We start from the raw sequence: 57179 nt of genomic DNA, 5'->3' as shown, positions 1-57179 counted from the left end.
ACGGGATCGGGGAACTTGATGCAGTAAAGAACATTGGTAGGCGCATTGTTACTGACACTGGTAGCGATTCTGAAACCATCGTAGCCACTGCTGCAGCCACCCTGGTTGAAATCACTGATGAACTGATTCTCATTGGTCATATCGAGCGTGACCAGGCCATTGATGTTGGTACTGCAACTGGTATTCGAAGCGCAGTTGTAGACCTGGGGAGTCGTCGTCGCCTGATTGAAGTCCGCCGTACGAATCAGGTTGTTCATACTCCCCGAGTTATCCACCAGCAGCATCACGTTCGGTGTCACCGAACCGGCGCTCAACAAGGGCGAGTCAGAGGGCGTGAAGGCATAGGCCGGAGCACTGAGGTAGAGCCCGAGAAGCCCCCCGCCTATCAGTTTGGCGAGTCGCGAAAGCCCGCTGCCCGACCGCTTACTTCTTGACATAGATGCTCTCCAGCACGGTGCGCGACGCACCCTGATTACCCACGCCGGTAATCCTGTAGGTGGTCCAGGAAAGACTGTCTTCCATGCCCGCCTGGTTCACATTGACCGGGTCCTTGGTGGTGCCCAGCTTCTGGATGCCATAGAAACCATTGGTGACCGCCACCCAGGTGACTCCCGAAGTGGCATTGGCGCCCGCGGTCAGCGCCACGGCATTGTTGGTCGCCTCGGCGGGCGGTGCACAGCGCGTGGTGCTTGAGCAAACCGCCAAATCGTATGTCGACGCCTGCACAATGCTTTCCCCCACACGTAGCGCGCTCTCGGCAAACTGGAACGACTCGTTGCGCACCTTGACGCTGCCGGACATCTTTTCCTGCAGGTTGGCGTTCTGCATCGACGAAATACCGATCAGCGTCAGCAACAGCAAAAACACCAGGCTGACCAGCAATGCCATGCCGCGCTGGGATCGCGGATTGAATCGATGAGCCCCACGGGCAAAAGTCTTCACATGCATGCCCTCCTTATCTGAGCCGGTTACGCACGGACGCCACGACGTTGAATGTGCGATTGCTGACCTTGTTGGTCGGGTCCCTCAGCGTCAGGGTCAGGCGCACACTGCGAATCAGGGCTGCGTTGGAGGGGTTGGCGGAGTAACTGAACGCCGTGCTGTCGAGCACCGTCCGGGCCATCCCGAACGACACCGAAAAAGCCTGCACATTGCTGATCAGTGGCTGGCGATTGTTCAGCGGGCCGATATAGAGTTGGTTGTTGGCGAAGGAGTAGACCAGTTGCCTGACCGGCAAGGCGATCTGCCCACTGCCCGCCGCCCGGGCGCCGGTATAGGCCGTGGATTGCACCAGGCAATCGGAGAGAATCGTCCAGGCCGGCACCGTACCGTTATTGCCGACGTCCGCGGTGACCAGAGTCAGCGCCTGATTGGCGTTGTCCCAGGTAATCGGCGCATTGTAGGCCGCGGTGAAGGCGCTGTTGTCACTGGAGTCCGCCACGGTGCCGACACACCCGAACATCCCCACCATGCGGACTTCCTGCTGGATCTTGCTCAGCACGAAGCGAGCATCCTCCTGAATCCCGGCAGCGGCGGTCTGGCTCGTGTAGGTATTCTTGGCCGCGACGAATATCTGTGTAACGCCCAGGACCACCACCAGGCCCAGCACCAGCGCAACCATGATCTCGACCAGGCCGAATCCCCCGGAAAGCTTTTTCATAGGCCGTTCCACACGGTTGAAACCTGGCTGACCAGGGAGAAGGTCGAAGTGGCGGCAGCGTTCGCGGCGCGTGCGTCATTCCAGTTGATCGTGATAGTGACGACACCGGACGCGACCGAGATGGTGCCGGTAACGTTCGCCGCACCGGCGATATTGTTCAGGTTGGTGACGAAGTCGGACAGATCCTGGTCCCGTATCGTCGAAATGCTGCTGGGAGCCGTAAGGCTTCCCAACTGATAGTCAGCCCCGGGATTGACGCAGGGATTGAGCGTGGAATTCGAACAAGGGTTGGCTCGAATGCGATCCAGTATGTCGTAGGTGATGAAACTGACCTGGGTGCCGATGGTCGAGCTGTCGGTACTTTTCAGGGCATTGAGTTGCAAGGCCGCCGCGCCGAGCAGACCGATCGCCATGACCAGCATGGCCACCAGCACTTCCACCAGGGTTGTGCCCCGTTGATCGCTACGCATCATTGGCACACTCCATTGAGGACGATCCGCCCTGTCAGGCACACGGTGACCGCATTGGTATAGGCCCCCTCGACAAAGGTCAGGGTGGTATTGGCCGCCGGGCTGGCCAGCCCACCGAGGTTGTTGAACTCGATGAACGCCACGTTATTGCTCGCCACCGTCGCCGCCGTCGACATGGCCGGAGTCACCCGCAGCACGTTCCCCGCCGGGCTCAGCCGAGTGGTCAGTTCCTGGGTCCAGGAGCCTCCGACCGCCGTGGGCGCAATGCGCACATTCACCCCCCGGTTGATCGCCTCGAGACGGGTATAATTCAACGCGCGCATCAGGTCGCTGGCCTCGGAATCGGCTCGGGTCTTCTGGATGCTGCTGGTGAACACCGGTGCCGCGACCGTGACCAGAATCGCCAGCACCGCCACCGCGACCATCAGCTCGACCAGCGTGAAACCTCTGGTACGTTGAAACATATGCGTACTCCCCACCCCGCCTGCTCTGGACTATAACTAGCCCTGTCCTCCAGACAACCGACGACAGGATATACGGTTGTTTTGGATGGACCAGTGCACGGAAGCACTGTCATCAAAATAAACAGGGAGTCGGCCGATATGTCACCGCGAGGCTTCACACTGATCGAACTGCTGGTCGGGCTGGCCCTGATCGCCCTACTGGCCCACCTGGCCTTTCCGTCGTTCAGGGACCTCATGGACTCCCAGCACCGAAGAGTCTCGGCCGATGAACTCGCCACCGGCCTGCGCACGGCCCGCACCGAAGCGATCCTGCGCCAGCGAAGCGTGATCATTCACCCGCTGGAAGGCGACTGGAGCCGTGGCTGGAGGATCGTGATCGACCAGAACGGAAATGGCCATGAGGACCCGGACAACCCGGTCCTGAGTGAGCGACGCGGAGATGGCAGAACCCCCATCAGGGGCAATACCACCATGCGCAGCTTTATCCGCTTCACCAGCCTGGGCGAACTGCGCTACGAGAACGGCTCATCGAGGGGAGGCACGCTGCATGTCTGCGCGAGGGAGCAAGCCATCAGCCACCTGCGGGTGGTACTGGCCTCGACCGGCAGAGCGCGGATCGATACACGAGAGCGCCCGGAGGCGCTCTGTCAGACTGCAGGCTCAGAGCAACGAGCGAACGCGTAGTTCCTTGGGCATGGAGAACGTGATGTTCTCCTCGCGACCGGCCAGTTCATCGGCACCGGTGGCGCCCCAGGCCTGGAGCTGCTGGATCACCCCGCGCACCAGTACTTCCGGTGCCGAGGCGCCGGCGGTGATGCCGATGCGCTCGACGCCGTCGAACCAGCTGCGTTGCATGTCTTCGGCTCCGTCGATCAGGTAGGCCGGGGTCGCCATGCGCTCGGCCAGCTCACGCAGGCGGTTGGAGTTGGAGCTGTTCGGGCTGCCGACCACCAGCACCACATCGCATTCGTCCGCCAGTTGCTTGACCGCGTCCTGGCGGTTTTGCGTGGCGTAGCAGATGTCATCCTTGCGGGGTCCGCCAATGGCCGGGAACCGAGATCGCAGGGCGTCGATGACACGGCTGGTGTCGTCCATCGACAAGGTGGTCTGGGTCACGAAGGCCAGCCTGTCGGGATTGCGCACCTGCAAGGCGGCGACGTCTTTCTCGTCCTCCACCAGGTAGATGGCGCCACCGTTGCTGCCGTCGTATTGCCCCATGGTGCCTTCTACTTCCGGGTGCCCGGCGTGGCCGATCAGGATGCATTCACGACCATCGCGACTGTAGCGCGCGACTTCGATATGCACCTTGGTGACCAGCGGACAGGTGGCATCGAACACCTTCAGCCCGCGACCGGCCGCCTCGCTGCGCACGGCCTGGGAAACGCCGTGGGCACTGAAGATGACGATGACGTCGTCCGGCACCTGGTCCAGCTCCTCGACGAAGATGGCGCCGCGGGCGCGCAGGTCTTCGACGACAAATTTGTTGTGCACCACTTCGTGACGCACGTAGATCGGCGGTCCGAAGACTTCCAGGGCCCGGTTGACGATTTCAATCGCCCGGTCCACGCCGGCGCAGAAGCCACGGGGGTTGGCGAGTTTGATTTGCATGCTGTGCCTCGTGTCTTGCGCGCGGGTTTCAGATCAGTTTGACCGCTTGCGCGGTCTATCGCCAGCCAGCCGGCTCCTACAGCGCCTTGACCTCGAATATTTCCACATCGAAGGTCAGGGTCTTGCCGGCCAGAGGATGGTTGAAGTCGACGGTCACTTCGACGTCATCGAAGGCCTTGACCACACCAGGCAGCTCGGTATTGGCCGCGTCGTTGAAGATCACCAGCAAGCCTTCCGACAGTTCCATGCCCTGGAACTGCGAACGCGGGATGATCTGCACATTCTGCGGGTTGGGCTGGCCAAAGGCATTTTCCGCCGGGATGGTCAGGCTGCGCTTGTCACCGGCCTTGAAGCCGAACAAGGCCGCTTCGAAGCCCGGCAGCAAGCTGCCGTCGCCAACCTTGAAGGTCGCCGGGGTCTTGTCGAAGGTACTGTCGACCGTGTCGCCATTCTCCAGGCGCAAGGCGAAGTGCAGGGTGACCTGGGTGTTCTGACCGATCCGTTGTTCAGCCACTGCGTGTTCAGTCATGAACGGTTTCTCCGGACTTTTTGCTTTTGAACATGTCCAGCGCCAGCATCACCGCGCCCACCGTAATGGCGCTGTCGGCAAAGTTGAACGCCGGGAAGTACCAGCGGTTCTGCCAGTGCACCAGGATAAAGTCGATCACATGGCCCAGGGCGATCCGGTCGTACAGATTGCCCAGCGCCCCGCCCAGCACCAGGGCCAGGGCGATGGCCAGCCAGGTTTCGTTGCGCCCCAGGCGCTTGAGCCAGACCACCAGCACTGCACTGACCACCACCGCGATCAGGGCGAACAGCCAGCGCTGCCAGCCGGAGCTGTCAGCCAGGAAGCTGAAGGCCGCGCCGGTGTTATAGGCCAGGGTCCAGCTGAAGTAGTCGGGAATGATCACGATCTGCTGGTACATGGTCAGCGAGCTTTCGAAGTGGAGCTTGCTGACCTGGTCGATGACCAGGACCAGCACGCTCAACCACAACCAGCCCAGGCGGCCGAAACGGCCCGCACCGGCATTAGGCATAGTGACGCACCTCGCCTTCGCCGCTGATGTTGTCGACGCAGCGACCGCAGATTTCCGGATGCTCCGGGTTCACCCCGACATCCTCGCGGCAGTGCCAGCAACGGGCACACTTGGCGTGGCCGGACTTGACCACCTTGAGCTTCAGGCCCGGCACCTCGGTGACCACGGCATCCGCCGGCGCCAGCGCCAAAGGCGCCACGGTCGCGGTGGAGGTGATCAGCACGAAGCGCAGTTCGTTGCTCAGTTTGTTCAGGTCGCTGACCAGTGCCTCTTCGGCGAACAGGGTGACTTCCGCCTGCAGGTTGCCGCCGATGGCTTTGGCTGCCCGCAGGTTCTCCATTTCCTTGTTGACCGCGACCTTGACCGCCATGATCCGCTCCCAGTAGGCGCGATCCAGCTCGAAGCCATCCGGCAGTTCGCTGAGGCCTTCGTACCAGGTGTTGAGCATCACCGATTCGTTGCGCTCGCCCGGCAGGTATTCCCACAGCTCGTCGGCAGTGAAGGCCAGGATCGGCGCGATCCAGCGCACCAGTGCTTCGGAGATATGGAACAGCGCGGTCTGGCAGGAACGCCGGGCCTTGCTGTTGGCGCCGGTGGTGTACTGGCGATCCTTGATGATGTCGAGGTAGAAACCGCCCAGTTCCTGCACGCAGAAGTTGTGGATCTTCGAGTAGACGTTCCAGAAACGGTATTCGCCGTAGTGCACTTCCAGCTCGCGTTGCAGCAGCAACGTACGGTCCACCGCCCAGCGATCCAGGGCGAGCATTTCGTCCGCCGGCAGGATATCGGTGGCCGGGTTGAAACCGCTCAGGTTGGAGAGCAGGAAACGCGCGGTGTTGCGGATACGCCGGTAGGCGTCGGCGCTGCGGGCCAGGATCTGGTCGGACACCGCCATTTCACCCGAGTAGTCGGTCGAGGCGACCCAAAGGCGCATGATGTCCGCGCCCAGGGTGTCGTTGACTTTCTGCGGCGCGATCACGTTGCCCAGGGACTTGGACATCTTGCGACCGGCTTCGTCGACGGTAAAACCGTGGGTCAGCAGTTCACGGTACGGCGCGTGGTTGTCGATGGCGCAACCGGTCAGCAGCGACGAGTGGAACCAGCCACGGTGCTGGTCCGAGCCTTCCAGGTACAGGTCGGCGCGCGGGCCGGTTTCATGACCCATCGGGTGCGAACCGCGCAGCACGTGCCAGTGGGTGGTGCCCGAGTCGAACCAGACATCGAGGGTGTCGCTGATTTTGTCGTACAGCGGCGCTTCGTCGCCCAGCAGCTCGGCGGCGTCCAGCTTGAACCAGGCTTCGATGCCTTCCTGTTCGACACGCTGGGCCACTTCTTCCATCAGTTCGACGGTGCGCGGGTGCAGCTCGCCGCTTTCCTTGTTGAGGAAGAACGGGATCGGCACGCCCCAGTTGCGCTGGCGGGAAATGCACCAGTCCGGGCGGTTGGCGATCATCGAGTGCAGGCGTGCCTGGCCCCAGGCCGGGACGAACTGGGTGTCTTCGATGGCTTTGATCGCGCGGTTACGCAGGGTGTCGCCGCTTTTCGGCTCTTTGTCCATGCCGATGAACCATTGCGCGGTGGCGCGGTAGATCAGCGGGGACTTGTGGCGCCAGCAGTGCATGTAGCTGTGCTTGATGGTGTCGGTTTGCATCAGCGCACCGACTTCGCGCAGCTTGTCGATGATCGCCTGGTCGGCCTTGAAGATGAACTGGCCGCCGAAGAACTCCAGCGACGGCGCGTAGACACCATTGCTTTGTACCGGATTGATGATGTCGTCGTTGACCAGGCCGTACTTCTTGCAGATCACGAAGTCGTCAACACCATAGGCAGGCGAGCAGTGAACCACGCCGGTGCCGGAGCCCAGCTCTACGTAGTCGGCCAGGTACACCGGCGACAGACGGTCATAGAACGGGTGACGGAAGTTGATCAGTTCCAGCGCGGAGCCGGTGGTGGTGGCGATCACCGAACCTTGCAGTTCGTAGCGGGCCAGGCAGGTCGCGACCATTTCCTCGGCCAGCACCAGCAGGCGGTCACCCACATCCACCAGGGCGTAGGTGAACTCCGGGTGCACGTTCAGTGCCTGGTTGGCGGGGATGGTCCACGGTGTGGTGGTCCAGATCACGATGGCAGCCGGCTTGGCCAGGCTTGCCAGGCCGAATGCCTGGGCCAGTTTGGCGTCGTCGGCGATCGGGAAGGCCACGTCGATGGTCGAGGATTTCTTGTCTTCGTACTCGACTTCCGCTTCAGCCAGGGCCGAGCCGCAGTCAAAGCACCAGTTCACCGGCTTGAGGCCCTTGAACACGAAACCGCCCTTGACGATTTCGGCCAGGGCGCGGATTTCACCGGCTTCGTTCTTGAAGTCCATGGTCTTGTAGGGGTTGGCGAAATCACCCAGCACACCCAGGCGGATGAACTCGGACTTCTGCCCTTCGATCTGCTCGGTGGCGTAGGCACGGCACAGTTCGCGGGTCTTGTCCGCGCCCAGGTTCTTGCCGTGGGTCACTTCGACCTTGTGTTCGATCGGCAGGCCATGGCAGTCCCAACCCGGCACGTACGGCGCATCGAAGCCGGCCAGGGTCTTGGAACGGATGATCATGTCCTTGAGAATCTTGTTCAGCGCATGACCGATGTGAATCGTGCCGTTGGCATACGGAGGACCGTCGTGAAGAACGAACTTCGGACGATCCTTGCCAATCTCGCGCAACTTCCCGTACAGGCCAATGCTGTCCCAGCGCTGCAGGATCTGCGGTTCGCGCTGTGGCAGGCCGGCCTTCATCGGGAAGGCGGTGTCCGGGAGGTTAAGCGTGGCTTTGTAGTCGGTCATTTCAGGCTCTTTTTAAGCGGTGAACCCTGCCAATGGGCACGGGCGGCGGCGACGTCCGCATTGATCGCCGTCTTGAGCGCCTCCAGGGAGGCGAATCGCTGCTCATCGCGCAGCTTGTGGTGGAAAACCACGGTCAAACGCCGGTCATACAGATCACCGGTAAAATCCAGCAGGTGCACTTCCAGGTGAGCGCTGCCATCACCTGAAACCGTGGGTCGCACGCCGATATTGGCGACGCCCGGCCACGGTTGGCCGTCGATCTCGACACTGACCAGGTAAACCCCGGTCAGCGGCACGCGACGGCGCTTGAGCTGCACGTTGGCCGTGGGCGTGCCCAATTGGCGTGCCAGCTTCTGTCCGTGCAGCACCCGTCCGGCAATCCGGAACGGGCGGCCGAGCAGACGCTCGGCCAAGGCAAAGTCAGCCGCCGCCAGGGCGTTACGCACCTGAGTGCTGCTGACTCGCAAACCATCGAGCTCGACGGTCTGCGCCGCCTCGACAGTAAAGCCGCGGACGTTACCCGCCTGCAGCAGAAAATCGAAATCGCCGGCGCGGTCGCAGCCGAAACGGAAGTCGTCACCGACCTCCAGATGCTGCACACCCAAGCCGTCCACCAGGATGGTATCGACGAACTCGGCGGCACTGAGCTTGCTCAGGCGCTGGTTGAACGCCAGGCACAACACCCGGTCCACGCCTTCGGCTGCCAGCAGTTGCAGCTTGTCGCGCAAGCGTGCCAGACGGGCCGGAGCGGTCTCCGGAGCGAAGAATTCACGGGGCTGCGGCTCGAAAATCACCACGCAGCTGGGCACGCCCAACTCCAGCGCACGCTCGCGCAGTCGGGCCAGGATAGCCTGGTGACCACGGTGAACACCGTCAAAGTTGCCAATAGTGGCGACACAGCCCCGATGCCGGGGACGCAGGTTGTGGAGGCCTCGAACCAGCTGCATAACGCGCTTCTTGCTCATAAAGTGGCCGATTATAACCATACCGGGCCCGGCTTAATACCTGTCAAGCGTCGACACATGCCCCTACGGGAGCCTGGCTTGCCGGCGAACAGGACACCGAGAGCGCTAAAAGCTCCGCGGGCATCCCCTATCCGTAGGCGCCGGCTTGCCGGCGATGGCGTTTGGATGGGCGCTGCAAGGCCTAAGGGCCTCATCGCTGGCAAGCCAGACTCCTACAGAGGATCCGGGCCACCCGGTGCTGCGTGGTGATACGCAACCCTGTAGGAGCCGGCTTGCCGGCGATGGCGTCCGCCCGTGCGGCGTAAAGCTTCAAGGGCCTCATCGCTGGCAAGCCAGGCTGAACAGGAACGTAGCGCGCTCAAAAGCGCACTTCACATCAACGACTTGCGATTGAAATGCCGCAGGCGCAAACCCATCAACAGCAACATCCCGAAGTAGGCCACCACCCCAGCCACCACGAGTGCGCCCAGGCGCAGGAAACGTTCGAGCATATGCCCCTGGTCCCAGGCCGGCATCAACTGCATCAAGCCCAGCAACACCGCCGACATCACGCCGACAGCGACCAGCAGCTTCAGCAGATACACCAGCCAGCCCGGTTGCGGCATGAACAGTTTCTGCTTGCGCAACTGCCAGAACAGCAGGCCGGCATTGATGCAGGCACCGCCACTGATGGCCAGGGCCAGCCCGGCATGGGCCAGCGGCCCGATAAAGATCAGGTTGAGCAATTGGGTGACCACCAGGGTGAAAAGCGCGATTTTCACCGGCGTGCGGATGTTCTGCTGCGCATAAAAGCCCGGCGCCAGCACCTTGATCATGATGATCCCGAGCAGGCCCACCGAGTAGGCGATCAGCGCCCGCTGGGTCATGGAGGCGTCGAAAGCACTGAACTGGCCATACTGGAACAGGGAAACGGTCAGGGGCTCGGAGAGGATCGCCAAGGCCAGAGAGCACGGCAACACCAGCAGGAAGCACAGGCGCAGCCCCCAGTCGAGGATGCGCGAGTACTCGTGGCGGTCCTTGCTGGCGTAGGTTTTGGACAGGATCGGCAGCAGGATAGTCCCCAGGGCCACGCCCAGTACGCCGGACGGCAGCTCCATCAGGCGATCGGCGTAATACATCCAGGACACCGAGCCCGCCACCAGGAACGAGGCGAAGATCGTGTTGATGATCAACGAAATCTGACTGACCGACACCCCGAGAATCGCCGGCAGCATCTGCTTCATGACCCGCCAGACGCCGCTGTCACGCAGATTCAGGCGCGGCAGTACCAGCATGCCGATCTTCTTCAGGTGCGGCAGTTGGTAGAGCAACTGCGCCAGGCCGCCCGCCAGAACCGCCCAACCCAGCGCCATCACCGGCGGATCGAAATACGGCGTCAGGAACAGCGCAAAGATGATCATGCTGACATTCAGCAAGGTCGGCACGAATGCCGGGACCGAGAAACGGTTCCATGTATTAAGGATCGCCCCGGCCAGGGACGACAGCGAGATCAGCAATATATAAGGAAAGGTCACCCGCAACAGGTCGGCGGTCAGCTTGAACTTCTCCGGCGTATCGGTGAAGCCGGGCGCGGTGGCCCAGATCACCCAGGGCGCGGCCACCATTCCGAGCACCGTGACGAGGGCCAGGACCAGGGTCAGCATGCCGCTCACATAGGCAATGAAGGTGCGGGTCGCCTCCTCGCCCTGCTGGCTCTTGTACTCTGCCAGGATCGGCACGAACGCCTGGGAAAAGGCCCCTTCGGCAAAGATCCGGCGCAGCAGGTTGGGCAATTTGAAGGCGATAAAGAAGGCATCGGTGGCCATTCCGGCGCCGAAGGCGCGCGCGATGATGGTGTCGCGAACAAACCCCAGGACCCGGGAAATCATCGTGATAGAGCTGACGGCGGCCAACGACTTGAGCAGATTCATTGAAGGTTTATGTGCCTTTGGGTAAAGAACAGGCGAATAAAGCGCCCAGCTATGCGATACTCCGCGCCGCAACAGCACAGAGCCAAAGCTCGCGAGTTTACAGGTCGTGCGCCGGAAAGAAATATCCGTCATCAGTCCCCGTGAAAACGTAGCGAGCGAAGGCAAGACAAGGCAAAAACAGGCGAGGGCGCGGAGTGTAGGGACCTACATGAGCATTCCGAGCCTGTTTTTAACGCAGTATTGTCGAGCGCAGTAGTTTTCACGAGGACTGCATCGACCACTCAGCGGAACGCATCGCCCGCCCTTGACAAGACTTCAACTCATCGGCATGATTCGCGGCCTATTTTGTTTGCTATTTCCTAAAAAGTCTTTCGAGGAGCTCGACGGTGGCCAACTCACCTTCCGCCAAAAAACGTGCAAAACAGGCTGAGAAGCGTCGCAGCCACAACGCCAGCCTGCGTTCCATGGTTCGTACCTACATCAAGAACGTAGTTAAAGCCATCGACGCAAAAGACGCTGCTAAAGCGCAAGCTGCCTATGTTCTGGCTGTTCCTGTTATCGACCGCATGGCCGATAAAGGTATCATCCACAAGAACAAGGCTGCTCGCCATAAAGGTCGTCTGAATGGCCACATCAAGGCTCTGAACCTTGCTGCTGCAGCCTAAGCGACACGCTTGTTAAAAAACCGACCCCAGGGTCGGTTTTTTATTGCCTGCGACTTGTGACGCGGAGCGTCACGGGTGGCATTCCCACGCGGAGCGTGGGAACGATCTATCAAACTCCGCAAGAGCAAGACCTGCCTCCTACAGGTTCGCGACAACCAATAGCAGCGGGTAACCCTTGATTCTCACTGATTCGGCCAAGGCAGAATCGGAATAGCCGTCACCGCATTCTGCGGGCTGCCCTCGATCAGGCGATCGCTATAGACCAGGTACACCAGCGTATTGCGCTTCTTGTCGAGGAAACGCACCACCTGCATGGTCTTGAATACCAGCGACGTGCGCTCCTTGAACACCTCATCACCATCCTTCAGCTCACCACTGAAGCGAATCGGCCCGACCTGGCGACAGGCAATCGAGGCCTCGGCCCGATCTTCCGCCAACCCCAGGCCACCCTTCAGGCCACCCGTCTTGGCACGGGACAGATAGCAGGTCACACCCTCGACCTTCGGATCATCGAACGCCTCGACCACGATCCGGTCATTCGGCCCGACGAACTTGAACACCGTGGACACCTGGCCGATTTCCTCGGCCGACACCCACAACGGCATCGCCAGGAACAACCCCAACAATCCTTTTGCCAACCCCATGCCCTTCTCCCTCGAACCCATCACACCAGAATAAGGTTATCGCGATGAACCAGTTCCGGTTCCGCCATATACCCCAGCAACCCGACAATCGCTTCAGACGACTGGCCAATGATCTTCTGCGCCTCAAGAGCACTGTAGTTGGCGAGCCCACGGGCAATCTCACGACCATCCGCAGCCACGCACACGACCATTTCGCCACGACGGAAGCTACCCTGCACCAGCTTCACCCCCACCGGCAGCAGGCTCTTGTGATCACGCGCCAGGGCATTGACCGCCCCATCATCCAGCACCAGCGTGCCACGGGTCTGCAGATGCCCGGCCAGCCACTGCTTGCGCGCCGCCAACATGCCGCGCTCGGGCGACAGCAAGGTACCGATGCGCTCGCCCGCCTTGAGGCGATCCAGCACCCGCTCCAGGCGACCGCCGACGATGATGGTATGCGCACCGGAGCGTGCCGCCAGCCGCGCCGCACGCAGCTTGGTCTGCATGCCGCCGCGCCCCAGGGCGCCGCCGGTACCGCCCGCCACCGCATCCAGCGCCGGATCGTCGGCACGGGCTTCGTAGATCAGCTGGGCATCGGGGTTGTTGCGCGGATCGGCGTCGAACATGCCATCGCGATCCGTCAGGATCACCAGCAGGTCCGCTTCCACCAGGTTGGCGACCAGCGCCGCCAGGGTATCGTTGTCGCCGAAACGGATTTCATCGGTGACCACGGTGTCGTTCTCGTTGATCACCGGGATCACCTTGAGCTCCACCAGGGCCCGCAGGGTGCTGCGCGCATTGAGGTAACGCTTGCGGTCGGACAAGTCATCATGGGTCAGCAGGATCTGCGCGGTATGACGACCATGCTCGGCAAAGCTCGACTCCCAGGCCTGCACCAGGCCCATCTGGCCAATGGCCGCCGCCGCCTGCAACTCGTGCATGGCACTCGGTCGCACCGTCCAGCCCAGCCGGCTCATGCCCGCCGCCACCGCGCCGGATGACACCAGCACCAGCTCCACGCCAGCCTCGTGCAAGGCCACCATCTGCTCAACCCAGACACCCATTGCCGCGCGATCCAGACCCTTGCCGTCCGCCGTCAGCAGTGCACTGCCGATCTTCACGACCCAACGCTGCGCACCTGTCACCTTGCTCCGCATGATCTTCCAACCTTAGCCAGCGAATGGCACGACCGAGCACCATCCACGCGATTATGTGATTTACGTTTTACAGAGACTAAAACGCCGCTTCAGTGAGCGGCGTAGTAGTTTAACCAATGAATCAGTCGCGGACGTAAATGATTTCCGGACCATCTTCATCATCGACATCTTCTTCATCCCAGTCATCGTCACCGATATCATGGACGCTCTTGACGCCGCTGCGGCGCAGGGCTCGCTGGTCATCCAGGGCCTGCAGCTGGGCACGCGCCTCATCTTCGATACGCTGATCGAGGTCACGCAACTCGTCGGCGTAGGCCGGGTCATTGGCCAGGCGATCGAGGCGATCTTCCAGGTAACGCATGATGTCGCGAGTCAGACGCTCGGTCCCTTCCTTGGCAATCGCCGAGATCACATAGACCGGACCGGTCCACTGCAGGCGCTCGACCACTTCCTTGACCCGCTCCTCATGCTCTTCCTCGAGGATCTGGTCGCACTTGTTCAGCACCAGCCAACGATCACGCTCCGCCAGGGACGGACTGAAGCGAGCCAGCTCGTTGACGATCACTTCGGCGGCATCCGGCGCACTGCTGTCATCCAGCGGCGCCATGTCGACGAGGTGCAGCAACAGACGCGTGCGCGCCAGGTGCTTGAGGAAGCGAATACCCAGGCCAGCACCTTCCGAAGCACCTTCGATCAGACCCGGAATGTCGGCGATGACGAAGCTTTTCCAGCGATCGACACTGACCACGCCCAGGTTCGGCACCAGCGTGGTGAACGGATAGTCCGCCACCTTCGGCTTGGCGGCCGAGACCGAGCGGATAAAGGTACTTTTGCCGGCATTCGGCAAGCCCAGCAGGCCGACGTCAGCCAGCACCTTCATCTCCAGCTTGAGGTCGCGCTGCTCACCCGGCTTGCCCGGCGTGGTCTGGCGCGGAGCCCGGTTGGTACTGGACTTGAAACGGGTGTTGCCCAGGCCGTGCCAGCCGCCATGAACCACCAGCAGGCGCTGGCCGGCCTTGACCAGGTCACCAATGATTTCCTGGGTAGCGGAGTCGATCACCGTGGTACCGACCGGCACGCGCAGCTCCAGATCCTCACCCTTCTTGCCAGTACAGTCGGTACTGCCACCATTGGAACCGCGCTCGGCATCGAAGTGCCGGGTGTAGCGGTAGTCCACCAGGGTGTTTAGGTTTTCATCGGCAACCATGTAGATCGAACCGCCATCACCACCGTCGCCACCGTTGGGACCACCATTTTCGATGAACTTTTCCCGACGGAAGCTCATGCAACCGTTGCCGCCGTCACCGGCCTTTACGCGAATCGATACTTCATCAACGAACTTCATAACACACGCCTCTCGCCACCGGGACGAGCCGAAAAATCACAAATACAAGTATAAGACCCTTGCAAAGATGAGCGCGGCGACTCAGGCCTTGCCCGAAACCTGCCTGCGCGTCGATCATACTGCGTTAAAAACAGCCTCGGATGCTCATTTAGCGGACTAAACTGCGCTTCCTCGCCTGTTTTTGCCTTGCCTGATCGCCGCTCGGCGAGCTTTCGAACAAACCCACTCAACGACCGAAAAATCCAGCGCCGGCAGCCCATACAAACAGCTTTGCAAGAGACTCACCCCACAAACGAAAAAGCCCCGTCGCAAGACGGGGCTTCTCCAGCATTCTCGCGATTAAGCCGCGACAACGCTCACGTAACGGCGGTTGAAAGCGCCTTTTACTTCAAACTTGATCACGCCTTCGATTTTAGCGAAGAGGGTATGATCCTTGCCCATGCCAACACCGTAACCGGCGTGGAATTGGGTGCCGCGCTGACGCACGATGATGTTGCCCGGAATGATTTTCTGGCCGCCATACATCTTCACGCCAAGGCGTTTGGCTTCTGAGTCGCGACCGTTACGGGTACTACCACCAGCTTTTTTGTGTGCCATGAGTCAATTCTCCTAGTGAGGAATTAGGCTGAAATTAAGCCTGAATACCGGTGATTTTGATCTCGGTGTACCACTGGCGGTGGCCCATACGCTTCATGTGGTGCTTACGACGACGGAACTTGATGATGCGGACTTTATCGTGACGACCTTGGGAAATCACTTCAGCCACAACGGTAGCGCCAGCAACAACTGGAGCACCGATATTCACGTCATCGCCATTGGCGACCAACAGAACGCGATCAAAAGTAACGGATTCGCCGGTGGCGATTTCCAGTTTTTCGATCTTCAGGTATTCACCTGGAGCGACTTTATACTGCTTGCCGCCGGTAACGATTACTGCGTAAGACATGGTATTTCTCCGATAATCCTGCTCACCCAGCGCTTTATAGGTAAAGGTATTGGCTGGCATGGCTGCATGGGGCTGGAACGGCCCAAGTGCAATTGCGTAAGGCAGGTGCTGCCCAGGAAGTTCAGGGTGCGCGATTGTACGCAAGCCGCCTGATCCTTGCAAGTGGCCAGGTATGGTGCCTTGACAGGCCCGGACCCCCGCCCTAGCATGCCGCGCAACCCTTCTGGAGCGACTCTCGCTGATGCAACCCCAAGCATTCTACCGCGCGGTGGCGGACGATTTTAGCGCCGTCGACGGCATCATCAAGAAGCAGCTGACTTCCCGGGTGCCGCTGGTCTCGAAAATCGGCGACTACATCACCTCGGCCGGGGGCAAGCGCCTGCGTCCTTTATTGGTGCTGCTGTGCGGCAAGGCCCTGGGGCGCGAAGGCGATGACCTGCGCCTGCTGGCGGCGACCATCGAGTTCCTGCACACCGCCACCCTGCTGCATGACGACGTGGTCGACATGTCCGGCATGCGCCGCGGCCGCTCCACCGCCAATGCCATGTGGGGCAACGCCCCCAGCGTGCTGGTCGGCGACTTCCTGTACTCGCGCTCGTTCGAGATGATGGTTGAGCTGGGCTCGATGCCGGTCATGAAGATTCTCTCCCAGGCCACGCGCATCATCGCCGAAGGCGAAGTGCTGCAGCTGTCCAAGGTGCGTGACGCCAGCACCACCGAGGAAACCTACATGGAAGTCATCCGCGGCAAGACCGCGATGCTCTTCGAAGCCTCCACCCACAGCGCCGCAGCCCTGTGCCAGGCCACGCCGGAACAGTCCGAAGCCCTGCGTACCTTCGGCGACCACCTGGGTGTGGCCTTCCAACTGGTCGACGACTTGCTGGACTACAAGGGTGATGCCGAGACCCTGGGCAAGAACGTCGGTGACGACCTGGCCGAAGGCAAGCCGACCCTGCCGCTGATCTACACCATGCGCGAAGGCACTCCGGAGCAGGCTGCCCTGGTGCGCCAGGCGATCCAGAAAGGCGGAATCGAGGACCTGGAAAGCATCCGCGCCGCCGTCGAAGCCTCGGGCTCGCTGGAATACACCGCACAACTGGCCCGTGACTACGTCGCCCGTGCAATCGCCTGCCTGGAAGCCTTGCCGGCCAGCGAGTATCGCGATGCGCTGGTGGAACTGAGCGAGTTCGCGGTTGCCCGTACCCACTAAGGCAAACCACGTTCTACTGTAGGAGCCGGCTTGCCGGCGATGAGGCCCCTGGGCCATGCGCCGCCCTTGCGGATGCCATCGCCGGCAAGCCGGACGCCTACAAGGTTCTGCGTCAACCTGCCCTCTGTTGCCGTGCCCCCTCCTCCGTTAAAACCCTATATAATGTGCGCTTTTAGCCTTCCCTAACCTGAGGAGCCTTAGTGAGCACGTTGCCACCCTGCCCGAAATGCAATTCCGAATTCACCTACGAAGACGGTACCCAACTGGTCTGCCCGGAGTGCGCCCATGAGTGGTCAGCCGCCGGCGAAGCCGAGACCGCGTCCGACGACAGCGTGAAAAAGGATTCCGTGGGCAACGTCCTGCAGGATGGCGACACCATCACCGTGATCAAGGACCTCAAGGTCAAGGGCACCTCCCTGGTGGTCAAGGTCGGCACCAAGGTCAAAAACATCCGCCTGTGCGACGGCGATCACGATATCGATTGCAAGATCGATGGCATCGGCCCGATGAAGCTCAAATCCGAGTTCGTCAGAAAGGTCTGAGTACCCCATACATGATCGTTCCCACGCCCCGGCGTGGGAATACTCGCTGGACGCTCCGCGTCCGCTCTGCAAGTGACGCAGAGCGTCATGGGCTGCATTCCCACGCAGGGCGTGGGAACGATCAATGTAATCGCCTTCTCCCCCGCTTGACGCCAGACAATTCCCCCACAGAAAAACCAGGAATCCGCCAATAGGCACTTGCTATTCTTTGAATAAGAATTATTCTCATTGAAATCCTTCAAGGAGATGAGACCATGACTTATTTGATCGATGCCTGGCTGGACCGCCCACACCCTTACCTGCGCATCCTGCATCGGGAAACGGGTGAAGTCTGTGCGGTGCTGGAAGAAGAAGCCCTGAATGAACTGCAGGACCAGGGTGACCTGGATGTCAGCGGCCTGAGTTCCAGCGAGCCGTTGGTGCTCAAGGAACTGGTGCGCAACCTGTTTCTGTTCTGCTATGCCCGGGCATTGCGCCCGACGGGAGAACTGAACAGCAAGCTGCAGGTATGACAACGGTGTCTGTGGGAGCGGGCTTGCCCGCGAAGAGGCCAGTACATCCGCCACATTGCTTGTGGCAGTAAGACCGCCTTCGCGGCGGTCCGACCTCCCACACAAGGACCGCCCCCGTAGAGAGGCGGGTGCGGCGGGTTACAGAACGTCGAGCAACTCGACGTCGAACACCAGAACGCTGTGCGGCGGGATACTGCCAACGCCTTGAGCGCCGTAGGCCAGTTCGCTCGGCACGTACAGGCGCCATTTGCTGCCGGCATTCATCAGTTGCAAGGCTTCGGTCCAACCGGCGATCACGCCGCCTACCGGGAATTCGGCTGGCTGGCCACGCTCGTAGGAGCTGTCGAACACGGTGCCGTCGATCAGGGTACCGTGGTAGTGAGTGCGAACGGTGTCCTCACGGGATGGCTTGGCGCCCTCACCTTGAGTCAGCACTTCGAACTGCAGGCCCGATGCCAGGGTGGTGATGCCGTCACGCTTGGCGTTTTCAGCCAGGAATGCCAGGCCGGCACCTGCCGCGGCTTCAGCCTTGGCGGCCGCTTCGGCCTGCATGATTTCGCGGATGACCTTGAAGCTGGCGGACAGTTCGTCCTGGCCCACACGGCTTGGCTTGCCGCCAAACGCGTCGGTCAGACCGGCCAGGATCGCGTCCAGGCTCACGCCCGGTGGCGGGTTGTCACGCAGTTGGTCGCCCAGCTGACGGCCGATGCCGTAGCTGACGCGGGTTTCGTCGGTGGACAGATTTACTTCGGACATAACACTGCTCCGCTATGGGTCTGCTCTGGAAAACACCCTGGAATACGGCATTTCCCCTCGCGCCCGGAACCAAAAAGGGCGAGCAGACTAGCACAGAAGCGTCCGCTGTCAGCAGCCTCACCAGCCAGAATGGAAGGCGATGGGCACCTTCAGGCTGTCCTCGGCACTGGCCGGCATCCCGCACATTTCGTCGTGCACCGAGGTATGGATCAGGTGGAACGGCAGCTTCGGCATTCTTTCCAGCACCTCCCTCGCATGCTCCACCGAACGCAGGTGCAGGGTCTGCCCGTGATCGTCGTTGAGCGGGTAGGCCGCTCCGTGCATCCGCGCTTCCAGCAGATAGATGCCACCTTCGAGGGAGATCAGGTTCAACTCGTCGATCCGCCCGGCGAGGGCGAAACTGTTCAGCTCTTGCAGGTTCATGGGCGCACCTCGACTTTTCGGACTGGGCTACAGACAGGCATATGCCTCGTCCGGCAAAAGCACAAGGCGAAAACGACGCCGCCCGTCCGTTTCACAACGGACGGGCGGCGCGGACAAGGCCAGGTACGTGCCGATCAGTGCTTGGTCAGCTTGTCCAGGTAACCCATGGCAAAGGCCGAGATCACAAAGGTCATGTGGATGATCACGTACCACTGCAAGTGCACCGGATCGACGTTCTTGGCATCCATGAACACCCGCAACAGGTGAATCGACGAGATCGCCACGATGGAGGCCGCCACCTTCATCTTCAATGAGGTGGAGTCCATCTTGCCCAGCCAGCTGAGCTTTTCCTTGTCTTCATCGATGTCCAGCTGGGAAACGAAGTTCTCGTAGCCGGAAATCATCACCATCACCAGCAGCCCGCCCACCAGCGCCATGTCGATCAGCGACAGCAGCACCAGGATCAGGTCGGCCTCGGCCATGGCAAACACGTTGGGGATGACGTGAAACACTTCCTGGAAGAACTTCAGCGCCAATGCCAGCAACCCCAGGGACAGTCCGAAGTAGATCGGCGCCAGGAGCCAGCGCGAGGCATACATTGCATTTTCGATAAAACGTTCCATGAATCTCACATATCGCCTGAAATGGCGGCGAGTATACCAGCGGTGAAACCCGAGGGAAAAAGCTCGCGGCAGGCGCCTCGTTCAACAGAGTGACAGCTCTGCAAAAGCGATTTTCTGCTAGTGTCGGCATCAACGACATCGCGCATGCACTGTGGACAGGAAAACCGAACAATGGATTTGCGACGCCCCCTGGGTTGCCTCGGACTCTCGGTCGCTCTGCTGATGAGCGGCTGTTCCCCCGACGACAAGCAGCAACAGACCAGTCTCGAGGAAAGAACCGCGCAATTCGAAAAGACCCTCGACACGATCCAGGACCCCAAGCTCAAGGACGCCGTCGCGGACCTCGGCGGCTCGTTGCTGCTGCTCGAACGTGCTCGCCTGCGGCTGCGGGACAAGCCGATCGAGACCGAGTACAGCGACGATGCCCTGGCGCTGCTCAAGCACTACCCGACCCCGCAGGCCCTGGCCGACACCTACATCAACGGGCTGTTCGTGCTGCGCAAGGCCTCCAGCTCCGACTACCTGACCGACCTGCAGCCGATCTTCCCGTTCAGTTTCAACTACCCGACCGAGTTTCCCTTCCCCCACGCCCTGGAATGGCAGTCGGTGACCCTGAGCAACAAACAGGTCGTGCCTTTCCAGCCCGAATGGTCGGAAACCGATCCCGGCATCCAGTTGAGCCCATCCAGCGCCAACATGACCAACCCCGACGACCTGACGGTGACCTACCCGTATGTCGACGGGGTGGAGGTCGAGAATCGCAACCAGCCCCAACCGCTGACCCTGCACGGCAAGGTCGAGGTGATCGCCCCGCGCAAGGTCTTTACCTTCGACCTGACCCGCAAGGACATCGGCAAGCGGCAGACCAACGAAAACATCAGCCTGACCCTGGTTTCCCTCGACAAGAACAATGCCGAGATCGAACTGAGCAACAGCGCCCCCCAGGCCGCCCAGGTCGGTGACACCCCACTGAACCCGCTGATCGCCCAGGCCAAGGACAGTACCGGGCAGTTCCTCTCGCGCTCGGGGTCGATCAATGAAAACGCCGCACAGATCGCCTTCTACCAGCAACAGCTGGATGAAATGCTCAAGCAGAAGAGTTGGAGCGACGCCTTCGAGAAGAAACTCGATGACGAACAGAAAGCCTTCGAAGCCAGGCAGAGCAGCCATTACACCCGCGTGTACTTCAACGGCATGGTCGACAAGCTGGAAATCAGCGTGCTGGATTTCTCCGGCGCCACCGTCAACCGCAAGGAACTGGACCTGCCGATACGCCAGTTCGATGACACCACCAGCAAGGAAATCCAGCCGTTGCCGATGCCGGCGGTGGTCTATGACGACCAGGCGACCCACTACCTCAAGGATGCCGATCTCGACGCCGAACAGCTGAAAAAGAGTGTCAGCATCAGCCAGTCCGTGGACGACGCCAGCGCCGCGCGCATCGAGTTCGACCATCCGAAGACCTTCAACGACGAACTGCTCGGCTCATCCTTCAGCCCCGGCGACAGCCCGGTCACCTTCTTTGCCGAAGACGAACAGGGAAAACGCGGCGAACCGCTGGAGCTGCCCAAGGAAGCGTTCGAGGTCAACCCGCTGGAAGGCACCATCACCTACGACCTCAACCTGTTCCCGGAAACGCCGGCCTATGCCATCGGCTCGATACCGCTGTTTCTCGCCGATATCCAGAAAAACACCCTGGATACCCGCCAGCTTCCCAAGGGCCTGGAACTCAAGGGCAATGCCCTGGTGGTCGACCAGAAACTGTTCCCGGCCGAGTCCTGGCGCTTCTACGCCAGGGACGACAGCGGCAACTACCTGAAGGAAATCCTCGCCACCCGCCATAACGAGAAAGCGGACTCACCGCCGCTCTATGACGTGCACTACTTCTACGGCCAGCCGACGCAGCTGGAAAGCTACCAGCGCACCAACCTGCAGACCGTCGAGTACGGTTTCGAGGTCAAGCTCGACAAGGTCCAGAGCAACGAACCCGCCGAGTAATGCCTCAGTGCAGTTCGTAGCCACCCGGATGCCGACCGCGCTCGCCGTTGATCTGCCGTAGCTGGGCCTGCAGGTGCAGGCGCCAGATCTGCGGTTCTTCGGCCAGTTCGTAGCCGTGCAGAGTCAGGCTTTCGACAATCGAATCGAGTATGGATTCAGCGACGAAGGGGCCATGGAAAGGGCCCTGGGATTTGATCGCGGAGGGTTGCTCACCGGCCATTCCGGCAGCGAACAAGAGGGTCCACATCCCGTTATCGCCGGCGAGCGGACGAATGACGCATTCGATACGGGTGACCAGGCCCAGGCATTGACGGGTAAGACAAAGGCTGCGCGACATGGCGGCGACCCTCGGTAGGTCCTGTCTTCAGCTTCCGACGGGAAGCTGCATCGTTCCAGTGACTACAGTGGATGTCCTTGCCCAGAGAATAGAATAAATCTACCGGGCGCAAGGACCTGGAGGACCAACGGGCGCCAGGGGAACGGGCGCCAAAGCCTTGACCCCCGCCCTTGGCCCTGCACTTGCGGAACTTGTGGGAACTGGCTTGCCAGCGAAGAGGCCCTTGAGAGCACCAGAAGCTTCGCTGGCAAGCCCGCTCCCACAACAAGCCCACTCCCACAGTCCATGCGGTTGCCGCGATACCTGTGCCGAGGCGTCGATCCAATGTGGGAGCTGGCTTGCCAGCGAAGAGGCCCTTGAGAACACCAGGAGCTTCGCGGGCAAGCCCGCACACAACAAGCCCACTCCCACAGTCCATGCGGTTGCCGCGATACCTGTGCCGAGGCGTCGATCCAATGTGGGAGCTGGCTTGCCAGCGAAGAGGCCCTTGAGAGCACCAGAAGCTTCGCGGGCAAGCCCGCACACAACAAGCCCACTCCCACAGTCCATGCGGTCGCCGCGATACCTGTGCCGAGGCGTCGATCCAATGTGGGAGCTGGCTTGCCAGCGAAGAGGCCCTTGAGAGCACCAGGAGCTTCGCGGGCAAGCCCGCACACAACAAGCCCACTCCCACAGTCCATGCGCGCCGTCAGGACGGCTTGACCTCCGCCAGCGCCTGCTCGGCCGCTTCCCTCTCGGCCTCCTTGAGGTCATCGTCGCTGATCATTTCGGCGATCACCCGCAGACGCTCCACCACCCTGGCGTTGACACTGCCTTCCGGGAACTGGCCGTCGGCATCCGGTTCGCCGGCGGGTTCGCCCACCAGTAGACTGAGCGCCTCGTCAGCCTGACGCACCGCATACACATGGAACTGTCCGGCGCGCACGGCTTGCAGGACCTTTTCATCGAGCATCAGCGTGGCGACGTTGGCCTGCGGGATGATCGCGCCCTGCTCGCCGGTCAGGCCGCGGGCCTCACAGAGCCGGAAGAAGCCCTCGATCTTCTCGTTGACCCCACCAACCGCCTGTACTTCACCGAACTGATTGATCGAACCGGTAATGGCGAAGCACTGCTTGAGCGGGGTTTTCGACAACGCCGAAATCAGCGTGCAGGCCTCGCCAAGGGAAGCGCTGTCGCCATCGACATACCCATAGGACTGCTCCAGGGCAATACTCGCGGAGATGGCCAGCGGGAACTCCTGGGCATAACGGCTGCCCAGGTAGCCGGTGAGAATCATCACGCCCTTGGAGTGAATCGGCTGCCCGAGATTGACTTCGCGCTCGATGTCGACGATGCCGCTGCCGCCCGGATACACCGTGGCGGAAATCCGCGCCGGTACGCCAAATGCCGAATCGCCGACCTCCAGTACCGTCAGGCCGTTGCACTTGCCGACCGCGGCGCCAGCGGTATCGATCAGGATGATCCCTGCCAGCATATCGTCGAGGATCCGCGCGGAAACCCGGCCGGTACGCGTGGCCTTGGCCTTGAGCGCCCGTTCGATATGACCGGCATCGGTGCGTTCGTCGCCGGCCAGGTGACGGATGAAATCCGCTTCGCTGACCAGTTGGAACAGATCGCCGATCCGTGCCGACAGACGCCCCTGGTGCTCGGCCAAGCGCGCGCTGTAGGTAGCCAGGCGGGCCACCGCATCGGCGGTCAGCGGCGCCATGCCCTCTTCCGAGGTGCGGGTCTTGAGCAACTGGGCGAACTGCTCCAGGCTTTCGTCGACCATCGGGATGTCTTCGTCGAAGTCCACCAGCACCCGGAACATCTCCTGGAAGTCCGGATCGAGATCCTGCAGGGTGTAGTACAACTGGCGCGCGCCGATGATGATGACCTTGACCTGCAACGGGATCATCTGCGGCGTCAGGGTCACGGTCGCCAGGCGACCCAGCTCGCCCAGGGGCGACTCCATCTTCAGCTTGCGCGACTGCAGGGCGCGCTTGAGCGCATCCCAGACAAACGGTTCGCTGAGCATCTTCTCCGCTTCGAGGATCAGGAAACCGCCGTTGGCGCGATGCAGCGCCCCCGGGCGCAATTGCCGGTAGGTGGTGTACAGCGCACCCTGGTCGGTGCTGTATTCGATACGGCCGAACAGGTTGTCGTAGGTCGGATGCGGCTCGAACACCACCGGCGCCCCACCACTGGCCGGATGCCCGACCACCAGGCTCGGCGCGTACTGTTCTTCCAGCAACTTGCGGGCAACCGCGTCGGTCTTGCTGTCGTCCACCAGTTGCTCGACCACGGTCTTGAGCAGGTAGACCTGCATCGCTTGCAGGTAACCGCAGACCGCCGCATTCTCGGCGTATTTCTCCGACAGCGGCGCGAGCAAAGGCTGCAAGGCCAGGGTAATGGTTTCTTCGTTCAGCTGGCGCAACTGGTTGCTCGACTCGCGCTTCCATTGCGGCAGGCTGGCGAGTTCCTCGTTGAGGCGCTCCTCGAGATCGGCGATATCGGTATGGAAACGCTCGCGCTCGGCCTCCGGCAACTGGGCGAACTCCGCCTCGTCCAGGGCCTTGCCGTCGCTCATCGGGGTAAAGGCGATATTGGTGCTGTCGCGATACAGCGCGACCTCCTTCTCCAGCGCCAGGCGCTCGATCACATCCAGGGCACGGTCGTAGCGCTGGTTGAACGCACGGTCGATGGCACTTTTCTTCTGCTGGTAGGACGGATGCTCGAACACCGCCGGAAACGTCGCCAGCAGGTTGTCGATCAGACCGTTGATATCGCTGATGAACGCGCCGGCCTCGCCCGCGGGCAACTCCAGCGCCCGAGGTTCGCGCGGCTCATCGAAATTGTTGACGTAGACCCAGTCCGACGGAGTCTGCAGGCGCTTGCCTTCTGCCTTCAGATAGCGTTTGACGAAGGAAAAGCGCCCGGTACCGGGCTCTCCCATGACAAACACGTTGTAACCGGGGCGTGGCATCGCCACACCGAACTGCAACGCTTCGACCGCGCGTTCCTGGCCAAGCACACCGCGAAAGGGCTCCAGATCATTGGTGGTAGAGAAGCTGAACTGTTCAGCGGAGAAAGGGCGGGTCAGCGCTTCGGGCGCTAGACGCAAGCTGGCAGCAACAGAATCAGGCATCGGGCTTCCTTACATCAGGCGGGGCAGATAGAGGCATTCTGGCGCTGGCCGTACCCGGCTGGCAAGGCAAGTGGCAGGTGAATCCTTGCCGCGGGACAAAAGCCTCGGGAACAGGACTACAAGAAGGTGACTATCTTATTCACAAAGGGAAAAAACCACGGAACCCTTGGATCGTGCCTAAACTCCAACATGCGCGGCTGGACTGATAACCGGCCCACCGGTGCTCCCACAGGCCGGACACCCTTGTCCATTGGTATGCACATAAAGAGAACAAAGCTATGAAACGGATTCTTCTCGGTACTCTCTTCACCGTTGTCTCCTTCCAGGCCATGGCACAGGCGCCAGGCGGCCCGGATTGCGGTTGGGGCAACATGCTGTTCAAAGGTCAACGTGGCACCCCGGCACACTTCCTGGCCTCCACCACCAACGGTACCTCCGGCAACGCCACCTTCGGGATGACGTCCGGCACCAACGGCTGCACCACCAAAGATGCACTGACCTACGGCGGCAAGTCCTGGATTGCCATGAATGGCATGATGAACGAGCTGTCGGAAGACATGGCCAAGGGTCAGGGCGAAGCACTGACCACCTATGCCGTGGTCCTGGGGGTGGCACCGGAAGACCGTGCCCATTTCGCCGCTGTGACCCATGAGCACTTCCAGCAGATCTTCAGCAAGGCTGACGTGACCGCCGACGACGTGCATACCAACACCCTGGCCGTACTCAAGAGCGATCCACGCCTGGCCAAGTACGCAACCCAGGCTTGAGCCTGACCCGCCCGCTCCTCCTGGAGCGGGCATTCCCTGCCCGACCCTCTTTCGCCTGACAACAGTTGCCCATCATGCTCAAACGCCTTGCCTACCTGGCGCTCTGTGTCTGCGCCCCGCTCCAAGCCGCTTCGCACATCGATGATCAACGTTTGCAACAACTGGCCGACGATCCCTTCTGGATCTCCCTGGGCCATTACGAAAGCGCCAAGCTGGGTGGCTGGCGCAGCTATGTGAGCGACAAGAAGTTCTTCCTCGCCGCCGACGGCGCCCATCACCCGGACGCGGAACTGAAAGCCACCGTCGCCGCGCTGTACGCCCCGGCCAGCGCCGGCAACCAGCACGCCCAATGCGTCTACCCGGCCCGCAGCCGCTGGCTCAAGGCGCAACTGCAACTGACCGACCTGCCGGCCCCGGACTGCTCCGATTTCAACCAGTGGTTCAAAGACGTCTCGCCCCACAGTACGGTGATGATCTTTCCGGCGGCCTATCTGAACAGCCCGTCGTCGATGTTCGGTCATACCCTGCTGCGCATCGACCAGGAAGATGTCCAGCGCGACCAGACTGCCCTGCTCAGTTACGCGATCAACTTCGGCGCCTATATCGAAGGCTCGGACAACAGCATCCTGTATGCCTGGAAAGGCCTGATGGGCGGCTACCCCGGCTTGTTCGCCCTGGTGCCCTACCAGGAAAAACTCTCCGAATACCGCAGCCTGGAAAACCGCGACCTGTGGGAATACCGGCTGAACCTCACGCCGGAAGAAACCCAGCGCATGGTCGAGCACGTCTGGGAGCTGAAGCAGATCCAGTTCGACTACTTCTTCTTCGACGAAAACTGCTCCTATCGCCTGCTGGAACTGCTGCAGGTCGCCCGACCGAGCCTGCGCCTGACCGAACAATTCCCGCTGACCGCCATCCCTACCGACACGGTAAAGGCGGTCAAGGAGGCCGGCCTGGTGGAAAGGATCGACTATCGTCCCTCCCGCGAACGCGAACTGCTGGAGCGGGCCAAGCCCCTGACCCCTGATGAACAAAAGTGGGTACTGAAAGTCAGCGCAGACCAGAAAGTCCTCCAGGACCCGGCCTTCAAGGCCCGGCCAAGGGCCCGCCAGGCGCTGATCGTCGATGCTGCCTATCGCCTCGAACGCTACCGGGCCAACGGCCTGGAACGCGACCCGGTGCGCTCGCAACGCAGCTTCGAACTGCTCCGGGCGATCAACCAGAATCCCGCGCCGGAACTGCAGATCACGCCCCCCGGACTGCCGGAAAACGGCCATGAATCGCGCACCTGGCAGGCTGGCATCGGCACCCGGGGCGGCAAGGCCTTCGGCGAGTATGGCCTGCGCATGGCCTACCACGACCTGAACGACAACGCCGAGGGCTTCCCGCTCGGTGCCCAGATCGAAATCCTGCAGATGAAGCTGCGCCAGTACGAAGGCAACCACTGGCAATTGCAGCAACTGGACCTGGCCACCATCCGCTCGCTGACACCCCGTAACGCGCTGCTGCAGCCCTGGTCCTGGCAAGTCACCGGCGGTCTGGAGCGGGTACCCGGCAAACACGACGACGAGACCCTGGTCAGCCACGTCAACGGCGGCGCTGGCGGCACCTGGCAACTGAGTGATGATCTGCTCGGTTTTGCGCTTGGCACCGTGCGCCTGGAACACAACGCCGATTTCGCCGCGTTCGTGTCGCCGGCCAGCGGCTTAAATACTGGCCTGCTGTGGAAAAACCCGCTGGGCAACCTGAGCCTGGAGGCCAAGGGCGACTACTTCACCAATGGTGAAGTACGCCGCAGCCTGAGCCTCAACCAGCAATGGGAATTGACGCGCAACCTGGGCCTGCGCCTGAGCGCCCGGCGCGAGTTCAGCAAACTGGCCTCGGCGGAAAACGAGCTCATGCTGGAACTGAAGTGGTATCACTATTGAAAAGGGCCGGACGGCCCGCTATTCACAGCGCGGGTTCGGTCGCCTGGACTCGCGCTCCAGCAATTGGCCCTGCAAACGCAGGCAACGCTCGTAGTCGCGCCTGGCCATATTGTCGATCGTGATATTGCCCACCTCCTCCGGCGGCGCCCGCTCGCCGATACGGACATCCACCAGAGGTGCCTCGGGCTTCAGTTGAAACAGCCTGGACGACGTGTCCTCGGAGACACCGAACGTCTCCACCTGAGTCATCACAGGCAACTGCTCCGGCGTCACGCCATAACGGCTCAACAAGGAACTCTCGGGCAAGGGTTCACCCACGGCGACACAGGCGGACAAGGTCAGGCCGACACCCACGCCATGGGGTTTGAAGCAACTCATACACAACTCTCTTTCTTTGGACGGCAATTGCCCCCGGCGCGCTGGCGCGGGGCTGAAACACCCGGTACAGAGCGCTTGATGCGCTGTTGACCGATACCAAAGGATAACGACTTGCGGCAGAAAAATTTACCGATCGGCCTCACAGAGCACTTATCGCAGCGTTTTTCCGGGCCAATCATTCGCGACAGGTCGCTTTCGGACAATCCCCGGGCACCGAATCCTGCGAGCATGGTCCATATGTCATGCACGGGAGAACGCCATGAGTCGTGCCTTCGTCAACGAAGACAGCGCCGCCGCCCAGGCCAGCCAACCGGTGGAGCGCCAGGTCAGCACACAACCCAACTACGTCACCGCGACGGGCCTGGCCCAGTTGCAGGAGCGGGTCGCCGGATTGCAGGCCGAGTACAGCCGGCAAAGCGCCCTGGGCGAACAGGCCGACAAACAGCGCCAGGCCGATATCGAACGGGACCTGCGTTATTTCAACCAGCGCCTGTCCAGCGCCGTGCTCGCCGTCCGGGCGATCTCCACCGACGTTGTGCAGATCGGCAGTCGCGTCACCTTCGCCAACGAACAGGGGGAGGAACAACAGGTCCAGCTCGTCGGTGAAGACCAGGCCGACTACACTCGCGGCCTGATCAACTGGGGCTCACCGCTGGGACGGGCACTGCTCGGAGCCCACCCCGGCGATGAAGTGCTGTGGAAACGACCGGCCGGGGACCAGTTGATCGAGATCCTGCGCATCGACCCGGCCTGAACCACGCGAACAGCTACCCAGGAATGACACGCAAAAAAACGGAGCCCGAAGGCTCCGTTCTTTCCACCACCGGCCCAATCAGGCCAGTTTCTTGTGCCGTACGCGATGCGGCTGGGCCGCGGCGTCGCCGAGGCGTTTCTTGCGATCCGCTTCGTATTCGGTGTAGTTGCCTTCGAAGAACACCGCTTGCGAGTCGTCTTCGTAAGCCAGGATGTGCGTCGCCACACGGTCCAGGAACCACCGATCGTGGGAGATCACGATGGCCGCGCCCGGGAAGTCCAGCAGGGCTTCTTCCAGGGAACGCAGGGTTTCGACGTCGAGGTCGTTGGACGGTTCGTCGAGCAGCAGGACGTTGCCGCCCTCTTTCAGGGTCAGGGCCAGGTGCAGGCGGCCACGTTCACCACCGGACAGGTCCTTGACGAACTTCTGCTGGTCGCCGCCCTTGAAGTTGAAACGACCGACGTAGGTACGCGACGGGATCTCGTAGTTGCCGATGCGGATCTGGTCGGAACCGTCGGAGATCTGCTGGAACACCGTCTTGCTGCCGTCGAGGTCGTCGCGGCTCTGGTCCACGCAGGCCAGTTGCACGGTCTCGCCGATCTCGATGCTGCCCGAGTCCGGGGTTTCCTTGCCCATCAGCATGCGGAACAGGGTCGACTTACCGGCACCGTTACCACCGATCACGCCGACAATCGCGCCCTTGGGCATGCTGAACGACAGGTTGTCGATCAACACGCGGTCGCCATAGCCCTTGCTGACGTTCTTGAATTCGATGACCTTGTCGCCCAGGCGCGGACCGGCCGGGATGTAGATCTCGTTAGTCTCGCTGCGCTTCTGGAATTCCTGCGATTGCATTTCTTCGAAGCGCTGCAGACGGGCCTTGGATTTCGACTGGCGGGCCTTGGCGCCTTTGCGCACCCATTCCAGCTCTTCCTTCATGGCCTTTTCATGGGCCGACTGCTGCTTGGATTCCTGGGCCAGACGATCGGACTTGGCTTCCAGCCAACCCGAGTAGTTACCCTCGTACGGAATGCCCGCGCCGCGGTCGAGTTCGAGGATCCAGCCGGCGACGTTGTCGAGGAAGTAACGGTCGTGCGTGATCGCGACCACGGTGCCCGGGAAGTCGTGCAGGAAGTGCTCCAGCCAGGCGACGGAATCGGCGTCCAGGTGGTTGGTCGGTTCGTCGAGCAGCAGCATGTCGGGCGCCGACAGCAGCAGGCGGCACAGGGCCACGCGGCGCTTCTCGCCACCGGACAGGTGTTCGACCTTGGCATCCCAGGCCGGTAGGCGCAGCGCATCGGCGGCGACTTCCAGCTGGCGCTCCAGGTTGTGACCGTCGCTGGCCTGCAGGATCGCCTCGAGCTTGGCCTGTTCGGCGGCCAGCTTGTCGAAGTCGGCATCCGGATCGGCGTAGGCGGCATAGACCTCATCCAGGCGCGCCTGGGCGTCCTTGATCACGCTGACCGCTTCCTCGACCACTTCACGCACGGTCTTGGTCGGATCCAGTTGCGGTTCCTGCGGCAAGTAGCCGACATTCAGCTCCGGCATCGGCCGTGCCTCACCGTCGAACTCGGTGTCGACGCCGGCCATGATTTTCAACAGGGTGGACTTACCCGAACCGTTCAAGCCAAGAACGCCGATCTTGGCGCCCGGGAAAAACGACAGGGAGATGTTTTTCAGGATTTCCCGCTTCGGCGGCACAACTTTGCTCAGCCGATGCATGGTGAAGACGTATTGAGCCATGGAGAACCTAGCGTCAGTGACTGATGAATAAAGGCGCGAGCGGAGCTCGGACAAGGCGGGATAGTGCGGCATGCATCATGCTTGTCAAACGCAATGCCGATCCCGGCCTCAGTGAGGAGCGCAAAACTCCCGCGTAACCGGCAAAGCTACCTGAATGCGTGAAACAGGGCAAACCGCTCGGTCGAACGGGGCTGGCACTTTGCCACAAGTCAAGGCATGCTAGCCGCCCTTCGGGCGTCCGGCTTATAGTGCACGTCGCGCCAATCCAGCCCAACCGCAGGATCACAGTTTGACCAACGCCAACCCGCCATCGCCCGCGCGCGCATCCCGTCATGTGTCCGGTACGCCCCTGCGCGGCACAATCAAGGGTGTGCTGGCGATATTGGTGTTGTTCCTGCTCGCCCTGCTGCTCTGGCAACTGATCGATCAGTTCCAGCAAACCCGCAAGATCCAGCGCCAGTACAGTATCGACTACAGTGCCGAACTGGCCGATCACGTCAGCCTGAACATGAAGCTCAATGCGCAGATCGCGGCCAACCTGCTGCCGATCTTCGAAAAACCCGAGAACCGCGAGCAGCAACAGCAATTGCTCGGCAAGCTGCGTCTGTCCCTGCCGGATATCCAGAGCATTGCCCTGCTCGACGCCAAGGGCAACATCATCAGCGACAGCGCCGTCGACAGCCACGATGCCGACTACCTCGCCGAACTGGTGCGGCGCAGCAGTCGCACCCAGGCCTATTACTTCACCAATGACGACGACGGCTCGATAGTGCATCTGCTGCTGCGCCAAGCCAGCGGCGAGACCAACGGCTACTGGGCGTTGCGCATCGCACCGACGCTGTTCCAGAGCCTGACCCGCCAGACCGAACAGAAATTCCAGCCGACCTGGGTCATCGAGAATCGCCTGAACCATCGCGTCATCAGCCGCGACAACGACATCACCCCACGGCCCTCGGTGCTGCAGCCGGATGACGAAGCCAACAGCGTGCTGATCGTCCCGCTGTCCAACAGCGACTGGCAGTTGCGTGGCCTGTTCGACCAGCGCAAGGTCCTCGAAGAACTGCTGCCGGCGCTGATCGGCAAGTGCCTGCTGGGACTGGGGCTGTCGATGCTGCCGGTGCTGGCATTGATCAATATGCGCCGGCGCCAGCGCCAGGTGCATGAAGGGAGGCGCCGCTACCAGGATATCTTCGAGGGCACCGGCGTGGCGCTCTGCGTCCTCGACCTGTCAGGGTTGCCGGCCTTTCTCGAAGACAACCGCCTGGCCGACAGCGAAAGCCTCAAGCGCTGGATCGCCCATGATCCCGAACACCGCCGCCTGCTGCTGGAAGAGTTGCGCATCACCGAGGTCAACCTGGTCGCGCTGCGCCTGCTCAATGTCGACTCCTGCGAGACCGCCTGGAGCTGCCTGATAGACGGTTGCCCCACCCATATCACCGGCATCGGCTACCCGCTGGTGGAGGCGCTGATCAACCACCAGAGCCAGCTGGAACTGGAGATCAAGATCACCGATGCCCACGGCCAGGACCAGCACCTGTGGCTGGTGCTGCGCCTGCCGGAAGACCCCGGCGACTATCCGGCGGTCATCCTCAGTATTACCGATATCACCAGCCGCAAGCTGATCGAACTGTCGCTGCTGGAGCGCGAAGGGTTCTGGTCGGATGTCGTGCGTACCGTGCCGGATCACCTCTACGTGCAGGACGTGATCAGCCAGCGGATGATCTTCAGCAACCACCATCTGGGCCAGACGCTCGGCTACAACAAGAGCGAACTGCATCAGATGGGCGAGTACTTCTGGGAAATCCTGCTGCACCCCGAAGATGCCGAACACTACCATCGCCTGCGCCACCAGCAGCGCCACGCCGGTTACAGCCAGTTGCTGCAGTGCCAGTTGCGCTTCCGTCATCGCGACAACCAATGGCGGCGCTTCGAGATCCGCGAACAGGCCCTGGCCCGCGACAAATACGACCAGGTCACGCGGATCATCGGCGTCGCCAAGGACATCACCGACCAGATCGAGGCCAGCGAATCCCTGCGCGACAGCGAACAACGCTACCGGATGCTCGCCGAAAGCATCAGCGATGTGATTTTCTCCACCGACAGCAAGCTGCACCTGAACTACGTCAGTCCGTCGGTGCACGCGGTGCTCGGTTATGAAGTCGACTGGGTGTTCAAGAACGGCTGGCACTCGACCATCGCCAACCCGGCGCAACTGACCGGCATCTATCAGTTGATGGAGCGGGTCAGCAAGGCCCTGGACAAGCCCGAACAACTGGCCGAGCTGCGTAGCCAGGTGCAGACCCAACTGTTCCTGTTCGACTGCCTGCGGGCCGATGGCCGCAAGATCCCGATCGAACTGCGCCTGGTACTGGTCTGGGACGAACACGGCGCCTTCGAAGGCATTCTCGGTGTCGGTCGTGATATCAGCCAGCAGCGCCGCGCGGAAAAAGACCTGCGCATGGCCGCCACGGTATTCGAGCACTCGACCTCGGCGATCCTGATCACCGATCCGGCCGGCTATATCGTCCAGGCCAACGAAGCCTTCAGCCGCGTCAGCGGTTACGCCGTCTCCGACGTCCTCGACCAGTTGCCCAACATGCTGACGGTCGACGACCAGCAGGAAGCCCACCTGCGTTATGTGCTCAAGCAGTTGCAACAGCACAACACCTGGGAAGGCGAAGTCTGGCTCAAGCGCCGCAGCGGCGAGCACTATCCGGCCTGGGTCGGTATCACCGCCGTGCTCGACGACGAAGGCGACCTCGCCAGCTACGTATGCTTCTTCAGCGATATCAGCGAGCGCAAGGCCAGCGAGCAGCGTATCCATCGCCTCGCCTACTACGACGCCCTGACCCACCTGCCGAACCGCACGCTGTTCCAGGATCGCCTGCACACCGCGCTGCAACAGGCCGAGCGGCAGAAGTCGTGGGTGGTGCTGATGTTCCTCGACCTCGACCGCTTCAAGCCGATCAACGACTCCCTCGGCCACGCGGCCGGCGACCGTATGCTCAAGGAAATGGCCACGCGCCTGCTGGCCTGTGTCGCCGAAGATGACACCGTCGCGCGCATGGGCGGCGATGAGTTCACCTTGCTGCTGCAGCCACGGGTCACCCGCGAAATGGCCTTGAACCGGGCGATCCACGTCGCCGAGCAGATCCTTTCGAGCCTGGTGACGCCTTTCGTGCTCGAAGGCCGGGAGTTTTTCGTCACCGCCAGTATCGGTATCGCCCTGAGCCCGCAGGACGGCAGCGAACTCAGCCAGTTGATGAAAAACGCCGACACCGCGATGTACCACGCCAAGGAGCGCGGCAAGAACAACTTCCAGTTCTACCAGGCCGACATGAACGCCAGCGCCCTGGAGCGCCTGGAACTGGAAAGCGACCTGCGCCATGCCCTGGAACAGAACGAATTCGTGCTCTACTACCAGCCGCAGTTCAGCGGCGACGGCAAGCGCCTGACCGGGGCCGAAGCCCTGCTGCGCTGGCGCCATCCGCGGCGCGGGCTGGTGCCGCCGGGCGACTTCATCCCGGTGCTCGAAGAACTCGGGCTGGTGGTGGATGTCGGCGACTGGGTGCTGTCCGAGGCCTGTCGCCAGCTCAAGACCTGGCACCAGAACAAGGTCCGGGTGCCGAAGGTGTCGGTGAACATTTCCGCGCGGCAGTTCTCCGACGGCCAGTTGGGCACGCGGATCGCCACCATCCTGCGGGACACCGGCCTGCCGCCAGCGTGCCTGGAACTGGAACTGACCGAAAGTATCCTGATGCGCGAAGTCAGCGAAGCGATGCTGATCCTCGCCGGCCTGAAGAACCTCGGCCTGAGCATCGCGGTGGACGACTTCGGCACCGGCTACTCGTCGCTCAACTACCTCAAGCAGTTCCCCATCGACGTGCTGAAGATCGACCGCACCTTCGTCGACGGCCTGCCGTCGGGCGAGCAGGATGCGCAGATCGCCCGGGCGATCATCGCCATGGCCCACAGCCTGAACCTGGCGGTGATCGCCGAAGGCGTGGAAACCCACGAGCAACTGGACTTCCTGCGCGAGCACGGCTGCGACGAAGTGCAGGGCTACCTGTTCGGCCGGCCGATGGCCGCCAATCGCTTCGAGGCGCAGTTCAGCAATGATGCGTTGTTCATGTTCGATTGAAGTCCTGTAGCGCCTGGCCTGACGCTATCGCCGGCAAGCCGGCTCCCACAGGGACCAGGAACTAGCATCAAGCCATCATTGGCTGACACGACACGCAACTTGTGGGAGCCGGCTTGCCGGCGATGAGGCCGGTACAGACACCACCGCCCCAAGGTGAACACCGCTTATCCGCGACATGATGCCCTTTCATATGCCAGATAAAACCCATTGGGTTAGAATGCCTTCCTTTTCTGCCCCCGATCCTTGAGGACCGCCATGTTCAGCCGTGATTTGACTATTGCCAAGTACGACGCCGATCTCTTTGCCGCCATGGAGCAAGAAGCTCAGCGCCAGGAAGAGCACATCGAGCTGATCGCCTCGGAAAACTACACCAGCCCAGCGGTGATGGAAGCCCAGGGCTCGGTCCTGACCAACAAGTACGCCGAAGGCTATCCGGGCAAGCGTTACTACGGCGGCTGCGAATACGTCGACGTGGTTGAGCAGCTTGCAATCGACCGCGCCAAGGAGCTGTTCGGCGCCGATTATGCCAACGTCCAGCCGCACGCCGGCTCCCAGGCCAACGCTGCCGTCTACCTGGCCCTGCTGCAAGGCGGCGACACCATCCTGGGCATGAGCCTGGCCCACGGCGGTCACCTGACCCACGGCGCCAGCGTTTCCTCCTCCGGCAAGCTGTACAACGCCGTGCAGTACGGTATCGACGGCAACGGTCTGATCGACTACGACGAAGTCGAGCGCCTGGCGGTCGAGCACAAGCCGAAAATGATCGTGGCCGGTTTCTCCGCCTACTCGCAGATTCTCGACTTCCCACGCTTCCGCGAGATCGCTGACAAAGTCGGCGCCTACCTGTTTGTCGACATGGCTCACGTGGCCGGCCTGGTCGCCGCTGGCGTCTACCCGAACCCGGTGCCATTCGCCGACGTCGTCACCACCACTACCCACAAGACCCTGCGCGGCCCACGTGGCGGTCTGATCCTCGCTCGCGCCAACGCCGACATCGAGAAGAAACTGAACTCCGCGGTCTTCCCGGGCGCCCAGGGCGGCCCGCTGGAACACGTTATCGCCGCCAAGGCGATCTGCTTCAAGGAAGCCCTGCAGCCTGAGTTCAAGGCCTACCAGGAGCAAGTGGTGAAGAACGCCCAGGCCATGGCCGAAGTGTTCATCGAGCGCGGTTTCGACGTGGTTTCCGGCGGGACCAAGAACCACCTGTTCCTGCTGTCGCTGATCAAGCAGGACATCTCCGGCAAAGACGCCGACGCCGCCCTGGGCAAGGCGTTCATCACCGTGAACAAGAACTCGGTACCGAACGACCCACGCTCCCCGTTCGTTACCTCCGGCCTGCGTTTCGGCACCCCGGCAGTCACCACCCGTGGCTTCAAGGAAACCGAATGCCGCGAGCTGGCCGGCTGGATCTGCGACATCCTGGCTGACCTGAACAACGAAGCGGTGATCGACGCCGTACGCGAGAAGGTCAAGGCCATCTGCAAGAAGCTGCCGGTCTACGGCGCTTGATAAACCCCGCTTGACGCAACATTGAAAAAGCCCGGTCAGCGATGACCGGGCTTTTTTTCGCCTGGTGTCCCGCCCTGAATAAGGTTTACGCCTTCTGACCTATCTTCAGGACTAGACATGGAGAAAACTCGCCGTCCGTCGCCCCTTCGTAGCAGAGCAGCGCCTTTGCGGCGGAATACCCTCTTGTGGGAGCCGGCTTGCTGGCGATGTCGGTCTTGAGGCTTGCATCGCACTCGCGGGCCTCATCGCTGGCAAGCCAGCTCCTACAGGACCAGCATTACTGGTCAGACCGGTCCTACCAATTTCGCTAAAAACCGCTTGTGCCCTCGGAAAAGCCGAGCGTAGACTGGCCCCGCACTGGACATACCGGTAAGACCACAACAATTAAGTTCCGAAGCTGCGGCCCAGACCCGGATAACGGAACGCCGACCAGGATCCTCCTCATGCTCAGATGGTGCTCGCGTTCGATTTTCCTCCAGGTTGTCCTTGGTCTGATGCTCGGCATCATCTGCGGACTCGCCCTTCCCGAATTTTCCACCCAGCTCAAACCCCTCGGCGACGGTTTTATCAAGCTGATCAAGATGCTGATCGGACTGATCGTCTTCTGCGTGGTGGTCAGCGGTATCTCCGGTGCCGGCGACCTGAAGAAAGTCGGGCGCATCGGCCTCAAGTCAGTGATCTATTTTGAAGTCCTGACCACCATCGCCCTGCTGATCGGGCTGATCCTGGCCTTCTCCACCGGCATCGGCAGTGGTGCCAATATTCATCTGGAGCAGCTGTCCAAGGCGGCTATGGGCGACCTCGCCGACCGCGGCCAGCACATGCGCGGGACCACCCAGTTCCTGATGGATCTGATTCCCAACTCGGTACTCGGCGCCTTTGCCGACAACAACATTCTCCAGGTGCTGCTGTTCTCCGTGCTGTTCGGTAGCGCCCTGAACCTGGTAGGCGAGTCCGCGTCGGGCATCTCCCGCCTGATCAACGAACTCAGCCACGTGATCTTCCGCATCATGGGCATGATCGTGCGCCTGGCGCCGATCGGCGTGTTCGGCGCCATCGCTTTCACCACCAGCACCTATGGACTGGAATCGCTACGGCAACTGGGCAGCCTGGTGGCACTGTTCTATGTCACCTGCCTGGCCTTCGTGCTGCTGATCCTCGGCCTGGTGATGCGCGTGTCCGGCCTGAAGATCCTGCCCCTCCTGAAATACCTGCGCGAAGAGTTGCTGATCGTGATGGGTACAGCCTCTTCGGATGCGGTCCTGCCACAGGTGATGCGCAAGCTTGAACATCTTGGAATCGGCAGTTCGACGGTCGGCCTGGTCATCCCGACGGGCTACTCGTTCAACCTGGACGGTTTCTCGATCTACCTGACCCTGGCCATCGTGTTTATCGCCAATGCCACCGGTACACCGCTGGCGCTGACCGACCTTCTGACCATCCTGCTGGTGTCGTTGATCACTTCCAAGGGTGCCCACGGCATTCCCGGCTCGGCACTGGTGATCCTCGCGGCCACCCTGACGGCCATTCCGGCGATCCCGGTGGTCGGGCTGGTACTGGTGCTGGCGGTCGACTGGTTCATGGGCATCGGCCGGGCCATGACCAATCTGATCGGCAACTGCGTGGCGACCGTGGCCATCGCGCGCTGGGAAAAAGACATCGATGTGCAGCGGGCCCACAAGGTCCTCGATGGCCAGCAAGGCTATGCATTTCAACCAAGAAAGCCGGCATCGCCGGCCCATCAGCAGGAGTTCTGATGGGATGCGTCCAGGGACGGGCGCTTGTCCCGCCTCCGTGGCCGGCGACACATGCGCCGGCCACGGGTCGTGGCCTGACCGTTTCAGTGGAGAGTAAACCGTGATCAGTTCATCAACCGTCGTCAATTCAGTGGTTGCCAAACTGCGCGCCGCCCTGGCCCGTGGTCAGTGGCGCTCCGGCGAGATGCTGCCGGGCCAGCGTGAACTGGCCGAACAATTGGGCATCAGCCGCCCGAGCCTGCGTGAAGCGGTGACCGTCCTGGAAACCCTCGGCCTGGTGCGCTCGATGCCGGGCAAGGGAGTGGTGGTGCTCGATACCGCCCCCGGCGACACCTCGGCCGCCCACAGTGGCGTGGCCGATGCCAGCCTCGAAGACATCCTGCAACTGCGCTACACCCTGGAGCCGTTTATCGTCGGGCTGGTGGCGCAGTCCATCAGCAGCAAGGAAGTCGGCCAGTTGCGCCTGACCCTGATGGATATGCGCGAAGCCCTGGAGGCCAACAACAGCGAGGCCGGGATGAATGCCTATATCGCATTTCATGAAGAGCTGTTCGCCCTGACCTCCAATCCGATTTTCCAGAACGTGGTGCAGCAGACCGGCAATGCCCTCAAGCAGAGCGCCGAGGTCCTGCGCAATTCACCGGAACACCTGGCCGAGCGCCTGCAGGAAAACGAAGCCGTGGTGCGCGCCATTCGCAACAAGAACAGTGCCCTGGCCAGCGCGCAAATGCGCCGGCATATCCTTCAGGAAGGCCTGCGCATGGGCATCGAACTGACCATCCCGGACGATCATCTGGGCAGTACCGAGCAATAACCCACCCGCCAAGGGAGACCGGACATGAACAGCGTTGCGACACCCCTGCCCTTCATCGCCACACGCGCTTTCGTGCAGCCACGAGGGCCAGCCTGTTGCGCCGAAACGCTGTATGCGCGGGTGTTCGAGGATATTCTCGACCGCCGCTTTGCCAACGGCCTGAGCGAGGAAGCCGTGATGCAGGCCTACGACGCGGGCCGTAGCCAGGTGCGGCGGGTGCTCAGCCAGCTGGCGCGGCAGCAGGTCATTCTCACCCGCCCCAACCAGCGCGCGCGGGTCGCCGAACCGGGTGCGGAGCAACTGCGACAGACCTTGCAGGCCCGGCGACTGGCCGAAGCCAGCGTGATCCAGCTGCTCTGCGCCAAGGCTGCCGGACTGCGCTTCGAGGCCTTGCAGACACTGGTCGCCAGTGAACGTCGAAGCGTTGAAGACCACCGGCAAAGCGCGGCGATCAGGTTGGGCGGCGAGTTTCATCTGGAGTTGGCGAGGATGGCCGGTAACGCGCCCCTGGCACATTTTCTTGGCGGACTGGTACCGCTGACCGGGTTGGCGCTGGCCCGGTCTGCGGTACCAGTCGAGGGGTGGCAAGGGCGGGAAACCATCCTCCATGCGCTGGAGAACGGCAACGCCTGGGGTGCCATCGAGTCGATGGCGGATTACCTGGATCGACTTGCCGTATTGCCGTAATCCTGTAGGAGCCGGCTTGCCGGCGATGAGGCCGGCAAGTCTTGCATCGTTCTTGAAGGCGCCATCGCCGGCAAGCCAGCTCCTACAGGGGTCGGGGCCACAACAAGCATCGGTGTTGCACCACCTAACTGTAGGAGCCGGCTTGCCGGCGATGGCGTCCGTTCAGGCGACACATGGCTCAAGGGCTTCATCGCCGGCAAGCCAGCTCCTGCAACGACATCAGGCAGCCGTCATCCTGGCAAAGCCCTCGCGGATCTTGTCTTCCGGCAAGTCGTCGGCAATGAACACAATCACGCTTTCCCGGGTCACACCCTCTTCCCACTCGGTGTCCCAGTCGAAGCCGTAGAGCTTGAGCACGCCCTGGAACACCATGCGCCGCGGTTCCCCGGCAATATTCAGCACCCCCTTGTAGCGCAGCAGTTGCTTGCCGTGATCTTCCAGCAGCGCGTTCATGAACTCGCTGAGGCGGTCGAGATCCAGCGGCTGGTCGGTGCGCAACACCAGGCTGGAAATACGATCGATGGAGGGCGCCTTGCTGACCGGGCGCAGACTCAAGCCGCCGCCCAGGTCGGCATTCAGGTTGAAACCACGCACGTCCAGCAGTTCCGCCAGATCGATAGCGCCATGCTCGACGATGCGGATCGGGGCACGCCGGTTGATCCGCGTCAGACGTTCGCTCAAGGCGTTGAAGGTTGCGTCGTCCACCAGATCGCGCTTGCTCACCAGCAGGCGGTCGGCAAAACCGATCTGCGCCTGGGCGATGGTCTGGGTCAGGTGGTGCTCGGCATGGGCCGCGTCCACCAGGGTAATGATGCCGTCGAGGATATAGCGCTCGCGCAACTCCTCGTCGATGAAAAAGGTCTGGGCCACGGGTGCCGGATCGGCCAGCCCGGTGCACTCGATCACCAGCCGGTCAAAGGCGATTTCGCCGCTGTCCAGGCGCTCGAGCAACAAGTACAGGGCCTTGGTCAGGTCGGTGTGGATAGTGCAGCAGACGCAGCCGTTGGACAGCGTCATCACTTGCACCGGCTCGGTTCCCAGCAACTGGGTGTCGATACCGGCGTCGCTGAATTCGTTCTCGATCACGGCGATTTTCAGGCCGTGCTCCGCCTTGAGCAGATGGCGCAGCAAGGTGGTCTTGCCGGCACCGAGAAAGCCGCTCAGGACGGTAACAGGAATAGGAACTGACAAACCAGGATCTCCCATACGCTAAAAAACCGTAGGAGCCCGGTTTGCCGGCGATGGCGTCGTCAAGATCGCTTTCGCCGGCAAGCCGGGCTCCTACAGTACGGTGTTCAACCGTGATTAAGACAGAACGGCCTCAGATCAACAGCACTTCGGCCCGCCCTTGCCGCCGTAACGGGCTTCCTGGCGCTCCCGGAAGAACGCCTCGTACGTCATCACCGGCTTGTCCGGATGCTTGTTCTGCATATGTTCCACATAGGTGTCGTAGTCGGGCATGCCGACCATCAGGCGCGCGGCCTGACCGAGGTATTTACCGAGGCGACTGAGGTCATTGAACATTGCAGTATTCCCCTGTCAGGCTTCAGGCACGGCCTGGAACGGTGTTTCCTTGTCCGTGCGCTCCTTGTTGCCCCAGGCCGCGACACCGACCTTGAGGGCGTAGAACAGGATGCTGAAGACCACGAACAGGAACAACGCCGTCAGCGTCGCGTTGGTGTAGGCGTTGAAGATCACGTGCTGCATCTGCGCGATGTCCTTGGCCGGGGCCAGCACTTGTCCGGCGTCCAGCGCGACACTGTATTTCTTCGCCAGGGCGAGGAAACCGATGGCCGGGTTGGCGTCGAACAGCTTGATGAAGCCCGCGGTGGTGGTGCAAACCAGCAACCATACCGCCGGCAGCAAGGTCACCCAGATGTAGCGCTGGCGCTTCATCTTGATCAGTACCACGGTACCGAGCATCAGGGCGATACCGGCGAGCATCTGGTTGGAGATGCCGAACAGCGGCCACAGGGTGTTGATGCCCCCCAGCGGATCGATCACACCCTGGTACAGCAGGTAACCCCAGAGGGCAACACAACCGGCGGTGGCGATCAGGTTGGCCGGCCAGGATTCGGTGCGTTTGAGCGAAGGCACGAAGGAACCCAGCAGGTCCTGCAGCATGAAGCGACCGGCACGGGTGCCCGCATCCACCGCCGTCAGGATAAACAGCGCTTCGAACAGGATCGCGAAGTGGTACCAGAACGCCATGGTGTTTTCACCCGGCAGGACATGGTGGAGGATCTGCGCGATACCGACCGCCAGGGTCGGCGCACCGCCGGCACGGGCGAGGATGGTGGTTTCACCGATATCCTTGGCCACCGCCTGGAGCGCGTCCGGAGTGATTGCAAAGCCCCAGCTGCTGACAGTCTGCGCCACGGCCACCACATCCCCGCCGACGATTGCCGCCGGGCTGTTCATGGCGAAGTACACGCCCGGCTCGATCACCGAAGCGGCGACCATCGCCATGATTGCCACGAAGGACTCCATCAGCATGCCGCCGTAACCGATGTAACGGGCATTGGTTTCGTTATCCAGCAGCTTCGGCGTGGTCCCGGAAGAGATCAGCGCATGGAAGCCGGACACCGCGCCACAGGCGATGGTGATGAACAGGAACGGGAACAGGCCGCCTTTCCACACCGGACCGGTGCCGTCGGTGAACTGGGTCAGCGCGGGCATTTTCAGCTCGGGCATGGTGATCAGGATGCCGATCGCCAGGGCGATGATGGTGCCGATCTTGAGGAACGTCGACAGGTAGTCCCGCGGTGCCAGGATCAGCCACACCGGCAGTACCGCGGCGACAAAACCATAGCCGATGAGCATCCAGGTGATCTGTACGCCGGTAAAGGTGAAGGCCTTGGCCCAGACCGGATCCGCAGCGATCTGGCCTCCCAGCCAGATCGAGCCGAGCAGCAGGAGCACACCGACAATCGAGATTTCACCGATACGGCCCGGGCGGATGTAGCGCATGTAGATGCCCATGAACATCGCGATCGGGATCGTCGCCATCACCGTGAAGATGCCCCACGGGCTCTCGGCCAGGGCCTTGACCACGATCAGCGCCAGCACCGCGAGGATGATGATCATGATCAGGAAGCAGCCGAACAGGGCGATGGTCCCGGGAATGCGACCCATTTCCTCGCGCACCATGTCGCCCAGGGAGCGACCGTTGCGGCGGGTGGACAGGAACAGCACCATGAAGTCCTGGACCGCACCGGCCAGCACCACGCCGGCAATCAGCCAGAGCGTGCCGGGCAGGTAGCCCATCTGCGCCGCCAGCACCGGGCCGACCAGCGGGCCCGCACCGGCAATCGCCGCGAAATGGTGACCGAAAAGAATGTGTTTGTTGGTCGGCACATAGTCCAGACCATCGTTGTTCAGCACCGCCGGTGTCGCCCGATTGCCATCGAGCTGCATGACATTGTTGGCGATGAACAGACTGTAATAACGATAGGCAACCAGATAGATCGCCACTGCGGCGACCACGATCCACAAGGCGTTGATCGCCTCGCCGCGGCGCAAGGCCACTACGCCCAGGGCGCACGCTCCCACGATTGCCAGCACCAGCCAGGGCAGATGGCGCAGCGGGCTATTATTATTTTTCATTTTTATATTCCAGCCAGATGGACAGAAAGACAGCCACCTTGAGTTTAGCGCCAAAGCGACCAATGGCTATACCCGACATTGGTATAGAGCGGTCTTTTATTGTCGTCGGATACATCACCCCGTCATCGCGGCCATGGCAGAACCACTTGTCGACCCGCCCGGGCGCTTGCCTGGCCCGGCATGCGGTCTATAGTCAGCGAATCTGCACAGAGACCTGAACATGAGCGACCACCCGATCAATCGCCGCCGTTTCAAGCGCATCGCCTTCGATGCCGTCACCACCCTCAGCCAGGGGGCCACGGTCTGGTCGGCACAACTGGTGGACCTGTCACTCAAGGGCCTGCTGGTCCAGCGACCCGGCAACTGGCATGACGGCACGCACGGTACCTTCCTGATCGACATTCGCCTGGGCAAAGAAGCCCATGTGGAAATGGACGCCGAACTGGTCCATGACGATCACGGCCAGTTGGGCTTCAAATGCCTGCATATCGGCCTGGAGTCGATCCAGCACCTGCGGCGTCTGATCGAGTTGAACCTGGGTGACGAAGCGGAGCTGGAGCGGGAACTGGACGCTCTCTTCGACGATTGAACGGCCCGACGATCAACCCGCACAGCGCCGCCAGCCATGGCGGCGCCCGCTTTCACTCGGTCAGGGAAAGGCCGAGCGCTGGGGAAAATCGCTTTCCGAATCCCAATAGCCGTCCACGTCCCGCGACGTCAGCTGCCAGACGCCGTCTTTCAGGCGATAGGTCTGGTACGTAGTGACGAATGCCTCGCCGTCCTCGTCCGCCGCCGTCGAGGATACCTGCAGGATCTCCGGCGCCGAGTCCCCGGCCTGCCAGGCCGCCTTGCCGGTCTGGGCGAGGAACAGCGGCTTGAGCTTGCCGTCCGCCGTCTGGTACTGCATCGGCTGCAGCTTGCGCTGGGCCGGCATCAGCACCTGGGTCGCGGGGCCGCTGGTGCTGCCCATGGGGGCGGTCTGGTCGACCGTCAGGAAAAACGTCGGGGCCGGCATCCCCTCCATCGGGGCTTTTTCCAGGGTCGCCAGCGGATAGGCCAGGCCGACACTCTCCACTTCCTCGCCGGCCGCCGAGATCAGCCGGACCCGCGCCTCGACGATGGGCGTGCGCGCGACGTCCTTGGCCAGAGCATCGTCATCGAAAGCGTCCTCGTCGAACGTACTGCCGTTGCCCCAGAGGGACTGATGCAGGTCGGAAGTGATCCGCGCATCCTCCAGCAGTTCCAGGGCACCGCCATCTCCCGTCGGCATTTCCTGGGCCAACCGGTACCCCTCCGGCACCTCGGCCGTGGCCGCCCCGGCAGCACCGGCCCACACCATCCATCCCGCCAAACACATCGCCGCACCGATAAAACGCATCCCGCCGACTCCTTCCATCCCGTTATTCGAACAACGCATCCAACGCCTGCTCCAGGCGCGTGACGGCAATGATTTTCAGCCCCGGCGGCGCCTCTTTCGGCGCATTGCCCTTGGGCACGATGGCGCGTTTGAAACCGTGCTTGGCGGCTTCCTTCAGGCGCTCCTGGCCGCTGGGCACCGGACGCACCTCGCCGGACAAGCCGACCTCGCCAAACACCAGCAGATCATGGGGCAGCGGCCGATTGCGCAGGCTGGACATGACCGCCGCCATCAGCGCCAGGTCGGACGCGGTCTCCAATACCTTGACCCCCCCCACGACGTTGAGGAATACATCCTGATCATGGGTAGGAATACCGCCATGACGGTGCAGGACCGCCAACAGCATCGCCAGGCGATTCTGATCCAGCCCGAGAGTCACCCGCCGGGGGTTGGCCATATGGCTGTCATCGACCAGAGCCTGGACCTCCACCAGCATCGGACGGGTCCCTTCCCAGGTGGCCATGACCACGCTGCCCGGCACCTCTTCCTGGGCCCGGGTGAGAAAAATCGCCGACGGATTGGAGACTTCCTTCAGTCCCCGGTCGGTCATGCCGAACACCCCCAGCTCGTTCACCGCGCCGAAACGGTTCTTCACCGCCCGCAACAGGCGCAGGCGACCGTCGGACTCACCCTCGAAGTACAGCACCGTGTCGACCATATGTTCGAGGACCCGCGGACCGGCCAGCGCGCCCTCCTTGGTCACATGGCCGACCAGGAAGATCGCCGTGCCGCTCTGCTTGGCGTAACGCACCAGCAAGGCCGCACTTTCGCGCACCTGGGAGACGCCCCCCGGCGCCGATTGCAGTTGTTCGGTGAAAATCGTCTGGATCGAGTCGATCACCATGACCTTGGGCTTTTCCACCCGGGCGGTGGCGATGATGGTCTCGATGCAGGTTTCGGTCATCACCCGCAGTTGGTCCTGGGGCAGCCCCAGCCGACGCGCGCGCATCGCCACCTGTTGTTGCGATTCTTCACCGGTGACGTACAGCGCCGGCATGCGCGTGGCGAGGTTGCACAGGGTCTGCAGGAGAATGGTCGACTTGCCGATGCCGGGGTCGCCGCCGATCAACACCACCGAGCCATCCACCAGGCCGCCGCCGAGCACGCGGTCCAGCTCACCGGAGGCGGTGGAGAAACGGGGAATTTCCTCGACGCTGACTTCCGCCAGGGTCTTGATCTGCGCCTGCTGTCCGGCCCAACCGGTACGGCCGCTGGGCGCCGCCGCGCCGCCGCTTTCCACCAGGGTCTCGGTCAGGGTATTCCAGGCACCACATTCGCCGCACTGGCCGGCCCATTTGGGAAAGGTCGCGCCGCACTCGGTGCAGCCGTACATGCGCTTGGCCTTGGCCATCTCAACCCCCATGGAAAAACCGCGATGATAGCTCAGCCGGAAGCGATCAGCGCGTCGCCGGTGTACGGATTTCTCCATCCGCCAGACGGGCCGCACTGTTGCCCAGGGGATCCTCGGCATCCAGGTTGGCGCCTTTGGCCGCCAGGGCGTCCAGCAGGCCGGTGCGTTTGAACAGGCCGGCATACATGGCGGCGGTCTGTCCGGCGGCGTTACGCTGGTCGGGGTTGCAGTCGGCATTCAGCAGGCGCTGGGCGATCTTCACTTCGCCCTTGAAGATCGCCCCCATCAGCGCGGTATTGCCGCGCTTGTCCTGGGCACAGGCATTGGCACCGGCGGCCAGCAGTCGCTCCACCGCCGGCCCCTGGCCGTGGTAGGCCGCCAGGATCAGCGCGGTGTAGCCCTGCTCGTCCCGGGTATCGAGGCTGTAGCCGGCGTCGATAAAGGTGTCGAGCATCTCGACGTCGCCACGGCGGGCGGCATCGAAGTAGTAATCCTTGAGCTGCGCCTGGAGCGCGGCCGGATCCGCCGGAACAGGCGGCTCCTGGGCCGAAACGGCGAAGGCACAGGTCAGCAGAAGCAGGAAAGCATAAATACGCATGGCGGGTACTCCTACAGCAATGGCGCTGCCGCAATGGTGGTCCCAATGATCCCATCACGGTACGGTGGCACACGGACTTGCAGGAGCCTGGCTTGCCAGCGATGGCGTCTGGATGGGCGCCGCAAGGTTCAAGGACCTCTTCACGGGCAAGCCCGGCTCCTACAGGTTCTGTGGCGTTTTCAGGATCGGATCAATCCGATAGCTTCGCCGCCAGCGCCTTGACCCGCGCCAGGTCACCCTTGGCGACCTGGGTTACCCCGGTGCCGTACTCAGGATCGGCTTTGTAAAGGAACGACAGGATGATGTGCTTGCTCTCGTCATCGGTCGTCGCCAGCGAGCCACCGAAGTTCTCGATCAGGTCCTGCTTTTCCTTCTTGCTGTAGGAGCGATACAAATCCCCCGCCTGCTTGAAGTTCTGCTCGCGCTGGATCTTCGCCTGCTGGGTCGTGCCCGACAGGGCCGACTGGCTGTAGCGGGCGGCGGGTGGCTCGTCACGGGGCAGCAGGCGACTCGGCTGGTAATTCACGCCGGTGCTGCTGTGCCCGCTGTTCATCGCGCCATCCTGGTTGCCGTTGTTGACGGCGACCCGCGGCGCGTTGATCGGCAATTGCAGCGCATTGGGACCCAGGCGGTACATCTGCGTGTCGGCGTAGGAGAACACGCGCCCCTGCAACAGGCGGTCCTCCGACGGTTCGATCCCGGGCACCAGGTTCGCCGGGGCCATGGCCACCTGCTCGGTTTCCTGGAAGACGTTGGCCGGATTACGGTCAAGGACCATCTGCCCGACCTTGCGCTCGGGAACGCCGGGCCAGATCTTGGTGGCATCCAGCGGATCGAAATCGAACTTGCTCAAGTCCTGCGGGGTAAGTACCTGGACATACAGGTCCCACTTGGGAAAGTCGCCCTTGTTGATATGACGCACCAGATCATTGGTCATATGGCTGTAGTCGCGGCCCTGCACTTCGACGACGCCTTTTGGATCCAGATTGCGAATCCCCTGCAGACTCTTCCAGTGGAACTTGACGTAGTGCACTTCACCCTTGGCGTTGATCAACTTGTAGGCATGTACACCGTTACCGTCCATCTCCCGATAACTGGCCGGGGTACCGGAGTCCGAATACAACTCGGTCAGGGTCCGCGTGGACTCGGGAACATGGGAGAAGAAGTCGAAGCGGCGCGAATCGTCATCCAGGTTGGTGCGGGGGTCGGGCTTGAACGCGTGCACCATGTCCGGAAACTTGATGGCATCGCGAATGAAGAAGGTCGGGAAGTTGTTACCCACCAGATCCCAGTTGCCTTCGGCGGTGTAGAACTTGGTGGCGAACCCCCGCGGATCACGCAATGTTTCCGGAGAGTGGTTGCCATGCACCACCGCCGAGAAGCGTACGAAGACCGGCGTGCTTTCACCCGCGGCGAAAACCTTGGCCTTGCTCAGGTCGCTCAAGTCATTGGTGACCGTGAAGGTGCCATGGGCACCAGTCCCACGGGCGTGAACCACACGTTCCGGAATACGTTCGCGGTCGAAACGCTGGAGCTTCTGGATCAACTGCACATCCTGGAGCAAGACCGGTCCGGTACTGCCGGCGGTCTGTGAGTTCTGGTTATCGCCCACGGCAGCACCGTTGTCGCGAGTCAGAGTGGCGGCGTGAACGGAAAGGGATAACAGGCTGGCGGTCAAGATGCCCAGCACGCGTCGCGCGGGGAAACTCCCCGGCACAGGGGTGATGTTCATGGTGGATTCCTCTAGGTTTTTTTAGTGCGCATCCCGATGCGCTCACCAGAGGCTAGTGATCGTTATCTCGTTCTCTAAATAGAAATGCCCAAAGACACCGATTGAGAAAATCCACAAGCCGGGACCGTCTGGGACGAGTATTTCGCGCGATTGGTGGCACTTTGCAAACTTATCGCCGAACAGCAGGTCGATTAAGGCGGGCGCGGGCAAACCGGGCATCGAGCAAGATGCTCGCGGCTGAATTACACTGCGGTCACTCAACTCATCTGTAACAAGGAATAACCTATGGGCGTGCTAAGTGAGTTCAAGGCCTTCGCGGTCAAAGGCAATGTGGTCGACATGGCCGTCGGTATCATTATCGGCGCGGCCTTCGGCAAGATCGTATCGTCGTTCGTCGGCGACGTGGTGATGCCACCGATCGGCTTGCTTATTGGTGGGGTGGATTTCAGTGCCCTGGCGGTCACCTTGAAGGCCGCCGACGGCAATGTGCCTGCGGTGGTCCTGGCCTATGGCAAGTTCATCCAGACCTGCATCGACTTCATCATCGTGGCCTTCGCCATCTTCATGGGCGTCAAGGCGATCAACCGCCTGAAACGCGAGGAAGCCGTGGCGCCGAGCCTGCCGCCAGTGCCAACCAGGGAAGAAGAGTTGCTGGGAGAGATCCGCGACCTGCTCAAGGCCCAGAACAACAGGCCCTGACAGCCCCAACGCGATCCCTTGTAGGAGCCCGGCTTGCCGGCGATTAGGCCCTTGAGCCTTACGGTGCCCGTTCGGACGCCATCGCCGGCAAGCCGGGCTCCTACAGGTTTCAGGTATTCACAAAGCGTATTGCCAATTTTCCGACCGCTTGTGCAAGCCCGGACCACTACCAGTAGTTCTCCACCGCGACCTGGCCGGGACGCCGGCTCAGGCTCAGTTGCATATCGCGCTGCTTCAGCACCTGGCGGGTATCGTCGATCATCTGTGGGTTGCCGCATATCATCACCCTCGAGTGCTCGGCGCTCAGCGCCACCCCGGCCGCGCGCTCCAGTTCGCCACTGTCGATCAGTTGGGGAATCCGCCCCTGCAATACCCCCGGCACCTGCTCGCGGGTGACAGTAGGAATGAAGTGCAACTTGTGGGCATGCTCGGCCAGGTAGTCACGCTCGGCCAGGCCGGCGATCAGTTCCCGGTACGCCAGTTCGCGCTCATGGCGAGCACTGTAGACCAGCAGGATCCGCTCGAATCGCTCCCATACCTCGAAGTCCTGCAGGATCGACAGGAACGGCGCCACCCCGGTACCCGTGGCCAGCAGCCAGAGATCGCGCCCGTCGACGAATCGATCCAGGGTCAGATAACCCACGGCCTGGCGCTCGACCAGCAACGAATCGCCCACTTCCAGACAACTCAGCTCACTGGTGAACTCGCCACCAGGCACGACGATGGAAAAGAACTCGAGAAACTCGTCATGAGGCGAGGACACCATCGAGTAGGCCCGCCACACCACACTGCCATCCGCCTTGGTCACGCCCAGACGGGCAAATTGCCCGGCACGAAAACGAAACCCGACATCCCGCGTGGTACGCAGGGTAAACAGGCTGGAGGTCAGGGGACGGACATCGAGCAGGGTCTGTCGGGTAAATTTTTCTGCGCTGGCGGTCATGGTCCGCTCCATCGGGGCTGAAGCCCCAGTGTCGCGCAAAGCCGGCTCGAGAAACACTGATGGTTTGTGGTGGTATAAATTTCGCCATAAAACATGTACAACTTTATAAACAAAGTACAGCAACCTTAAAAAACAAAAACTTATAATCAGAACATCGCAATTCACATTTTTTTCACAAAAAAAATCACACCACACCAAACAAAATTCATATCAGAATGACATCTACCATTTAACGCAAAAAACGACACTTGACGCGATAACACATAGCATTTAAAGACAATAAAAATATCATCAGCATATAAAAAACCAACACCGAAACCAGGAATTTTCCTACACTACTTCAGGCACCTTCGGTCCAAGAGAACCGCACCAAGCATCAAGGAAGGGAACCTCAATGGAGAACTGGCAGGATACTCAACTGCACCAGCTCATGAGTGAAAAAGAAGAACAGGCAGTCTTCGACGCAGTTTTCAATCTGGCAGGGCAAATCCGTTTTACCTATGTATCGTTCAGAGTCAGCACCTTGTTAGGAGGCATCCAACCCAACAGCTCGTCTTTTGACAACTACCCAAACGAATGGAAGTCGTGTTACCAGCGCAACAACTACATTACAATTGATCCACTGATCGCTCACTGTCACAGCTCGGTGTTTCCCATACTCTGGGTACCGGAAACATTCAGAAGTACGCCGACACTCTGGCGCGACATGCAGGCTCATGGCCTGAACCACGGTTGGTCGCAGTCGGTGCACGACATTCGCGGTATCGTCAGCACTCTGAGCCTGGCCAGGACCTACGAGCCCATCACGTCCAGCGAGTTCTATTCGAAGACGGGCCATATCCTGTGGCTATGCAATTGGCTGCATTCGTACATGGCGGAAAAGCTGGTCAACTCCTGTCAGCCGCAAAACTACCATCCGCTCTCGCCTCGGGAAACCGAGATCCTGAAGTGGACGGCTGAAGGCAAGACCGCTGCGGAAATCGCCAACATCCTCAACCTGACGGCACGCACCGTAGGCTTTCACATGAGCACGATCATGAGAAAACTGGGGGTCAGCAACAAGGCCTCGGCAGTACTGCGCGCCGCCAAGTCCGGCCTGCTGTACTGATTCGGTACTGATTCGACATCCCCATCACCCGGCAGAAGGACCTGCCCTCAACACATGCCACAGGCAATATCCTCGAAACCCACGTAAAATCCCCGCTCTTGCCTACCGTTGCAGACCACGCTTGTTCCAAGCGCCGATTCAAGACAGCCGCAAACCGTCCTCCAGAGCCTGTACCCCATGCCCCTGCTAGAAAGCCCGTTCGCCCAACTCGATCTGATCCGCCAGCCTGAACAGCAGAACGAACCGCTGCAGGCGTTCGACGCAGCCGATCAATACCTGCTCGACCACCTGGCCGCACAGGCGGTCCCGCGCGACACCCGGGTACTGGTGCTCAACGACAGTTTCGGCGCCCTGGCCGCCAGCCTGGAAGGCCATGTACAACTGACCAGCAGCGGCGACTCGTTCCTGGCGGCCCTGGGCCTGGAAAAAAACCTGGTACGCAATGGCAAGGCCTTCGATGCCGTGCGCCATGTGCCGGCCAGCGAGGCCCTGGACGGCCCGTTCGACCGGGTACTGATCCGCGTACCCAAGACTCTGGCGCTGCTGGAAGAACAACTGATCCGCCTGCAGGGTCAACTGGCGCCGGGCGCGCAGGTGGTCGCCGCGGCCATGGTCAAGCATTTGCCCAGGGCCGCGGGAGATCTGCTGGAGCGTTACGTCGGCCCGGTACAGGCCTCATTGGCGGTGAAGAAAGCTCGCCTGCTGATCGCGACACCCGAAGCCAGAGCCGCTATCGGCTCACCCTACCCGACGCGCTACACCCTCGATCAACCGGCGATCGAGCTGCTCAACCATGCCAACGTCTTCTGTCGCGAAGGCCTGGATATCGGTACCCGGGCCTTCCTTCCCCACCTGCCCGGCAACCTGGGCAATGTCCGGGTCGCCGACCTCGGCTGCGGCAACGGCGTGCTGGCCATCGCCAGCGCGCTGCAAAACCCGCAGGCCCACTACACGCTGGTGGACGAGTCGTTCATGGCCGTGCAATCGGCGCGGGAAAACTGGCAGGCGATACTCGGTGACCGGGAAGTGACCGTGCGCGCCGATGACGGCCTCGCCGGCCAGGCGGCGCAATCACTGGATGTGGTGCTGTGCAACCCGCCCTTCCACCAGCAGCAGGTCGTCGGCGACTTCCTCGCCTGGCGGATGTTCCAGCAGGCCCGGGAAGCACTGGTGGTCGGTGGCGCGCTGTACATCGTCGGCAACCGCCACCTGGGCTATCACAGCAAGCTGGCTCGCCTGTTCCGGGGCGTCGAGCAAGTGGCGGCGACACCCAAGTTCGTCATTCTCAAGGCCCGCAAGTAGGCGCGATAAGGTGCCTGCCGGGTGATCAGTGAGTCGTCAGCCCCGCAGCGCTCATGAACAGGCGCATCAGGCTGGCGACCACGAACAACGCCAGCACACTGCCCGTCCAGATCATCGCCAGCCAGCCCAGGCGCTGCCAGAGCGGTTTCCTCTCGGCCTGTTCGATCTCGTGCAACGAATGTTTGCCTGTCATGTCGGAGTCCTCGTCGTCGGAAGGATGACGCCCCGAAGAGCGCCATCGCGAGCTATCAGCCATCACCTAGTGGTAGCCGTCCTCATGGGTCACCTTGCCGCGGAACACGTAGTAGCTCCAGAAGGTGTAGCCGAGGATGAACGGAATGATGAACAGCGTGCCCACCAGCATGAAGCCTTGGCTCTGTGGCGGCGCGGCGGCGTCCCAGATCGAGATCGACGGCGGCACGATATTCGGCCACAGGCTGATACCGAGGCCACTGTAGCCGAGGAAAATCAGCACCAGGGTCAGCAGGAACGGCGTGTAATGGGCATTGCGCGCCACCGCCCGGATCAGGCCGTACAGCGTGACAAGTACCAGGATCGGCACCGGCAGGAACCAGAACAGGTTCGGCAGGGTAAACCAGCGCGCGGCGATCTCGGCATGGGCCAGGGGCGTCCAGATGCTGACGATGCCGATCACCGCCAGCAGGACGAACGCCAACGGCCGCGCCAGGTCATGCATCTGCTCCTGTAACTTGCCCTCGGTCTTCATGATCAGCCAGGTACAGCCGAGCAAGGCATAGGCCACCACCAGCGCCACGCCACAGAACAGGGTGAACGGCGTCAGCCAGTCCAGCGAGCCGCCGGCGAACTGCCGGTTGACCACCGGGATGCCGTCGATGAAGGCGCCCAGGGCCACGCCCTGGAAGAAGGTCGCCGCCAGTGAACCGCCAATGAAAGCCTTGTCCCAGATATGGCGCTTGTGGTCCTTGGCCTTGAAGCGGAACTCGAAGGCCACGCCGCGGAAGATCAGCCCGATCAGCATGAAGATCAGCGGCAGGTACAACGCCGACAGCACCACCGAATAGGCCAGCGGGAAGGCGCCGAACAGCGCCGCGCCGCCGAGCACCAGCCAGGTTTCGTTACCGTCCCAGACCGGGGCCACGGTGTTCATCATCACGTCGCGGTCGCGGTCGCCCTTGATAAAGGGAAAGAGAATGCCGATCCCCAGGTCGAAGCCATCCATGACCACATACATCATGATGCCGAAGATGATGATCACGGCCCAGATCAGCGGAAGATCAATACCCATGATTCAGTTCCCCTTGTTCAGGCTGTCGCCGTGGCCGTTTTCACCGCCGTCATCGGCAGCGGAAAGCGGACGGGCCGGTGTACGTTGCTGACCGGGACCACCGTGGTTCGGCTCGGCGCCTTCGTTGATCTTCGGCCCTTTGCGCACCAGGCGCATCATGTAGCCCAGGCCCACGCCGAACAGCGAGAAATACACCACGACAAATAGTGTCAGCGTGATGCTCATCTGCACCAGGCTATGCCCGGAGGACGCATCCGCCGTGCGCATCAGGCCGTAGACCACCCAGGGTTGGCGGCCGATTTCCGTAGTGAACCAGCCCGCCAGGATCGCGATCAGGCCGGACGGGCCCATCCACAGGGCCAGGCGCAGGAACAGGCGGTTCTCGTAAAGGCGGTCGCGCTTGCGCAGCCACAGGCTCCACAGGCCGGTGAAGATCATCAGGAAGCCGAGGCCGACCATCACGCGGAACGACCAGAACACAATGGTCGAATTCGGCCGGTCCTCTGGCGGGAACTCCTTGAGCGCCGGCACCTGCTTGTCCAGCGAGTGGGTCAGGATCAGGCTGCCCAGGTAGGGAATTTCCACGGCGAATTTGGTCTTCTCCGCCTTCATGTCCGGCCAACCGAAGAGAATCAGCGGGGTCGGCTCGTTGCCGACGTTCTCCCAGTGACCTTCGATGGCGGCGATTTTCGCCGGTTGGTGCTTGAGGGTATTGAGGCCATGGAAATCACCGATCACCGCCTGGATCGGCGCCACGATCAGCGCCATCCACATGGCCATCGACAGCATGGTGCGGATCGCCGGGTTATCCCGGCCACGCAACAGGTGCCAGGCCGCCGAGGAACCGACGAAGAACGCCGTCGCGACAAACGCGGCCGTGGCCATGTGCATCAGGCGGTAAGGGAAGGACGGGTTGAACACCACCGCCAGCCAGTCCACCGGGATCACCCGGCCATCGATGATTTCGTAGCCCTGGGGCGTCTGCATCCAGCTGTTGGACGACAGGATCCAAAAGGTCGAAATCAAGGTGCCGATTGCCACCATCACCGTGGAGAAGAAGTGCAGTCCGCGGCCGACCTTGTTCCAGCCGAACAGCATGACGCCGAGGAAACCGGCTTCGAGGAAGAACGCCGTCAGTACCTCGTAGGTCAGCAACGGCCCGGTGACCGCGCCGGCGAAGTCCGAGAAACGACTCCAGTTGGTGCCGAACTGGTACGCCATGACCAGGCCGGAAACCACCCCCATGCCGAAGTTGACGGCAAAGATCTTCGACCAGAAATGATACAGATCGCGGTACGTATCGTTGCGCGTCTTCAGCCACAACCCTTCGAGCACCGCCAGGTAGCTCGCCAGGCCAATGGTGATGGCCGGGAACAGGATATGGAATGAAATGGTGAACGCGAACTGGATTCGGGCGAGATCAAGTGCCTCCAAACCGAACATAAGTCTTCCTCTGTCAGGTAATACCGGCTGCCGACCTGGAGGCCTGCACCCACTGCCCCCACGGATATGGAGTGTGGCGAATTCGAATTCGTTCTTTTAAACCATCGCGACGCAGGGAGTCGGATCCAGATCAGCGCCGCAAAGGGAAGTGACCTGGATCAATCAACGATAAAAGAGTAGTCCCATTCCGACGACCGGGTTATGTGGTCTTTTGCCGCGTGACAGGTTGCCTCAGGTGCAGATTTCATCTGATCCGCAAAAAACGGGCGAAGGGAAAAACACCGACAGCTCAGCAACTTTTTGTTACATGGGGATGATAATCTGCCCTACCCCCTGCCCAGGCGAGTCCCCGATGCCCACCGAGACGCCGTTGTTGCTGCGCCATCACCGCCCTTTCCTCGCTTTCTGGCTGGCCCGGATCTTTACCGCCAGCAGCTTCCAGATGCTCACCGTGGCCATTGGCTGGAACCTCTATCAATTGACCGGCAACGTGCTCGACCTGGGCCTGGTGGGGCTGGTGGAGTTCGCCCCACGCGTACTGTTCATGCTGCACACCGGGCATGTCGCCGATCGTTATGACCGGCGCAAGGTCGCGGCGCTGTGCCAGACCCTGCAGGCCCTGATCGCCCTGAGCCTGGCCATCGGCGGCGCGACGAATCACGTGACCCGGGAGATGATCTTTATCCTGGCCTTCCTGCTCGGTGCCGCCCGCTCCTTCGAGATGCCCACCACCCAGGCGCTGTTGCCTTCCATCGTGCCGCCGGCGCTGTTCCCCCGCGCGGTGGCGGCCGCACAGTCGGCGCAGCAACTGGCGACCATTGTCGCCCCGGCCCTCGGTGGCCTGCTGTACGCCTTTGGCAGTGTCTGGGTCTACGGTCCGACCGTCGCCCTGTATGTGATCGCCTGCCTGCTGATGCTCAATCTGCCGGCACGCCAGACGCCACTGAACAAGGGCAAGGCGACCCTCGACTCACTGCTGGCAGGGATTCGTTTCATTCGCAGCCGCCCGGACATTCTCGGGGCCATCTCCCTGGACCTGTTCGCGGTGCTGCTGGGTGGCGCGACCGCCCTGCTGCCGGTGTTCGCCAAGGACATCCTGCTGACCGGCGCCTGGGGCCTGGGCCTGCTGCGTTCGGCACCGGCGGTCGGAGCGCTGCTGATGTCACTGTGGCTGGCGCGGTTTCCGATGGAGCGCAAGGTCGGCCGGGTCATGTTCACCGCCGTCGGGGTATTCGGCGTGGCGACCATCGCCTTCGGCCTGTCGACCTCATTCTGGTTTTCCCTGGCGGTATTGGTGATACTCGGCGCGGCGGACATGATCAGCATGGTGATCCGCTCATCGTTCGTGCAACTGGAAACCCCCGATGAGATGCGCGGTCGGGTCAGCGCGGTGAACGGCCTGTTCATCGGCGCGTCCAACCAGTTGGGCGAGTTCGAATCCGGGCTGACCGCCCACTGGTTCGGCACCGTGCCGGCGGTGGTCCTCGGCGGGGTCGGCACCCTGGTGGTCACCGGGACCTGGATGAAACTGTTCCCGACCCTGGCCAACCGTGACCGCATGCACGTCGAAAAGCGCGAGACCGCCGCGGCGGGCGGTTGATGCCGCCCTGATCGATCCTGTCAGTTGATCTCGATGGTCGCCGTCATCGTCTGCACCGGCATCGTCAGGGAGCGGTCACTGAAGCTGAAGGTGCCCTGCTGCTGCTCCTGCAGATCGTATATATAGCTGTAGCCGACCACCGCACCACCGTTGCAGGGCACGAACGGCTTGTTGAATTCACACAGGGAATTGCGTTGGCTGTAATTGAGCGGGGTGCCGTTGAACGTCGCACCCGGTGCACGTCCATAGCCCAGCTCGACGACCGTAACCGTGATATTAGGCCCGCGATGAGCGATTTGCGTGCGTTTGCGACCGTCGGAAACATCCTCGACCACCCCCGCGGACGCCACCGTATAGATTGCCACCCCTTTCAGCGGTGCCGCCGGTGCCGCATGGGCCTGGCCGCCGGCCGATAGCAGCAGTGCACCGG

General features: G+C 61.7%; 54 protein-coding genes (2 of these 54 cut by a window edge). 19 read left to right on the top strand and 35 right to left on the bottom strand.

The features are described 5' to 3' along the window. The 5 genes in view from HX851_RS03080 to HX851_RS03060 are tightly spaced (at most 7 nt apart) and all read right to left on the bottom strand, a layout consistent with a single transcriptional unit that may run on beyond the window. Positions 1-437, bottom strand: partial view of a pilus assembly protein gene (locus HX851_RS03080; RefSeq protein ID WP_177064943.1) — the beginning only. Its footprint begins 2701 nt before the window's first position; 437 of the gene's 3138 nt are visible here — the first part of the coding sequence; it begins with the start codon at positions 435-437; its stop codon lies off the left edge, out of view. After that, the gene (locus HX851_RS03075; protein WP_017123470.1) at positions 424-948 is read right to left on the bottom strand and encodes a pilus assembly PilX family protein; all 525 of its coding nucleotides are present in this window, start codon (positions 946-948) and stop codon (positions 424-426) included. Before HX851_RS03075 ends, HX851_RS03080 begins: the two co-directional genes overlap by 14 nt. 7 nt (positions 949-955) lie before the next feature. Further along, the gene (locus HX851_RS03070; RefSeq protein ID WP_017123469.1) at positions 956-1660 is read right to left on the bottom strand and encodes a PilW family protein; all 705 of its coding nucleotides are present in this window, start codon (positions 1658-1660) and stop codon (positions 956-958) included. Next, positions 1657-2133 carry a type IV pilus modification protein PilV gene (gene pilV / locus HX851_RS03065; protein WP_017123468.1) on the bottom strand — a complete coding sequence of 159 codons (477 nt, stop codon included), beginning with the start codon at positions 2131-2133 and terminating at the stop codon, positions 1657-1659. The genes HX851_RS03070 and pilV overlap by 4 nt, the downstream gene beginning before the upstream one ends. Next, on the bottom strand, positions 2130-2594 hold the full coding sequence (locus tag HX851_RS03060; protein ID WP_017123467.1) for a GspH/FimT family pseudopilin: 465 nt from the start codon (positions 2592-2594) through the stop codon (positions 2130-2132). The genes pilV and HX851_RS03060 overlap by 4 nt, the downstream gene beginning before the upstream one ends. 138 nt (positions 2595-2732) lie before the next feature. On the opposite strand from HX851_RS03060, the gene HX851_RS03055 reads away from it, so the two are divergent. Further along, complete coding sequence (locus HX851_RS03055; protein ID WP_017123466.1) at positions 2733-3278, top strand: GspH/FimT family pseudopilin; 546 nt, start codon at positions 2733-2735, stop codon at positions 3276-3278. Here the strand turns inward: HX851_RS03055 and ispH are convergent. From ispH to murJ, 6 genes are all read right to left on the bottom strand, one after another. Next, complete coding sequence (ispH, locus tag HX851_RS03050; RefSeq protein WP_177064942.1) at positions 3255-4202, bottom strand: 4-hydroxy-3-methylbut-2-enyl diphosphate reductase; 948 nt, start codon at positions 4200-4202, stop codon at positions 3255-3257. The two genes, HX851_RS03055 and ispH, sit on opposite strands and share 24 nt — an antisense overlap. A 76-nt stretch (positions 4203-4278) precedes the next feature. Then, entirely contained in the window at positions 4279-4716 is a 438-nt protein-coding gene (gene fkpB / locus HX851_RS03045) for an FKBP-type peptidyl-prolyl cis-trans isomerase (RefSeq protein ID WP_177065001.1), read from the bottom strand. Between the two features lie 7 nt (positions 4717-4723). Further along, complete coding sequence (gene lspA / locus HX851_RS03040; RefSeq protein ID WP_017123463.1) at positions 4724-5239, bottom strand: signal peptidase II; 516 nt, start codon at positions 5237-5239, stop codon at positions 4724-4726. Continuing rightward, positions 5232-8063, bottom strand: coding sequence for an isoleucine--tRNA ligase (gene ileS / locus HX851_RS03035; RefSeq protein ID WP_177064940.1), 2832 nt, complete (start codon positions 8061-8063; stop codon positions 5232-5234). The genes lspA and ileS overlap by 8 nt, the downstream gene beginning before the upstream one ends. Further along, positions 8060-9010 (bottom strand): bifunctional riboflavin kinase/FAD synthetase, encoded by a 951-nt coding sequence (ribF, locus tag HX851_RS03030; RefSeq protein WP_177055248.1) that lies wholly within the window; start codon positions 9008-9010, stop codon positions 8060-8062. The genes ileS and ribF overlap by 4 nt, the downstream gene beginning before the upstream one ends. A 389-nt stretch (positions 9011-9399) precedes the next feature. Further along, positions 9400-10938: a murein biosynthesis integral membrane protein MurJ gene (gene murJ / locus HX851_RS03025; RefSeq protein WP_177055250.1), complete on the bottom strand. Its 1539-nt coding sequence runs from the start codon at positions 10936-10938 to the stop codon at positions 9400-9402. Between the two features lie 386 nt (positions 10939-11324). Here murJ and rpsT point away from each other — a divergent pair, with 386 nt between their 5' ends. Beyond that, positions 11325-11603 (top strand): 30S ribosomal protein S20, encoded by a 279-nt coding sequence (rpsT, locus tag HX851_RS03020; protein ID WP_017123459.1) that lies wholly within the window; start codon positions 11325-11327, stop codon positions 11601-11603. A gap of 182 nt (positions 11604-11785) precedes the next feature. On the opposite strand, the gene HX851_RS03015 is transcribed toward rpsT, so the two are convergent. The 5 genes from HX851_RS03015 to rplU all read right to left on the bottom strand — a co-directional run bounded on the left by HX851_RS03015 (position 11786) and on the right by rplU (position 15677). Beyond that, positions 11786-12247 (bottom strand): CreA family protein, encoded by a 462-nt coding sequence (locus tag HX851_RS03015; protein ID WP_177064938.1) that lies wholly within the window; start codon positions 12245-12247, stop codon positions 11786-11788. A 20-nt stretch (positions 12248-12267) separates the two neighbouring features. Then, complete coding sequence (proB, locus tag HX851_RS03010) at positions 12268-13386, bottom strand: glutamate 5-kinase (protein ID WP_177064936.1); 1119 nt, start codon at positions 13384-13386, stop codon at positions 12268-12270. A gap of 121 nt (positions 13387-13507) precedes the next feature. Continuing rightward, positions 13508-14731, bottom strand: a complete 1224-nt coding sequence (cgtA, locus tag HX851_RS03005; RefSeq protein ID WP_177055256.1) for an Obg family GTPase CgtA — start codon at positions 14729-14731, stop codon at positions 13508-13510. A gap of 339 nt (positions 14732-15070) precedes the next feature. Further along, a complete protein-coding gene (rpmA, locus tag HX851_RS03000; RefSeq protein ID WP_003176049.1) occupies positions 15071-15328 on the bottom strand; it encodes a 50S ribosomal protein L27 in 258 nt (85 codons plus the stop codon). A gap of 34 nt (positions 15329-15362) precedes the next feature. Further along, positions 15363-15677 carry a 50S ribosomal protein L21 gene (gene rplU, locus HX851_RS02995; protein ID WP_003176051.1) on the bottom strand — a complete coding sequence of 105 codons (315 nt, stop codon included), beginning with the start codon at positions 15675-15677 and terminating at the stop codon, positions 15363-15365. A 241-nt stretch (positions 15678-15918) separates the two neighbouring features. Here rplU and HX851_RS02990 point away from each other — a divergent pair, with 241 nt between their 5' ends. The 3 genes from HX851_RS02990 to HX851_RS02980 all read left to right on the top strand — a co-directional run bounded on the left by HX851_RS02990 (position 15919) and on the right by HX851_RS02980 (position 17941). Next, positions 15919-16887: a polyprenyl synthetase family protein gene (locus tag HX851_RS02990; protein WP_177055258.1), complete on the top strand. Its 969-nt coding sequence runs from the start codon at positions 15919-15921 to the stop codon at positions 16885-16887. A 200-nt stretch (positions 16888-17087) separates the two neighbouring features. Further along, on the top strand, positions 17088-17429 hold the full coding sequence (locus HX851_RS02985; RefSeq protein ID WP_177055260.1) for a zinc ribbon domain-containing protein YjdM: 342 nt from the start codon (positions 17088-17090) through the stop codon (positions 17427-17429). Between the two features lie 254 nt (positions 17430-17683). Next, the gene (locus tag HX851_RS02980) at positions 17684-17941 is read left to right on the top strand and encodes a PA4570 family protein (RefSeq protein WP_177055262.1); all 258 of its coding nucleotides are present in this window, start codon (positions 17684-17686) and stop codon (positions 17939-17941) included. Positions 17942-18079: 138 nt separating this feature from the next. Here HX851_RS02980 and bamJ read toward each other — a convergent pair whose 3' ends face one another. The 3 genes from bamJ to HX851_RS02965 form a co-directional block, all read right to left on the bottom strand. Continuing rightward, positions 18080-18697, bottom strand: coding sequence for a BamJ family beta-barrel-assembly machinery protein (bamJ, locus tag HX851_RS02975; protein ID WP_017123450.1), 618 nt, complete (start codon positions 18695-18697; stop codon positions 18080-18082). 117 nt (positions 18698-18814) lie between these two features. Beyond that, a complete protein-coding gene (locus tag HX851_RS02970; RefSeq protein ID WP_017123449.1) occupies positions 18815-19120 on the bottom strand; it encodes a DUF6482 family protein in 306 nt (101 codons plus the stop codon). Between the two features lie 134 nt (positions 19121-19254). Further along, positions 19255-19743 (bottom strand): TIGR00645 family protein, encoded by a 489-nt coding sequence (locus HX851_RS02965; RefSeq protein ID WP_177055281.1) that lies wholly within the window; start codon positions 19741-19743, stop codon positions 19255-19257. Between the two features lie 171 nt (positions 19744-19914). Between HX851_RS02965 and HX851_RS02960 the strand changes: the two genes are divergently transcribed. Then, positions 19915-21741, top strand: a complete 1827-nt coding sequence (locus HX851_RS02960) for a hypothetical protein (RefSeq protein WP_177055283.1) — start codon at positions 19915-19917, stop codon at positions 21739-21741. Positions 21742-21745: 4 nt separating this feature from the next. Here the strand turns inward: HX851_RS02960 and HX851_RS02955 are convergent, their stop codons facing one another. Together HX851_RS02955 and HX851_RS02950 are read right to left on the bottom strand one after the other, a co-directional pair. Further along, a complete protein-coding gene (locus HX851_RS02955) occupies positions 21746-22078 on the bottom strand; it encodes a PA4575 family protein (RefSeq protein WP_017123446.1) in 333 nt (110 codons plus the stop codon). 688 nt (positions 22079-22766) lie between these two features. Next, positions 22767-25205, bottom strand: a complete 2439-nt coding sequence (locus HX851_RS02950; protein WP_177062957.1) for a Lon protease family protein — start codon at positions 25203-25205, stop codon at positions 22767-22769. 278 nt (positions 25206-25483) lie between these two features. On the opposite strand from HX851_RS02950, the gene HX851_RS02945 reads away from it, so the two are divergent. Further along, a complete protein-coding gene (locus HX851_RS02945; RefSeq protein WP_177062956.1) occupies positions 25484-25972 on the top strand; it encodes a DUF3015 domain-containing protein in 489 nt (162 codons plus the stop codon). A 74-nt stretch (positions 25973-26046) separates the two neighbouring features. After that, positions 26047-27900, top strand: a complete 1854-nt coding sequence (locus tag HX851_RS02940; RefSeq protein ID WP_177064934.1) for an Lnb N-terminal periplasmic domain-containing protein — start codon at positions 26047-26049, stop codon at positions 27898-27900. 18 nt (positions 27901-27918) lie between these two features. On the opposite strand, the gene HX851_RS02935 is transcribed toward HX851_RS02940, so the two are convergent. Then, positions 27919-28278 (bottom strand): hypothetical protein, encoded by a 360-nt coding sequence (locus tag HX851_RS02935; RefSeq protein WP_177062954.1) that lies wholly within the window; start codon positions 28276-28278, stop codon positions 27919-27921. A 259-nt stretch (positions 28279-28537) separates the two neighbouring features. On the opposite strand from HX851_RS02935, the gene HX851_RS02930 reads away from it, so the two are divergent. After that, positions 28538-29032 (top strand): GreA/GreB family elongation factor, encoded by a 495-nt coding sequence (locus HX851_RS02930; RefSeq protein WP_177064932.1) that lies wholly within the window; start codon positions 28538-28540, stop codon positions 29030-29032. A gap of 78 nt (positions 29033-29110) precedes the next feature. On the opposite strand, the gene ettA is transcribed toward HX851_RS02930, so the two are convergent. Next, positions 29111-30775 carry an energy-dependent translational throttle protein EttA gene (gene ettA, locus HX851_RS02925; protein WP_017123438.1) on the bottom strand — a complete coding sequence of 555 codons (1665 nt, stop codon included), beginning with the start codon at positions 30773-30775 and terminating at the stop codon, positions 29111-29113. 289 nt (positions 30776-31064) lie between these two features. Here ettA and HX851_RS02920 point away from each other — a divergent pair, with 289 nt between their 5' ends. The 5 genes from HX851_RS02920 (at position 31065) to HX851_RS02900 (ending at position 39683) form a co-directional block, all read left to right on the top strand. Continuing rightward, a complete protein-coding gene (locus HX851_RS02920) occupies positions 31065-34916 on the top strand; it encodes a sensor domain-containing protein (RefSeq protein ID WP_177064929.1) in 3852 nt (1283 codons plus the stop codon). 255 nt (positions 34917-35171) lie between these two features. Further along, positions 35172-36425 (top strand): serine hydroxymethyltransferase, encoded by a 1254-nt coding sequence (gene glyA, locus HX851_RS02915; protein WP_177062951.1) that lies wholly within the window; start codon positions 35172-35174, stop codon positions 36423-36425. Between the two features lie 443 nt (positions 36426-36868). Then, complete coding sequence (locus HX851_RS02910) at positions 36869-38182, top strand: C4-dicarboxylate transporter DctA (protein ID WP_177064927.1); 1314 nt, start codon at positions 36869-36871, stop codon at positions 38180-38182. 100 nt (positions 38183-38282) lie between these two features. After that, a complete protein-coding gene (locus HX851_RS02905; RefSeq protein WP_177062949.1) occupies positions 38283-38996 on the top strand; it encodes a FadR/GntR family transcriptional regulator in 714 nt (237 codons plus the stop codon). 24 nt (positions 38997-39020) lie between these two features. Further along, positions 39021-39683 (top strand): GntR family transcriptional regulator, encoded by a 663-nt coding sequence (locus HX851_RS02900; RefSeq protein WP_177064925.1) that lies wholly within the window; start codon positions 39021-39023, stop codon positions 39681-39683. A gap of 219 nt (positions 39684-39902) precedes the next feature. Here HX851_RS02900 and yjiA read toward each other — a convergent pair whose 3' ends face one another. From yjiA to HX851_RS02885, 3 genes are all read right to left on the bottom strand, one after another. Continuing rightward, on the bottom strand, positions 39903-40889 hold the full coding sequence (gene yjiA / locus HX851_RS02895) for a GTPase (protein ID WP_177064923.1): 987 nt from the start codon (positions 40887-40889) through the stop codon (positions 39903-39905). 120 nt (positions 40890-41009) lie between these two features. Continuing rightward, complete coding sequence (locus HX851_RS02890; protein ID WP_017123431.1) at positions 41010-41207, bottom strand: YbdD/YjiX family protein; 198 nt, start codon at positions 41205-41207, stop codon at positions 41010-41012. 15 nt (positions 41208-41222) lie between these two features. Beyond that, entirely contained in the window at positions 41223-43289 is a 2067-nt protein-coding gene (locus HX851_RS02885; protein WP_177062946.1) for a carbon starvation CstA family protein, read from the bottom strand. A 220-nt stretch (positions 43290-43509) separates the two neighbouring features. Here HX851_RS02885 and HX851_RS02880 point away from each other — a divergent pair, with 220 nt between their 5' ends. Then, positions 43510-43878 carry a PilZ domain-containing protein gene (locus tag HX851_RS02880; RefSeq protein WP_177062945.1) on the top strand — a complete coding sequence of 123 codons (369 nt, stop codon included), beginning with the start codon at positions 43510-43512 and terminating at the stop codon, positions 43876-43878. A 60-nt stretch (positions 43879-43938) separates the two neighbouring features. On the opposite strand, the gene HX851_RS02875 is transcribed toward HX851_RS02880, so the two are convergent. The 4 genes from HX851_RS02875 to katB form a co-directional block, all read right to left on the bottom strand. Next, the gene (locus HX851_RS02875; protein ID WP_177062944.1) at positions 43939-44667 is read right to left on the bottom strand and encodes a hypothetical protein; all 729 of its coding nucleotides are present in this window, start codon (positions 44665-44667) and stop codon (positions 43939-43941) included. A 22-nt stretch (positions 44668-44689) separates the two neighbouring features. Beyond that, complete coding sequence (gene radA, locus HX851_RS02870) at positions 44690-46057, bottom strand: DNA repair protein RadA (RefSeq protein WP_017123424.1); 1368 nt, start codon at positions 46055-46057, stop codon at positions 44690-44692. 46 nt (positions 46058-46103) lie between these two features. Further along, positions 46104-46655: an ankyrin repeat domain-containing protein gene (locus HX851_RS02865; protein ID WP_177062943.1), complete on the bottom strand. Its 552-nt coding sequence runs from the start codon at positions 46653-46655 to the stop codon at positions 46104-46106. Positions 46656-46845: 190 nt separating this feature from the next. Continuing rightward, the gene (katB, locus tag HX851_RS02860; RefSeq protein WP_177064921.1) at positions 46846-48387 is read right to left on the bottom strand and encodes a catalase KatB; all 1542 of its coding nucleotides are present in this window, start codon (positions 48385-48387) and stop codon (positions 46846-46848) included. 285 nt (positions 48388-48672) lie between these two features. On the opposite strand from katB, the gene mscL reads away from it, so the two are divergent. Then, a complete protein-coding gene (gene mscL / locus HX851_RS02855; protein WP_177062941.1) occupies positions 48673-49086 on the top strand; it encodes a large-conductance mechanosensitive channel protein MscL in 414 nt (137 codons plus the stop codon). A gap of 166 nt (positions 49087-49252) precedes the next feature. Here mscL and HX851_RS02850 read toward each other — a convergent pair whose 3' ends face one another. Continuing rightward, positions 49253-50029 carry a ferredoxin--NADP reductase gene (locus HX851_RS02850; protein WP_177064919.1) on the bottom strand — a complete coding sequence of 259 codons (777 nt, stop codon included), beginning with the start codon at positions 50027-50029 and terminating at the stop codon, positions 49253-49255. A 394-nt stretch (positions 50030-50423) separates the two neighbouring features. Between HX851_RS02850 and HX851_RS02845 the strand changes: the two genes are divergently transcribed. After that, positions 50424-51137 (top strand): autoinducer binding domain-containing protein, encoded by a 714-nt coding sequence (locus tag HX851_RS02845; RefSeq protein ID WP_177064917.1) that lies wholly within the window; start codon positions 50424-50426, stop codon positions 51135-51137. A gap of 177 nt (positions 51138-51314) precedes the next feature. Next, complete coding sequence (locus tag HX851_RS02840; protein WP_177064915.1) at positions 51315-52439, top strand: methyltransferase; 1125 nt, start codon at positions 51315-51317, stop codon at positions 52437-52439. A 25-nt stretch (positions 52440-52464) separates the two neighbouring features. On the opposite strand, the gene HX851_RS02835 is transcribed toward HX851_RS02840, so the two are convergent. The 3 genes from HX851_RS02835 to HX851_RS02825 form a co-directional block, all read right to left on the bottom strand. Then, complete coding sequence (locus HX851_RS02835; RefSeq protein WP_177064912.1) at positions 52465-52632, bottom strand: DUF2474 domain-containing protein; 168 nt, start codon at positions 52630-52632, stop codon at positions 52465-52467. Positions 52633-52698: 66 nt separating this feature from the next. After that, positions 52699-53706, bottom strand: coding sequence for a cytochrome d ubiquinol oxidase subunit II (gene cydB, locus HX851_RS02830; protein ID WP_177062937.1), 1008 nt, complete (start codon positions 53704-53706; stop codon positions 52699-52701). Between the two features lie 3 nt (positions 53707-53709). Beyond that, positions 53710-55149, bottom strand: a complete 1440-nt coding sequence (locus tag HX851_RS02825; RefSeq protein WP_177062936.1) for a cytochrome ubiquinol oxidase subunit I — start codon at positions 55147-55149, stop codon at positions 53710-53712. 352 nt (positions 55150-55501) lie between these two features. Between HX851_RS02825 and HX851_RS02820 the strand changes: the two genes are divergently transcribed. After that, on the top strand, positions 55502-56749 hold the full coding sequence (locus tag HX851_RS02820; RefSeq protein ID WP_177064910.1) for an MFS transporter: 1248 nt from the start codon (positions 55502-55504) through the stop codon (positions 56747-56749). 20 nt (positions 56750-56769) lie between these two features. Here HX851_RS02820 and HX851_RS02815 read toward each other — a convergent pair whose 3' ends face one another. Next, positions 56770-57179: the 3' portion of a DUF4879 domain-containing protein gene (locus HX851_RS02815; protein ID WP_177062934.1), read on the bottom strand. Its footprint extends 34 nt past the window's final position; 410 of the gene's 444 nt are visible here — the last part of the coding sequence; its start codon lies off the right edge, out of view; it ends in the stop codon at positions 56770-56772.

The sequence above is a fragment of the Pseudomonas gingeri genome (assembly GCF_013385635.1).
GTDB classification, from domain to species: Bacteria; Pseudomonadota; Gammaproteobacteria; order Pseudomonadales; family Pseudomonadaceae; genus Aquipseudomonas; species Aquipseudomonas gingeri_A.
The sequence above is the reverse complement of the archived record's forward strand: the minus strand, read 5'-3'. Positions and strand labels throughout refer to the sequence as shown.

What these genes read in the sequence shown, in the direction of transcription:
- HX851_RS03075 (WP_017123470.1), bottom strand. Translation starts at nt 948, where the DNA reads ATGCATGTGAAGACTTTTGCCCGTGGGGCTCATCGATTCAATCCGCGA.
- HX851_RS03070 (WP_017123469.1), bottom strand. Translation starts at nt 1,660, where the DNA reads ATGAAAAAGCTTTCCGGGGGATTCGGCCTGGTCGAGATCATGGTTGCG.
- pilV (WP_017123468.1), bottom strand. Translation starts at nt 2,133, where the DNA reads ATGATGCGTAGCGATCAACGGGGCACAACCCTGGTGGAAGTGCTGGTG.
- HX851_RS03060 (WP_017123467.1), bottom strand. Translation starts at nt 2,594, where the DNA reads ATGTTTCAACGTACCAGAGGTTTCACGCTGGTCGAGCTGATGGTCGCG.
- HX851_RS03055 (WP_017123466.1), top strand. Translation starts at nt 2,733, where the DNA reads ATGTCACCGCGAGGCTTCACACTGATCGAACTGCTGGTCGGGCTGGCC.
- ispH (WP_177064942.1), bottom strand. Translation starts at nt 4,202, where the DNA reads ATGCAAATCAAACTCGCCAACCCCCGTGGCTTCTGCGCCGGCGTGGAC.
- lspA (WP_017123463.1), bottom strand. Translation starts at nt 5,239, where the DNA reads ATGCCTAATGCCGGTGCGGGCCGTTTCGGCCGCCTGGGCTGGTTGTGG.
- ileS (WP_177064940.1), bottom strand. Translation starts at nt 8,063, where the DNA reads ATGACCGACTACAAAGCCACGCTTAACCTCCCGGACACCGCCTTCCCG.
- ribF (WP_177055248.1), bottom strand. Translation starts at nt 9,010, where the DNA reads ATGCAGCTGGTTCGAGGCCTCCACAACCTGCGTCCCCGGCATCGGGGC.
- murJ (WP_177055250.1), bottom strand. Translation starts at nt 10,938, where the DNA reads ATGAATCTGCTCAAGTCGTTGGCCGCCGTCAGCTCTATCACGATGATT.
- HX851_RS03015 (WP_177064938.1), bottom strand. Translation starts at nt 12,247, where the DNA reads ATGGGGTTGGCAAAAGGATTGTTGGGGTTGTTCCTGGCGATGCCGTTG.
- proB (WP_177064936.1), bottom strand. Translation starts at nt 13,386, where the DNA reads ATGCGGAGCAAGGTGACAGGTGCGCAGCGTTGGGTCGTGAAGATCGGC.
- cgtA (WP_177055256.1), bottom strand. Translation starts at nt 14,731, where the DNA reads ATGAAGTTCGTTGATGAAGTATCGATTCGCGTAAAGGCCGGTGACGGC.
- rpmA (WP_003176049.1), bottom strand. Translation starts at nt 15,328, where the DNA reads ATGGCACACAAAAAAGCTGGTGGTAGTACCCGTAACGGTCGCGACTCA.
- rplU (WP_003176051.1), bottom strand. Translation starts at nt 15,677, where the DNA reads ATGTCTTACGCAGTAATCGTTACCGGCGGCAAGCAGTATAAAGTCGCT.
- HX851_RS02990 (WP_177055258.1), top strand. Translation starts at nt 15,919, where the DNA reads ATGCAACCCCAAGCATTCTACCGCGCGGTGGCGGACGATTTTAGCGCC.
- HX851_RS02980 (WP_177055262.1), top strand. Translation starts at nt 17,684, where the DNA reads ATGACTTATTTGATCGATGCCTGGCTGGACCGCCCACACCCTTACCTG.
- bamJ (WP_017123450.1), bottom strand. Translation starts at nt 18,697, where the DNA reads ATGTCCGAAGTAAATCTGTCCACCGACGAAACCCGCGTCAGCTACGGC.
- HX851_RS02970 (WP_017123449.1), bottom strand. Translation starts at nt 19,120, where the DNA reads ATGAACCTGCAAGAGCTGAACAGTTTCGCCCTCGCCGGGCGGATCGAC.
- HX851_RS02965 (WP_177055281.1), bottom strand. Translation starts at nt 19,743, where the DNA reads ATGGAACGTTTTATCGAAAATGCAATGTATGCCTCGCGCTGGCTCCTG.
- HX851_RS02960 (WP_177055283.1), top strand. Translation starts at nt 19,915, where the DNA reads ATGGATTTGCGACGCCCCCTGGGTTGCCTCGGACTCTCGGTCGCTCTG.
- HX851_RS02955 (WP_017123446.1), bottom strand. Translation starts at nt 22,078, where the DNA reads ATGTCGCGCAGCCTTTGTCTTACCCGTCAATGCCTGGGCCTGGTCACC.
- HX851_RS02950 (WP_177062957.1), bottom strand. Translation starts at nt 25,205, where the DNA reads ATGCCTGATTCTGTTGCTGCCAGCTTGCGTCTAGCGCCCGAAGCGCTG.
- HX851_RS02945 (WP_177062956.1), top strand. Translation starts at nt 25,484, where the DNA reads ATGAAACGGATTCTTCTCGGTACTCTCTTCACCGTTGTCTCCTTCCAG.
- HX851_RS02940 (WP_177064934.1), top strand. Translation starts at nt 26,047, where the DNA reads ATGCTCAAACGCCTTGCCTACCTGGCGCTCTGTGTCTGCGCCCCGCTC.
- HX851_RS02935 (WP_177062954.1), bottom strand. Translation starts at nt 28,278, where the DNA reads ATGAGTTGCTTCAAACCCCATGGCGTGGGTGTCGGCCTGACCTTGTCC.
- HX851_RS02930 (WP_177064932.1), top strand. Translation starts at nt 28,538, where the DNA reads ATGAGTCGTGCCTTCGTCAACGAAGACAGCGCCGCCGCCCAGGCCAGC.
- ettA (WP_017123438.1), bottom strand. Translation starts at nt 30,775, where the DNA reads ATGGCTCAATACGTCTTCACCATGCATCGGCTGAGCAAAGTTGTGCCG.
- glyA (WP_177062951.1), top strand. Translation starts at nt 35,172, where the DNA reads ATGTTCAGCCGTGATTTGACTATTGCCAAGTACGACGCCGATCTCTTT.
- HX851_RS02910 (WP_177064927.1), top strand. Translation starts at nt 36,869, where the DNA reads ATGCTCAGATGGTGCTCGCGTTCGATTTTCCTCCAGGTTGTCCTTGGT.
- HX851_RS02900 (WP_177064925.1), top strand. Translation starts at nt 39,021, where the DNA reads ATGAACAGCGTTGCGACACCCCTGCCCTTCATCGCCACACGCGCTTTC.
- yjiA (WP_177064923.1), bottom strand. Translation starts at nt 40,889, where the DNA reads ATGGGAGATCCTGGTTTGTCAGTTCCTATTCCTGTTACCGTCCTGAGC.
- HX851_RS02890 (WP_017123431.1), bottom strand. Translation starts at nt 41,207, where the DNA reads ATGTTCAATGACCTCAGTCGCCTCGGTAAATACCTCGGTCAGGCCGCG.
- HX851_RS02885 (WP_177062946.1), bottom strand. Translation starts at nt 43,289, where the DNA reads ATGAAAAATAATAATAGCCCGCTGCGCCATCTGCCCTGGCTGGTGCTG.
- HX851_RS02880 (WP_177062945.1), top strand. Translation starts at nt 43,510, where the DNA reads ATGAGCGACCACCCGATCAATCGCCGCCGTTTCAAGCGCATCGCCTTC.
- HX851_RS02875 (WP_177062944.1), bottom strand. Translation starts at nt 44,667, where the DNA reads ATGCGTTTTATCGGTGCGGCGATGTGTTTGGCGGGATGGATGGTGTGG.
- radA (WP_017123424.1), bottom strand. Translation starts at nt 46,057, where the DNA reads ATGGCCAAGGCCAAGCGCATGTACGGCTGCACCGAGTGCGGCGCGACC.
- HX851_RS02865 (WP_177062943.1), bottom strand. Translation starts at nt 46,655, where the DNA reads ATGCGTATTTATGCTTTCCTGCTTCTGCTGACCTGTGCCTTCGCCGTT.
- katB (WP_177064921.1), bottom strand. Translation starts at nt 48,387, where the DNA reads ATGAACATCACCCCTGTGCCGGGGAGTTTCCCCGCGCGACGCGTGCTG.
- mscL (WP_177062941.1), top strand. Translation starts at nt 48,673, where the DNA reads ATGGGCGTGCTAAGTGAGTTCAAGGCCTTCGCGGTCAAAGGCAATGTG.
- HX851_RS02850 (WP_177064919.1), bottom strand. Translation starts at nt 50,029, where the DNA reads ATGACCGCCAGCGCAGAAAAATTTACCCGACAGACCCTGCTCGATGTC.
- HX851_RS02845 (WP_177064917.1), top strand. Translation starts at nt 50,424, where the DNA reads ATGGAGAACTGGCAGGATACTCAACTGCACCAGCTCATGAGTGAAAAA.
- HX851_RS02840 (WP_177064915.1), top strand. Translation starts at nt 51,315, where the DNA reads ATGCCCCTGCTAGAAAGCCCGTTCGCCCAACTCGATCTGATCCGCCAG.
- HX851_RS02835 (WP_177064912.1), bottom strand. Translation starts at nt 52,632, where the DNA reads ATGACAGGCAAACATTCGTTGCACGAGATCGAACAGGCCGAGAGGAAA.
- cydB (WP_177062937.1), bottom strand. Translation starts at nt 53,706, where the DNA reads ATGGGTATTGATCTTCCGCTGATCTGGGCCGTGATCATCATCTTCGGC.
- HX851_RS02825 (WP_177062936.1), bottom strand. Translation starts at nt 55,149, where the DNA reads ATGTTCGGTTTGGAGGCACTTGATCTCGCCCGAATCCAGTTCGCGTTC.
- HX851_RS02820 (WP_177064910.1), top strand. Translation starts at nt 55,502, where the DNA reads ATGCCCACCGAGACGCCGTTGTTGCTGCGCCATCACCGCCCTTTCCTC.